The organism is Roseovarius sp. 217, assembly GCF_000152845.1.
Taxonomy (GTDB): Bacteria; Pseudomonadota; Alphaproteobacteria; order Rhodobacterales; family Rhodobacteraceae; genus Roseovarius.
This window is the reverse complement of record NZ_CH902584.1, coordinates 2,481,952-2,539,225: the sequence shown is the minus strand read 5'-3', so window position 1 is coordinate 2,539,225 and position 57,274 is coordinate 2,481,952. Positions and strand designations below refer to the sequence as shown.

Annotated in this window: 51 protein-coding genes and 1 pseudogene (2 of these 52 running past the window's edge); 31 read left to right on the top strand and 21 right to left on the bottom strand. The window is 61.9% G+C overall.

Annotation, left to right across the window (positions count from 1 at the left end):
- The 3 genes in view from ROS217_RS12075 to ROS217_RS12065 are tightly spaced (at most 3 nt apart) and all read right to left on the bottom strand, a layout consistent with a single transcriptional unit that may run on beyond the window.
- A protein-coding gene (locus tag ROS217_RS12075; RefSeq protein ID WP_009818036.1) for a DUF6525 family protein crosses the window boundary here: on the bottom strand, window positions 1-285 show its 5' portion. It extends 6 nt beyond the left edge of the window; only the first 285 of its 291 coding nucleotides appear in the window; it begins with the start codon at window positions 283-285; the stop codon falls past the left edge of the window.
- The gene (locus ROS217_RS12070; protein ID WP_009818035.1) at window positions 275-901 is read right to left on the bottom strand and encodes a DUF1826 domain-containing protein; all 627 of its coding nucleotides are present in this window, start codon (window positions 899-901) and stop codon (window positions 275-277) included. Before ROS217_RS12070 ends, ROS217_RS12075 begins: the two co-directional genes overlap by 11 nt.
- A gap of 3 nt (window positions 902-904) precedes the next feature.
- Complete coding sequence (locus ROS217_RS12065) at window positions 905-2,122, bottom strand: GTP-binding protein (protein ID WP_040651410.1); 1,218 nt, start codon at window positions 2,120-2,122, stop codon at window positions 905-907.
- Between the two features lie 125 nt (window positions 2,123-2,247).
- Here ROS217_RS12065 and uvrB point away from each other — a divergent pair, with 125 nt between their 5' ends.
- Window positions 2,248-4,446 carry an excinuclease ABC subunit UvrB gene (gene uvrB, locus ROS217_RS12060; protein ID WP_040651408.1) on the top strand — a complete coding sequence of 733 codons (2,199 nt, stop codon included), beginning with the start codon at window positions 2,248-2,250 and terminating at the stop codon, window positions 4,444-4,446.
- Between the two features lie 231 nt (window positions 4,447-4,677).
- Complete coding sequence (copM, locus tag ROS217_RS12055) at window positions 4,678-5,040, top strand: CopM family metallochaperone (RefSeq protein ID WP_009818032.1); 363 nt, start codon at window positions 4,678-4,680, stop codon at window positions 5,038-5,040.
- A gap of 97 nt (window positions 5,041-5,137) precedes the next feature.
- Here copM and ROS217_RS12050 read toward each other — a convergent pair whose 3' ends face one another.
- Entirely contained in the window at window positions 5,138-5,878 is a 741-nt protein-coding gene (locus ROS217_RS12050; protein WP_009818031.1) for a YebC/PmpR family DNA-binding transcriptional regulator, read from the bottom strand.
- A 153-nt stretch (window positions 5,879-6,031) separates the two neighbouring features.
- On the opposite strand from ROS217_RS12050, the gene bchE reads away from it, so the two are divergent.
- The 3 genes from bchE to ROS217_RS12035 all read left to right on the top strand — a co-directional run bounded on the left by bchE (window position 6,032) and on the right by ROS217_RS12035 (window position 8,564).
- Window positions 6,032-7,693 carry a magnesium-protoporphyrin IX monomethyl ester anaerobic oxidative cyclase gene (gene bchE, locus ROS217_RS12045; RefSeq protein ID WP_009818030.1) on the top strand — a complete coding sequence of 554 codons (1,662 nt, stop codon included), beginning with the start codon at window positions 6,032-6,034 and terminating at the stop codon, window positions 7,691-7,693.
- Window positions 7,686-8,279, top strand: coding sequence for a bacteriochlorophyll 4-vinyl reductase (bchJ, locus tag ROS217_RS12040; protein WP_009818029.1), 594 nt, complete (start codon window positions 7,686-7,688; stop codon window positions 8,277-8,279). The genes bchE and bchJ overlap by 8 nt, the downstream gene beginning before the upstream one ends.
- 87 nt (window positions 8,280-8,366) lie before the next feature.
- Window positions 8,367-8,564 (top strand): CsbD family protein, encoded by a 198-nt coding sequence (locus ROS217_RS12035; RefSeq protein ID WP_040651407.1) that lies wholly within the window; start codon window positions 8,367-8,369, stop codon window positions 8,562-8,564.
- A gap of 152 nt (window positions 8,565-8,716) precedes the next feature.
- Here ROS217_RS12035 and ROS217_RS12030 read toward each other — a convergent pair whose 3' ends face one another.
- On the bottom strand, window positions 8,717-9,601 hold the full coding sequence (locus ROS217_RS12030; RefSeq protein WP_009818027.1) for an HAD-IIA family hydrolase: 885 nt from the start codon (window positions 9,599-9,601) through the stop codon (window positions 8,717-8,719).
- A 299-nt stretch (window positions 9,602-9,900) separates the two neighbouring features.
- Between ROS217_RS12030 and ROS217_RS12025 the strand changes: the two genes are divergently transcribed.
- From ROS217_RS12025 to ROS217_RS12000, 6 genes are all read left to right on the top strand, one after another.
- On the top strand, window positions 9,901-10,677 hold the full coding sequence (locus ROS217_RS12025; RefSeq protein WP_040651406.1) for a DeoR/GlpR family DNA-binding transcription regulator: 777 nt from the start codon (window positions 9,901-9,903) through the stop codon (window positions 10,675-10,677).
- On the top strand, window positions 10,674-11,711 hold the full coding sequence (locus tag ROS217_RS12020) for an ABC transporter ATP-binding protein (protein ID WP_009818025.1): 1,038 nt from the start codon (window positions 10,674-10,676) through the stop codon (window positions 11,709-11,711). Before ROS217_RS12025 ends, ROS217_RS12020 begins: the two co-directional genes overlap by 4 nt.
- 42 nt (window positions 11,712-11,753) lie before the next feature.
- Window positions 11,754-13,010 carry an ABC transporter substrate-binding protein gene (locus ROS217_RS12015; RefSeq protein ID WP_009818024.1) on the top strand — a complete coding sequence of 419 codons (1,257 nt, stop codon included), beginning with the start codon at window positions 11,754-11,756 and terminating at the stop codon, window positions 13,008-13,010.
- A gap of 77 nt (window positions 13,011-13,087) precedes the next feature.
- Entirely contained in the window at window positions 13,088-13,981 is an 894-nt protein-coding gene (locus ROS217_RS12010; protein WP_009818023.1) for a carbohydrate ABC transporter permease, read from the top strand.
- Window positions 13,978-14,787, top strand: coding sequence for a carbohydrate ABC transporter permease (locus tag ROS217_RS12005; protein ID WP_009818022.1), 810 nt, complete (start codon window positions 13,978-13,980; stop codon window positions 14,785-14,787). Before ROS217_RS12010 ends, ROS217_RS12005 begins: the two co-directional genes overlap by 4 nt.
- A gap of 3 nt (window positions 14,788-14,790) precedes the next feature.
- Window positions 14,791-15,588, top strand: coding sequence for a phosphodiesterase (locus tag ROS217_RS12000; protein ID WP_009818021.1), 798 nt, complete (start codon window positions 14,791-14,793; stop codon window positions 15,586-15,588).
- Window positions 15,589-15,772: 184 nt separating this feature from the next.
- Here ROS217_RS12000 and ROS217_RS23200 read toward each other — a convergent pair whose 3' ends face one another.
- The 3 genes from ROS217_RS23200 to ROS217_RS11985 all read right to left on the bottom strand — a co-directional run bounded on the left by ROS217_RS23200 (window position 15,773) and on the right by ROS217_RS11985 (window position 23,969).
- Window positions 15,773-20,740, bottom strand: coding sequence for a beta strand repeat-containing protein (locus tag ROS217_RS23200; protein WP_009818020.1), 4,968 nt, complete (start codon window positions 20,738-20,740; stop codon window positions 15,773-15,775).
- A gap of 490 nt (window positions 20,741-21,230) precedes the next feature.
- Window positions 21,231-22,946, bottom strand: a complete 1,716-nt coding sequence (locus tag ROS217_RS11990) for an SLC13 family permease (protein ID WP_009818019.1) — start codon at window positions 22,944-22,946, stop codon at window positions 21,231-21,233.
- A gap of 210 nt (window positions 22,947-23,156) precedes the next feature.
- Complete coding sequence (locus ROS217_RS11985) at window positions 23,157-23,969, bottom strand: TIGR00282 family metallophosphoesterase (RefSeq protein WP_040650563.1); 813 nt, start codon at window positions 23,967-23,969, stop codon at window positions 23,157-23,159.
- Window positions 23,970-24,084: 115 nt separating this feature from the next.
- On the opposite strand from ROS217_RS11985, the pseudogene ROS217_RS24105 reads away from it, so the two are divergent.
- Window positions 24,085-24,249: pseudogene (locus ROS217_RS24105) on the top strand (ureidoglycolate lyase); the annotation flags it as partial.
- On the opposite strand, the gene ROS217_RS11980 reads toward ROS217_RS24105, so the two are convergent.
- From ROS217_RS11980 to ROS217_RS11965, 4 genes are all read right to left on the bottom strand, one after another.
- Window positions 24,250-25,284 carry a hypothetical protein gene (locus ROS217_RS11980; RefSeq protein WP_009818016.1) on the bottom strand — a complete coding sequence of 345 codons (1,035 nt, stop codon included), beginning with the start codon at window positions 25,282-25,284 and terminating at the stop codon, window positions 24,250-24,252.
- Between the two features lie 77 nt (window positions 25,285-25,361).
- Window positions 25,362-26,915, bottom strand: a complete 1,554-nt coding sequence (locus tag ROS217_RS11975) for a trimethylamine methyltransferase family protein (RefSeq protein WP_040651401.1) — start codon at window positions 26,913-26,915, stop codon at window positions 25,362-25,364.
- A gap of 91 nt (window positions 26,916-27,006) precedes the next feature.
- Complete coding sequence (locus ROS217_RS11970) at window positions 27,007-27,711, bottom strand: GntR family transcriptional regulator (protein ID WP_009818014.1); 705 nt, start codon at window positions 27,709-27,711, stop codon at window positions 27,007-27,009.
- Window positions 27,708-29,075, bottom strand: coding sequence for a formimidoylglutamate deiminase (locus ROS217_RS11965; protein ID WP_009818013.1), 1,368 nt, complete (start codon window positions 29,073-29,075; stop codon window positions 27,708-27,710). The genes ROS217_RS11970 and ROS217_RS11965 overlap by 4 nt, the downstream gene beginning before the upstream one ends.
- 76 nt (window positions 29,076-29,151) lie before the next feature.
- Here ROS217_RS11965 and hutG point away from each other — a divergent pair, with 76 nt between their 5' ends.
- From hutG to ROS217_RS11910, 11 genes are all read left to right on the top strand, one after another.
- Entirely contained in the window at window positions 29,152-29,985 is an 834-nt protein-coding gene (hutG, locus tag ROS217_RS11960) for an N-formylglutamate deformylase (RefSeq protein ID WP_009818012.1), read from the top strand.
- Window positions 29,986-30,004: 19 nt separating this feature from the next.
- The gene (locus ROS217_RS11955) at window positions 30,005-30,973 is read left to right on the top strand and encodes a TAXI family TRAP transporter solute-binding subunit (RefSeq protein WP_009818011.1); all 969 of its coding nucleotides are present in this window, start codon (window positions 30,005-30,007) and stop codon (window positions 30,971-30,973) included.
- Window positions 30,970-31,437 (top strand): DUF1850 domain-containing protein, encoded by a 468-nt coding sequence (locus ROS217_RS11950; protein WP_157046592.1) that lies wholly within the window; start codon window positions 30,970-30,972, stop codon window positions 31,435-31,437. The genes ROS217_RS11955 and ROS217_RS11950 overlap by 4 nt, the downstream gene beginning before the upstream one ends.
- 2 nt (window positions 31,438-31,439) lie before the next feature.
- Window positions 31,440-33,656 (top strand): TRAP transporter permease, encoded by a 2,217-nt coding sequence (locus ROS217_RS11945; protein WP_009818009.1) that lies wholly within the window; start codon window positions 31,440-31,442, stop codon window positions 33,654-33,656.
- A 143-nt stretch (window positions 33,657-33,799) separates the two neighbouring features.
- Window positions 33,800-34,813, top strand: a complete 1,014-nt coding sequence (locus ROS217_RS11940; protein WP_009818008.1) for a TAXI family TRAP transporter solute-binding subunit — start codon at window positions 33,800-33,802, stop codon at window positions 34,811-34,813.
- 79 nt (window positions 34,814-34,892) lie between these two features.
- A complete protein-coding gene (locus ROS217_RS11935) occupies window positions 34,893-36,926 on the top strand; it encodes a TRAP transporter permease (RefSeq protein ID WP_009818007.1) in 2,034 nt (677 codons plus the stop codon).
- A complete protein-coding gene (locus ROS217_RS11930; RefSeq protein ID WP_040651395.1) occupies window positions 36,923-37,594 on the top strand; it encodes a class I SAM-dependent methyltransferase in 672 nt (223 codons plus the stop codon). Before ROS217_RS11935 ends, ROS217_RS11930 begins: the two co-directional genes overlap by 4 nt.
- Before the next feature lie 76 nt (window positions 37,595-37,670).
- On the top strand, window positions 37,671-38,378 hold the full coding sequence (locus tag ROS217_RS11925) for a DUF484 family protein (RefSeq protein WP_009818005.1): 708 nt from the start codon (window positions 37,671-37,673) through the stop codon (window positions 38,376-38,378).
- On the top strand, window positions 38,375-39,295 hold the full coding sequence (locus tag ROS217_RS11920; protein WP_009818004.1) for a tyrosine recombinase XerC: 921 nt from the start codon (window positions 38,375-38,377) through the stop codon (window positions 39,293-39,295). Before ROS217_RS11925 ends, ROS217_RS11920 begins: the two co-directional genes overlap by 4 nt.
- Before the next feature lie 388 nt (window positions 39,296-39,683).
- Window positions 39,684-40,271, top strand: coding sequence for a cytochrome P460 family protein (locus ROS217_RS11915; RefSeq protein ID WP_009818003.1), 588 nt, complete (start codon window positions 39,684-39,686; stop codon window positions 40,269-40,271).
- 86 nt (window positions 40,272-40,357) lie between these two features.
- Entirely contained in the window at window positions 40,358-41,065 is a 708-nt protein-coding gene (locus ROS217_RS11910) for a CDP-alcohol phosphatidyltransferase family protein (RefSeq protein WP_040650562.1), read from the top strand.
- Window positions 41,066-41,346: 281 nt separating this feature from the next.
- On the opposite strand, the gene ROS217_RS11905 is transcribed toward ROS217_RS11910, so the two are convergent.
- The 4 genes from ROS217_RS11905 to ilvD all read right to left on the bottom strand — a co-directional run bounded on the left by ROS217_RS11905 (window position 41,347) and on the right by ilvD (window position 44,981).
- On the bottom strand, window positions 41,347-41,724 hold the full coding sequence (locus ROS217_RS11905; protein WP_009818001.1) for a hypothetical protein: 378 nt from the start codon (window positions 41,722-41,724) through the stop codon (window positions 41,347-41,349).
- 13 nt (window positions 41,725-41,737) lie between these two features.
- Window positions 41,738-42,496 (bottom strand): DUF6478 family protein, encoded by a 759-nt coding sequence (locus ROS217_RS11900; protein WP_009818000.1) that lies wholly within the window; start codon window positions 42,494-42,496, stop codon window positions 41,738-41,740.
- Between the two features lie 120 nt (window positions 42,497-42,616).
- Window positions 42,617-43,243: a hypothetical protein gene (locus ROS217_RS11895; RefSeq protein WP_009817999.1), complete on the bottom strand. Its 627-nt coding sequence runs from the start codon at window positions 43,241-43,243 to the stop codon at window positions 42,617-42,619.
- On the bottom strand, window positions 43,224-44,981 hold the full coding sequence (gene ilvD / locus ROS217_RS11890) for a dihydroxy-acid dehydratase (RefSeq protein ID WP_009817998.1): 1,758 nt from the start codon (window positions 44,979-44,981) through the stop codon (window positions 43,224-43,226). The genes ROS217_RS11895 and ilvD overlap by 20 nt, the downstream gene beginning before the upstream one ends.
- A 97-nt stretch (window positions 44,982-45,078) precedes the next feature.
- Here ilvD and ROS217_RS11885 point away from each other — a divergent pair, with 97 nt between their 5' ends.
- From ROS217_RS11885 to ROS217_RS11870, 4 genes are all read left to right on the top strand, one after another.
- Window positions 45,079-45,966 carry a CPBP family intramembrane glutamic endopeptidase gene (locus tag ROS217_RS11885; protein WP_009817997.1) on the top strand — a complete coding sequence of 296 codons (888 nt, stop codon included), beginning with the start codon at window positions 45,079-45,081 and terminating at the stop codon, window positions 45,964-45,966.
- A gap of 62 nt (window positions 45,967-46,028) precedes the next feature.
- Window positions 46,029-46,964: an acetyl-CoA carboxylase, carboxyltransferase subunit beta gene (gene accD, locus ROS217_RS11880; protein ID WP_009817996.1), complete on the top strand. Its 936-nt coding sequence runs from the start codon at window positions 46,029-46,031 to the stop codon at window positions 46,962-46,964.
- Window positions 46,961-48,235 carry a bifunctional folylpolyglutamate synthase/dihydrofolate synthase gene (locus ROS217_RS11875; RefSeq protein WP_009817995.1) on the top strand — a complete coding sequence of 425 codons (1,275 nt, stop codon included), beginning with the start codon at window positions 46,961-46,963 and terminating at the stop codon, window positions 48,233-48,235. Before accD ends, ROS217_RS11875 begins: the two co-directional genes overlap by 4 nt.
- Window positions 48,236-48,569: 334 nt before the next feature.
- Window positions 48,570-49,184 (top strand): LysM peptidoglycan-binding domain-containing protein, encoded by a 615-nt coding sequence (locus ROS217_RS11870; RefSeq protein WP_009817994.1) that lies wholly within the window; start codon window positions 48,570-48,572, stop codon window positions 49,182-49,184.
- 82 nt (window positions 49,185-49,266) lie between these two features.
- On the opposite strand, the gene ROS217_RS11865 is transcribed toward ROS217_RS11870, so the two are convergent.
- Window positions 49,267-49,710, bottom strand: coding sequence for an Lrp/AsnC family transcriptional regulator (locus ROS217_RS11865; protein WP_009817993.1), 444 nt, complete (start codon window positions 49,708-49,710; stop codon window positions 49,267-49,269).
- 81 nt (window positions 49,711-49,791) lie between these two features.
- Between ROS217_RS11865 and ROS217_RS11860 the strand changes: the two genes are divergently transcribed.
- The 3 genes from ROS217_RS11860 to ROS217_RS11850 are packed head-to-tail and all read left to right on the top strand — an operon-like array spanning window position 49,792 to window position 52,025.
- Window positions 49,792-50,388, top strand: coding sequence for a LysE family translocator (locus ROS217_RS11860; RefSeq protein ID WP_009817992.1), 597 nt, complete (start codon window positions 49,792-49,794; stop codon window positions 50,386-50,388).
- Window positions 50,376-51,002 carry a hypothetical protein gene (locus ROS217_RS11855; RefSeq protein WP_009817991.1) on the top strand — a complete coding sequence of 209 codons (627 nt, stop codon included), beginning with the start codon at window positions 50,376-50,378 and terminating at the stop codon, window positions 51,000-51,002. The genes ROS217_RS11860 and ROS217_RS11855 overlap by 13 nt, the downstream gene beginning before the upstream one ends.
- Before the next feature lie 60 nt (window positions 51,003-51,062).
- Window positions 51,063-52,025, top strand: a complete 963-nt coding sequence (locus ROS217_RS11850) for an acetyl-CoA carboxylase carboxyltransferase subunit alpha (protein ID WP_040650559.1) — start codon at window positions 51,063-51,065, stop codon at window positions 52,023-52,025.
- Between the two features lie 23 nt (window positions 52,026-52,048).
- Here the strand turns inward: ROS217_RS11850 and ROS217_RS11845 are convergent, their stop codons facing one another.
- Window positions 52,049-53,101 (bottom strand): ketopantoate reductase family protein, encoded by a 1,053-nt coding sequence (locus tag ROS217_RS11845; RefSeq protein WP_009817989.1) that lies wholly within the window; start codon window positions 53,099-53,101, stop codon window positions 52,049-52,051.
- A 141-nt stretch (window positions 53,102-53,242) separates the two neighbouring features.
- Between ROS217_RS11845 and ROS217_RS11840 the strand changes: the two genes are divergently transcribed.
- Window positions 53,243-54,649, top strand: a complete 1,407-nt coding sequence (locus tag ROS217_RS11840) for a helix-turn-helix domain-containing protein (protein ID WP_009817988.1) — start codon at window positions 53,243-53,245, stop codon at window positions 54,647-54,649.
- Window positions 54,650-54,694: 45 nt separating this feature from the next.
- Here ROS217_RS11840 and ROS217_RS11835 read toward each other — a convergent pair whose 3' ends face one another.
- The 3 genes in view from ROS217_RS11835 to ROS217_RS11825 are tightly spaced (at most 39 nt apart) and all read right to left on the bottom strand, a layout consistent with a single transcriptional unit that may run on beyond the window.
- The gene (locus ROS217_RS11835; RefSeq protein WP_040650558.1) at window positions 54,695-56,206 is read right to left on the bottom strand and encodes a tripartite tricarboxylate transporter permease; all 1,512 of its coding nucleotides are present in this window, start codon (window positions 56,204-56,206) and stop codon (window positions 54,695-54,697) included.
- Window positions 56,207-56,245: 39 nt separating this feature from the next.
- Complete coding sequence (locus ROS217_RS11830; RefSeq protein WP_009817986.1) at window positions 56,246-56,749, bottom strand: tripartite tricarboxylate transporter TctB family protein; 504 nt, start codon at window positions 56,747-56,749, stop codon at window positions 56,246-56,248.
- Between the two features lie 35 nt (window positions 56,750-56,784).
- A protein-coding gene (locus ROS217_RS11825; RefSeq protein WP_009817985.1) for a Bug family tripartite tricarboxylate transporter substrate binding protein crosses the window boundary here: on the bottom strand, window positions 56,785-57,274 show its 3' portion. Its footprint extends 467 nt past the window's final position; the window shows 490 of its 957 coding nt (coding positions 468-957); its start codon lies beyond the right edge, outside the window — the gene reads right to left on this strand; the stop codon is at window positions 56,785-56,787.

Sequence of the window (57,274 nt, the reverse complement as noted above, 5' to 3'; positions counted from 1 at the left end):
ATTCGCCCCGGTCTGCCCCGCGACGGGATAGCCGACCCCCCAGACCACCGGCGCCTCGCGCGCCAGCGCTCGCCCCTCGATCCGGTCCAGACGCGCCAGTGCCGCGGCCTCGCATCCCCCCGCCGCGCGCAACGCCCGTGACCAGACGACCCGCACCGACCGCGCCGACCATGGCAACGCCGCCTGCGCCAGCCAGCGCCGTGCCGGTCCCGGCAGATGATCATAGTCCGTCAGCCCTTCGGCGGGACGGCGGCGCGCGGCGGGGCTGCGCAGGTTACGCGCCACCCTGTCCCGCCTCCAGCACGTCGAGCACCAGCAAGAGCCGGGTCTCCCCCGGCCCGACAATCGGCGGCGAGCGGTGCACCAAAGCGCTCATCTCGTCACCGGGCCAGAGAGCGCCGCGAAAGATCCCCGCATCCCCGGTCGCCATGCGGCGTACCGACAGCGGATCACCCCGCCCACGCCCCAGCCCGTATTCGGTGCCACTCCCGCGATAGCTGCACAAAAGCCGCGCTGGCACATGATCCAGATGGAACTTGCGGCAGGCAGCGTCGCGCACGACATCCAGCCTCAGATGCAGCGCGCTGCGCCGCATGACCTGCGCAAAGAGGGCCGATAACGCGCCAATGTCACCACACAGCATATCCCTCTCCGGCCCCGCCGACAGGCCCGCCGCCGCGCAGGCCGCCTGCGCCATCTCGCGGGCGCGCGCGGCGGTGCAATAGCATCGGGTCTGCGGCAGGCTCTCCGGGGCCAGCCCGTCAATCCAGTCTGCAAATCCCGGATCACGCGGGCGCTGCCAGATCGCCGCCGCCTGTCCCGGCGCCGTCACATGATGCAGGATCGCAGGCCTGTCCCCCCGCGCCACTCCGCTGGCCAGCGTCATACCATGATCGCGCATCGCTCAGGCCGCCTCTGCCCGCCGCCACGCCGGAAAGGGATCGGGCAGATCGCGAAACGCCAGCGGATCGAATGCCGTCTCGCTCCCCACCAGCCCCGCATCGAGCGCCGCCGTGATCGCCGCCCGGTCCATGCCCGCGCCGATAAAAACCAGTTCCTGCCGCCGGTCGCCGAACGGCTCCGCCCAATGGCGTTTGACATAGTCGCGCGCCTGCGGATGACTGGGCCAGCGCGCCTCCGGCACCGAAGCCCACCATGTCCCCAGTGGCCCGACCTTGCTCAGCGCCCCCGCAAGGCTGAATTCCGCCACCCATTCGGGCCGCGTCGCCAGCCAGAAATGCCCCTTGGCCCGGATCACACCGGGCAGAGGCCCATTCAGCACCGCATGCACCTTGGCCGGATCAAACGGCCTGCGCGCGCGATAGACAAAGGAACTGACGCCGTATTCCTCGGTCTCCGGCACATGATCGGCAAACCCGTAGAGTTCCTTGGCCCAGAGCGGATGCTCATGCGCGGTCTCGAAATCAAACAGCCCGGTGTCAAAGATCCGCATCGGATCGACCTGCGCATAATCCGTCTCGATCACCTGCGCATCCGGGTTGAGCGCGGCAATCACGCTGCGCGCGGCGTCCCGCCGGGTCGGCCCGGCATCGCTCACCTTGTTGAGCACGATCACATCGGCAAACTCGATCTGATCGACCAGCAAATCCACCAGCGTCCGGTCATCGCCCTGCCCGGCAACCTCACCCCGGTCCGACAGGAAATCATGGCTCGCATAATTCTCCAGCAGGTTGACGGCATCCACCACCGTGACCATCGTATCCAGCCGCGCGACATCCGACAGACTCGCCCCGCCCTCGTCGCGAAACTCAAAGGTCGTCGCCACCGGCAAAGGCTCTGACACGCCAGTCGATTCGATCAACAGATAGTCAAACCGCCCCTCTCCGGCCAACCTGCGCACCTCCTGCAAGAGATCGTCGCGCAGGGTGCAGCAGATGCAGCCATTCGACATCTCGACCAGCGTCTCATCGGTGTGGCTCAGATCCGCGCCACCTTCGCGCACCAGATCGGCATCAATATTCACTTCGGACATATCATTGACGATGACCGCCACCCGGCGGCCCTCGCGGTTGTTCAGCACGGCATTCAACAGCGTGGTCTTGCCCGCGCCGAGAAAGCCCGAGAGCACGGTCACAGGCAGGCGGGTATCGGTGGGGTGCATTTTGGCCTCCATGGTTTAATATGTTATATCATTACATATACTGTTGACCCGCATGCAACCCGCTTTGGGGCTTGAACCCCGCGAAAAAGAGAACAAATGTGGACATCGAGCCAGAGGAACCGCCCATGCGCTATGCCCATTCCGACAAAACACCCTCGGTGCTGACCCATCCCGCGCCGGATGTGAAAAGCCGTGAGAAACTTGAAGGCGGCAGGCGGTTCACCCTCGCCACCACATTCGAGCCCGCAGGCGATCAGCCCACCGCCATTGCCGAACTGTCGCAAGGCATCACGGAAGGCGAGCGCAATCAGGTGCTCTTGGGTGCAACCGGCACCGGCAAGACCTTTACCATGGCCAAGATCATCGAGGCGACGCAGCGCCCCGCCATCATCCTTGCCCCCAATAAAACGCTGGCAGCGCAGCTTTACGGGGAATTCAAAGGATTTTTCCCCGAAAACGCGGTCGAATACTTCGTCAGCTACTATGACTACTATCAGCCCGAGGCCTATGTCGCCCGCTCCGACACCTATATCGAGAAGGAATCCCAGATCAACGAACAGATCGACCGGATGCGCCACTCGGCCACCCGCGCGCTTCTGGAACGGGACGACGTGATCATCGTGGCCTCTGTCTCGTGCATCTACGGGATCGGCTCGGTCGAGACCTATGGCGCGATGACCCAGGATCTCAAACTCGGCGAGAGCTATGACCAGCGCGCCATCATGGCCGATCTGGTGGCCCAGCAATACAAGCGCAACGATCACGCCTTCCAGAGGGGCAGCTTCCGGGTGCGCGGCGACAGCGTCGAAATCTTTCCCGCCCACCTCGAGGACCGCGCCTGGCGGCTGTCGTTCTTTGGCGAAGAGTTGGAGGCGATCACCGAATTCGACCCCCTCACCGGCGAGAAAACCGACACATTCGAGAAAATCCGCATCTACGCCAATTCGCATTACGTGACGCCAAAGCCCACGATGCAGCAGGCGATTATCGGCATCAAACGCGAATTGCGCCAACGGCTTGACCAGTTGGTGAACGACGGCAAGCTGCTGGAAGCGCAGCGGCTGGAACAACGGACCAACTTTGATCTCGAAATGCTCGAGGCCACCGGCGTCTGCAACGGCATCGAGAATTACTCCCGCTACCTCACCGGTCGCGCCCCCGGAGAGCCGCCCCCCACCCTCTTCGAATTCATCCCCGACCACGCCATCGTCTTTGCCGATGAATCCCACGTCTCGGTGCCCCAGATCGGCGGCATGTACAAAGGCGACTACCGGCGCAAGTTCACCCTCGCCGAACACGGCTTTCGCCTGCCCTCCTGCATGGACAACCGCCCTCTGAAGTTTGAGGAATGGGACGCCATGCGCCCGCAATCGGTCTTTGTCTCCGCCACTCCCGCCAAATGGGAGATCGAGCAGACCGGCGGCGTCTTTACCGAACAGGTGATCCGCCCCACCGGCCTCTTGGATCCGCAGGTCGAAATCCGACCCGTCGACATGCAGGTCGATGACCTGCTGGATGAGGTGCGCCGCGTTGCCGCCGATGGCTACCGCAGTCTCGTCACCACCCTGACCAAACGGATGGCCGAGGATCTGACCGAATACATGCACGAACAGGGCATCCGCGTGCGCTACATGCACAGCGACATCGACACGATCGAGCGCATCGAAATCCTGCGTGACCTGCGCCTTGGCGCCTTTGACGTGCTCATCGGCATCAACCTCTTGCGCGAGGGGTTGGACATTCCCGAATGTGGGCTGGTGGCCATTCTCGACGCCGACAAGGAAGGCTTCCTGCGCTCGGAAACCTCACTGATCCAGACCATCGGCCGCGCCGCCCGCAACGCCGAAGGCCGCGTGATCATGTATGCCGACCGCATCACCGGCTCGATGGAGCGGGCCTTGGGGGAAACCAACCGCCGCCGCGACAAGCAGATCGCCTATAATCAGGCACACGGCATCACCCCCGCGACGATCAAGAAGAATGTCGATGATATCCTGCAAGGGCTCTACAAGGGTGACGTCGACATGGCCCGCGTGACAGCCAAGGTGGACAAACCCCTCGCCGGGGCCAATCTCCAAGCGGTTCTGGACGGGTTGCGCCGCGACATGCGCAAGGCCGCCGAGAATCTGGAGTTCGAAGAGGCCGCCCGCTTGCGTGACGAAGTCAAACGGCTTGAGGCGGTTGACCTGCTCATCTCCGACGACCCCTTGGCGCGGCAATCCGCAGTCGAAGCCGCGAGCGCCGAGGCAGTCAAAGGGCGCGGGCGCTCGACGGCGGGCAGGCCGGGACAAAGAGGCGGGAATGTGAAGCGGAAGGGACGGTAGGGTGCGCATTCATAGCGCACCAACCGACCTCACCCCCCGCCAAATCGGTGCGCCATAAATGCGCACCCTACGCCCCTGAACCACCCGCTCTCACCACCGTAGGGTGCGCATTCATGGCGCACCACCCAACCTCGCCCCCAACAAACCGCTGATCTGCTCGCATCTGCTCTTGCCTTCCAGCAGGGGGATGCTCGTATCGCACCCTCAGACACAACAACCGAGGATACGCCCATGCGTCTTGCCGCCCTGACCGCCGCTCTTATGGCCCTTTCCCTCTCGCCCGCCCTCGCCGACAGCCACGAGCACAGCGGCCATACGATGCAGATGACCCACGACCTGCCCGCCTCGACGCAGGCCTATATGGAGGCGAACGCCGCCATGCATGGCGCGATGGATCTGGACTATACCGGCGACGCCGATGTCGATTTTCTGCGCGGCATGATCCCGCACCATGAGGGTGCCGTCGCCATGGCACGCATCGCCCTTGAACACGGCCAAGACCCAGAGGTCCGCAAACTGGCCGAAGCGGTGATTGCCGCGCAAGAGGCCGAAATCATCTGGATGCGCGAGCGCCTCGCCCGAATGGGATACTGATCCCAGCCTATGAGAAAGAGGGCCAACCGGCCCTCTTTCCCGTAACCACGCTCTTGTGTCCCGAAACCGGGTGCGGTTTGTACGCCCTGTACACAGCTCAGAGCTGCTCCATCACCGCGTCCGAGGCCTCGAAATTGGTGGTGACGCGCTGCACGTCGTCATCATCCTCAAGCGCCTCGATCAGCTTCATCAGCTTTTGCATGCTCTCAAGGTCCATTTCGGTCGTGGTGGTCGGTTTCCACACCAGCTTCGTCGAGTTGCTCTCGCCCAAGGCCTCCTCCAGCGCCGAGGCGGCCTCACTCAGATCCGTGTCAGCACACCAGATAGTGTGGCCATCCTCGCCCGACTCCACATCTTCTGCCCCTGCCTCAAGTGCGGCCATCATCACCGTATCCGCATCACCGACACTGGCGGGATAGGTAACCTCGCCCTTGCGCTCGAACATGAACGCAACGCTACCGGTCTCACCCAGATTGCCGCCGTTCTTGGTAAAGGTCGAGCGCACGTTGGACGCGGTGCGATTGCGGTTGTCGGTCATCGCCTCGACAATGATCGCCACCCCATTGGGGCCGTACCCTTCATAGCGGATTTCTTCATAATCCTCTGCATCGCCGCCCATCGCCTTTTTGATGGCGCGCTCGATATTGTCCTTGGGCATGGATTGCGCCTTGGCTTCCTTGATTGCCAGACGCAGACGCGGGTTCTTGTCCGGGTCCGGATCACCCATCTTGGCCGCGACCGTTATCTCTTTGGAAAACTTGGAAAATAGTTTCGCCCGCACGGCATCCTGCCGTCCCTTGCGGTGTTGAATATTCGCCCATTTGGAATGGCCGGCCATGATGCCTTCTCCTGCATATCCGGGAATTTGACGCCTTTTATACGCTTGGCGCGCACAGGGCAACGCCCTGCCCCATCTCATCGCAGTTTGATTTATGTCAAGTTAAGTTGACACTTAGAAGTGTACATTAATCATCAAACAGGGAGCCATATTATGCGCATCGTCTTGATCCACCCCAATTATCACTCTGGAGGGGCCGAGATTGCCGGAAGTTGGCCCCCCGCTTGGGTCGCCTACCTGGCGGGGCACCTGCGGAACGCGGGCTATACCGACGTCACCTTTATCGACGCCATGACCAACCATCTTGACGACGATAGCCTGCGCGACCGACTGCGCGACCTGAACCCCGATGTTGTGGGTGTCACCGCCATTACCCCCTCGATCTATGTTGCTGAAAACATTCTCAAACTTGCACAAGAGGTGGTGCCCGGCGCACTCCGGGTGCTGGGCGGCGTCCATGCCACCTTCATGTACAAACAAGTCCTCTCCGAGGCGCCTTGGGTGGATGTCATCGTGCGCGGCGAGGGCGAGGAGATTTTCCTCAATCTGATCCGGGCTGCGGACAGTGGGAAATGGCTTGAAACACGTAAATCTATCAAGGGCTTGGCCTATTTCGACGGCGATACCATTACCGCCACCCCCGCCGCGCCAACGGTCAAGGATCTCGATGCGATCGACCCCGACTGGTCGCTTCTGGAATGGGAAAAATACATCTACGTGCCGCTCGGCAAACGGGTCGCCATCCCCAACATGGCGCGCGGCTGCCCGTTTACCTGTTCCTTTTGCAGCCAATGGAAATTCTGGCGCGATTACCGCGTGCGTGATCCAAAAAAAGTGGTGGATGAGATCGAGAATCTCGTCAACAATCACGGCGTCGGATTCTTCATCCTCGCGGATGAGGAACCCACTATAAACAAAAAGAAATTCGTCCAGTTCTGCGAGGAACTGATCGCCCGCGACCTGCCGCGCCGGGTGCAATGGGGCATCAACACCCGCGTCACCGACATCTACCGCGACCGCGATCTGTTGAAATTCTACCGCAAGGCCGGCCTGGTGCATGTCTCCTTGGGCACCGAGGCGGCGGCGCAACTGAAACTCGACCAGTTCAACAAGGAAACCACCGTCGCCCAGAACAAGAAGGCGATTCAGCTTCTGCGCGAGGCGGATATCTTTACCGAGGCGCAGTTCATCGTCGGGCTCGACAACGAGACCCCGGAGACGCTTGAGGAAACCTTTCAGATGGCCTGGGACTGGCAACCAGATCTGGCCAATTGGGCGATGTATACGCCCTGGCCCTTTACGCCGCTCTTTCAGGAGCTCCGCGATCAGGTCGAAGTCTTTGATTTCTCAAAATATAACTTTGTCACGCCGATCATGAAACCCGCCGCCATGACGCGCGGCGAGCTGCTGGACGGGGTGATGAAGAACTACCGCCGCTTCTATATGCGCAAGGCGCTCTTTCACTATCCCTGGCGCGGCACCGGCTATCGGCGACGCTATCTCTTGGGCTGTCTCACGGCGTTTCTCAAGGCCGGCTTTGCCCGCACCTTCTACGATCTGGGCAAGGCCGGGTATTGGGGGCCACAGACCAAGAACAAGGTGCATTTCGACTTTGACGAAACCCGCACCATCGCCGAGGCACAGATGGAGGATTGGGAGGCCAGCGCCGACCGTGCCGCCCGCGCGGCAGAGCGCCGTGAAGCGGTACGCGCCCAGATGAAAGACCGCGCCATAGACCGCAACGAGGGCTTCAAGATGCCCAATGGCGCCGATGTCCGCGCCTGCGGCGGCAGCACGCAGCAGATGGATGCCTGACGGCAGTCATATGACCGCCCGCATTGGCCCCAATGCGGTGCTGCAACTGGCCCCCGCGATGGACCGTATCGCGGGTGAGGGCGCGCGCCGCGCGCTCTTTGCCCCCCTGGGATTTGACCCCCTGCCCGACCCGACGGCGATGATCGACGAGGCCCGCGTCGCGGCGCTGCACAGCGCGCTGCGACGGTATCACCCTGAAAACGCGCGCGAAATCGCCATTGCCGCAGGTCAGGGCACCGGAGATTATATCCTCGCCCACCGCATCCCGCACGCCGCGCAAACCCTGCTGCGTGCCCTGCCTGCGCGTGTCGCGGCGCCGATCCTGACCCGTGCCATTCTCGCCCATGGCTGGACCTTCTGCGGCACCGGCACACTGTCTGCAAGATCCGGCCCACCGGTGGTCTTTACCCTCGCCGACAACCCGATCATTCGCGGCGACCACGCCCCGGCCCCGCTCTGCGATTGGCACGCCGCCGTCTTCGAGTGGCTCTTTGCCGGGCTGGTTCATCCACGCGCCCATGCGATCGAATCCGCCTGCTGTGCCACCGGCGCGCCCGCCTGCCGTTTCGAGATCGACTGGCGCTGATGCACCGACGTTGATCTGGAGAGGAAGGGAACCATGCGCGCGGCGCTGCGTTATTCCATCATGCGTCAACCAAAGATGGAGAAACCGATGAACTGGGATATTATCAAAGGCAAATGGAAACAAGCCGCAGGTGCAGCCAAGTCCAAATGGGGCGAACTCACCGACGACGACCTGCAACAGATTGCCGGTGAGCGCGAGCAACTGGTCGGCAAGATTCAGGAAAAATACGGCATATCCAAGGACCAAGCCGAAAAAGAGGTGGATGACTGGTCGAGAAGCGTCTGACGCCTTCAGCATGTTACACTACCCAAAAGCGGTCGACATCGAGTCGGCCGCTTTTGTACTGTCTGGCGGACCGGAGCCTGCGTTCAAAGGAGTTGGTCGTCCTGCGCTCTCTGAGCAACTCACCGATTTACGGCAACGCGCCCCACGATGCGTCAGATGCGCGACAGTCTCCAGGTTGGAAAGAGCTTGGCTTGATTGAAATAGGCACAGGTGTCTTGACCGGAGAAAAGGCCGTCATGCTCTACAAGAACTGTCTGCCAGCCCCGCGCCGTTGCACCCAGAATATCCGTGTGAAGCGTATCTCCGCACATGACTATCCGACCCGGTGAAATACCGGGCAATGAGGCTTCGATCATCTCGTAGACTGCGGGAAATGGCTTGCCGACAAACCGGATGTCGGGGATGCCGCGATCTGCGAGCCGATGACCAAAATAACCGGGCTCGAGAGAGAACCCGTGTTCGCGGGGGGCAACAAGATCTGCATTGGCGATGATCAGGGGTCTTGGCCGCTTGAGCAGCGACGCCTCCAAAAGCGCCTGTCGTTCCAATGACCAGACCTCGGTCGATAGAAACAGAAACCCCTCGACCTGATCATAGCTCGCAGGATCATCGACAAGGCGACGTGTGGGGACCGCGATGTCTGACAGATTGTCCTGTGGTGCGGCGATACATCCCCAAACTCTGCTGTCCAGATGTGCCAGCGTCGCGTCGCGGCTGGTGATGATCTCGTGATCCCTGACCCCCATGCCGAGGGTCCGAAATTTGGACACGGCCCCTGCATGGGTGTAACTGGCCGCGTTCGAGAGAATGCGGATCTGACAGCCGATGTCGCGCAATTCTCTCAGCCGTTGCGCGGCACCGGGAATGGCGGACTCACCGATATTCAGCACTCCATAGGCGTCAAAGACAAAGGCATCGGCATATGCAGCAATGTCATGCAGTGAGCTGATTTTGGATGTTCCGTCTAGAGATGTGGCCAAAGGCAGGCGATGGCGCACAGCCTCGTAGCGGTCGAATATGGTCGCGACAGTATCCATCAGCGTGGCTGGTTCCCTGACTAGGTCGAACTGCGGGTGCCGCAGAACTGGAGATTACATCCAGCTTGGGGAAAACTTACAGTGCAGATAGAAAATTGAAAGTCCAAAACAACATAATGACATTTCATACAGCTGTCACAATCCTAGGATAACGCTTTTATAGCTTGAGCCTGGAGAAAAACGCCAGTTTTCAGAATTGAGCGGATCCCGCTACCGCAAAACTGTACGCAAACCGCGCAACTAAATGTTGCTTTGTTGCATTTCGTGACCAACAATCGGGCAAAACCATGGAAACTGATATGGCGTCCAAGAAAAGCAGGCGACACGATCTGATCCAGCAGGTCGTTCAGGAACAGGGAGGAGTGAGCGTAGGCGCGCTCGCCGAGATGTTCGGCGTGTCGATGCAGACGATTCGCCGCGACCTCGATATCCTGTGCGATGGCGACACGCTGCAACGCTCACATGGACGCATCGAACTGGCGGAAGAACGGCGTAACACGCCGTTTGACCAACGCGCCGGCACAAATCTTGTGGGCAAGCGCGCCATTGCCAATGCTGCGGCGGCGCTGATCCCGAACGGGGCCACTGTCTTTATCTCCATCGGGTCCACCGTGCTCAGCGTGGCGCGGGCGCTACATCGCAAGAAGGAACTGACCATCGTCACCAATAATCTCAGCGCGGCGATGGCGCTCAGCGAAGAGATTTCCAATCGCATCATCCTGCCGGGTGGGGAGCTTCGCCTGCCGGACCGCGATTTCGTAGGCGAGGAGGTGGTCGAGTTTTTTGACCGCTACCGCGCCGAATTCGCCCTCTTTGGAACGGCAGGGATCGGCGCGGAGGGCGAGTTGCTGGAATTCCATCAGGCCGAGGTGCGCGCAACTCATCGTATGTGGCATAACGCGCGGAAATCCATTCTGGTCATAGACCACAGCAAGTTCGGGCGTCTGGCCCCCGCCGTTGGCGGCAAGATCACCCAGATTGACCACATCATCTGCGACCGCCCGCCCGCAGCGCCCTTTGACCGACTGGTCGAGCAGCTTGGGGACCGGATTACCTTTGAAGAGGATGCCGAATGATGTCGGATACATTCGTCGAGGTTCAGAATGTCGCCAAGCGCTGGAATGGGCAGCTTGGGGTTGCGGACGTTTCCCTGTCGATCCCGCGCGGGTCCTTTGTGGCGCTGCTCGGCCCGTCCGGTTGCGGGAAATCGACCACGCTGCGGCTTCTCTCGGGATTGGAATTGCCAGATGAAGGGCGGATCATCATTGACGGCAAGGACGTGACCACGGCGGCACCCTCCGAGCGCAATCTGTCGATGGTGTTTCAGTCCTATGCGCTCTTTCCGCATCTCAGCGTGGCGGAAAATGTGGTGTTCGGCCTCAAGGTGCGTCGGGTGCCCGCCGCCGAGCGGCGCGAGAAGCTGGCGCGCGCGCTCGAAATCACCGGGCTCTTGGGCTATGAGGCGCGCAAGCCGGGCGCGTTGTCAGGGGGTCAACGGCAGCGCGTGGCCCTCGCCCGTGCCATCGTGGCAAATCAGCCGCTTTGCCTGATGGATGAGCCGCTGTCGAACCTTGATGCCAAGCTGCGCGCGTCTGTGCGCAAGGATATCAAGAAGCTGCAACTCGATCTCGGGATCACCGTCATCTACGTGACCCATGATCAAACCGAAGCCATGAGCATGGCCGATATCGTCGTGTTGATGAAGGACGGGCGCATCCAGCAGACCGGCGCGCCCGAGGATCTGTATTACCGCGCCGCCAATACCTTTGTCGCCGAATTCGTGGGCGCGCCGCCGATGGCGCTGATTGACGGCGCGGCGCTGCCCGGTTTCGAGCAGGCGACCAAGATCGGCCTGCGCGCCGAGAGCCTGCGTTTGGCTGCGCCGGGCAAGGGGCGTCTGACGTGCCGCGTTTCAGAATGTGAATTCCTGGGGTCCGAGACCTTCGTGGGGCTGACACATCCCGGTGCGAATGGGTTGGTGATCGCAATGCCGGGATTGCGGCACATTCCGACCGGAGACACGCTCGACATAGATTTCGCCGATGATGACCTGCATTTCTTTGACGTAGAGGGAAACAGGCTTCGGCATCCGAATGGCGTGACGGTGTGACGTCACGTTGGAAAGACCGTCTTTAATTCTTGGGAGAAAATCATGAATACTATAAGAAAGATCACTCTGGCAACCGCTTTGGCGACGCTGACCGCCGCGCCGGTGGCTGCGCAAACCGAATTGACGATGTATTACCCGATTGCGGTTGGCGGTGCGCTGACCGAGGTCGTTGATGGCATCGTCGCCAAATTCGAAGAGGCCAACCCAGACATCAAGGTCAATGCGATCTATTCGGGCAATTACGATGACACGCGCGTGCGCGCGCTTTCGGCCCTTGCCTCGGGAGAGCCTGCGCAATTGGCGGTGATGTTTTCCATCGACGCCTATGACCTGATCGAGCAGGAAAAGATTGTGGCCTTCGAGGATATCGAAGGCGTGGACCAAGGCTGGCTCGACAGCTTCTATCCCGCGCTGATGGCCAATGGCCGGATCGAGGGCAAGACATGGGGCATCCCGTTCCAGCGCTCGACGATCGTGGCCTATTACAACAAGGACATGTTCCGCGCCGCAGGCCTTGATCCCGAGGCCCCGCCGGCGAGTTGGGACGAGATGGTCAGCATGGGCAAAGCCCTGACCAAGGATGGCACCTACGGGCTGATGATCCCCTCGACCGGCTATCCCTATTGGATGTTTCAGGCGCTCGCCATCCAGAACGGCAAGGAGCTGATGTCCGGCGACGGGCTGGAAACCTATTTCGACGACCCGGCAGTCGTCGAGACAATGGAATTCTGGAAATCGCTCTCGACCGAGCATGGCATCATGCCCGAAGGCACGGTCGAGTGGGGCACGCTGCGTCAGGCCTTTCTCGAAGGGCAGACCGCGATGATGTGGCATTCCACCGGCAACCTGACGGCGGTCAAGAACGAAGCCAAATTTGATTTCGGGGTGTCGGTGCTTCCGGCGAATGAGCGGCCCGGCTCGCCCACCGGCGGCGGCAACTTCTATGTCTTCGAGGACACCACAGACGAAGAGCGCGCCGCAGCCCTCAAGCTGATCGAGTTCATGACAGCGCCCGAACAGGCCGCCGAATGGTCGATCGCGACCGGCTATATGGGCGTGTCGCCTGCGTCCTATGAAACGGACGCGCTCAAGGCCTATACCGCAGAGTTCCCGCCCGCACTGGTGGCGCGCAATCAGCTTGAGAACGCCGTTGCCGAATTCTCGACCTTCGAAACAGCGCGCGTGCGCGATGGGCTCAACAACGCCATTCAGGCGGCCTTGACGGGCAGCAAATCGCCCGCCGATGCACTGGCCGAGGCGCAGGACGCCGCCGAGCGGCTGTTAAAAGACTACCGCTGATCCGTCGACCGCTCCGGCGGTTCGCCGGCGTCGGGCATCCGCCCGGCGCCGGCATATGACAAGGTAAAAGGCCGAACATGGCAAGTCACGTGAACACCGAACGCCGCAGACAGGCGATATACGGATGGCTCATGCTGTCGCCTGCCGCGATCCTGCTCGCGACATTTGCCTTTTATCCGTCCTTGGCGACGCTCTGGACCAGCATTTTCAGCCGGGACACGCGGCGCAAGCCCAGTGAATTCGTGGGCACAGAGAATTACACGGACCTCTTCGCCGATCCAACCTTTTGGAAGGTGGTGACGAACAACCTGATCTATGCGGGTGCTACAATTCCCATTTCCATCGCGATTGCCCTTGGCATGGCGCTTTGGGCCAATTCCAAGATCCCGGCACGCGGCTTTGTGCGCACCGCCTATTTCACGCCCACCGTGCTGCCGATGATTGCCGCCGCAAATCTGTGGCTGTTCTTCTACACGCCGGGTCTGGGCGTTCTGGATCAGATCGGGGCGCTCTTTGGTCTGCCATCGGTCAATTGGCTGGGCCAGCCGGAAACCGCACTTTGGGCGGTGATCATCGTGACGATCTGGAAAGAGGCGGGGTTTTTCATGATATTCTATCTCGCCGCCCTCCAGACCATTCCCGAAGACCTCAAGGAAGCCGCCGATATCGAGGGGGCCAGTCGCTTTACCTACACGCGCCGGATCGTGCTGCCGCTCTTGATGCCGACCACGCTCTTCATCATGGTCAACGCCCTGATCAACTCGGTCAAGCTGATCGACCACCTCTTTATTCTGACCAAGGGCGGCCCGAACGACGCCTCGAAACTGATCCTCTATTACATCTGGGAAATGGCATTCGCCTTTTTCGATGCACCACAGGCGGCGGCGATGACGATCCTCGTGCTGTTGGTGCTTGGCCTCGTGGCGGGGATCAAGTTCACCATTCTCGACAAGCGGACCCATTACCAATGAGCGGCCTCTTCCGACATCTCGAGGCCTTCGGCGCGCTGCTTCTGGCCGTGATCTGGATCTCACCGCTGGTCTTCGCCTTCTGGGCGGCATTTCACACAACCTCGGACGCGGTGAATTTCAACGTCGCCGCCCCCTGGACGCTGGACAATTTCCGCACCGCTTGGGCCGGTGCGCCGTGGCTCAAGTATTTTCTCAACACGTTCCTTCTGGTGACGGTCATCCTGATTGGACAGTTCTTTGTCACGACGCTGGCTGGCTTTGCCTTTGCGCAGGTGCGGTTTCCGGGGCGCGATGTCGTGTTCATTCTGGTGTTGATGCAGCTTTTCATTCTGCCCGAAGTGCTGATCGTCGAGAATTATGTGATGATCTCGCGCCTTGGTCTCTTCGATACGATCCTCGGGGTGGGCATGCCCTATATGGCGTCTGCCTTTGGCATTTTCCTAATGCGTCAGGCCTTCAAGGGCGTGCCGATTGAATTGCACGATGCGGCCCGTGTCGAGGGCTGCGGCTGGTTCGGCATCCTTTGGCGGGTCTATGTGCCGCTCGCGCGGCCCACCTATCTCGCCTATGCGCTGGTGTCGGTCTCGACCCATTGGAACAACTTTCTCTGGCCGCTCATTGTCACCAACTCACCCGACACAAGGCCCCTGACCGTGGGGCTGTCGATCTTTGGTGCGCCCGAGAATGGCGTGAACATCAGCGTGATCTCGGCGGCAACACTCATGTCCGTGGCCCCCTTGTTGGTCGCCTTCCTCGTCTTTCAACGACAGTTCGTGCAGGCCTTTCTGCGCACTGGGATCAAATAGAGCATGGCGCGTTTTCTCCACCTGTCGGATCTTCATGTTGTCCCCGAGGGTCAGTTGGTCTCCGGTCAGCTCGACACAGCCCGCCTGTTGCGCCTGGCCATAGACACGCTCACCACACGGCTTGATGCGATTGGGCCAGTTGATGCGGTTCTTGTGACCGGGGATATCAGCGATGATGGCAGCACCGAGAGCTACGAGATTGCGCGCCGGGACTTAATGCGACTGGGACACAGGCTGCTTGTGGTGCCGGGCAATCACGATGGTCGAGAGACATTCAGAGCCGCGTTTTCCGACCTCCCCGAGATGCGGCCCACCGGCCTGATCGACTGGATCGCCGATATCGGGGACACGCGCGTCATCGGCCTTGATACGCTGATCGAAGGCAAGGGCGGCGGCGTTTTGCGCGACGAAAGCCTCGCGCTCTTGTCCGAGGCTCTGTCCACGGCAGGAGGCAGACAGACACTGGTTGCGCTGCATCATCCACCGCTGCGGACCGGACTCCGGTTCATGGATGCTATCGGTCTTGAAAATCCCAACGCTCTAAGGATTGTTCTGGATCAGCATGATGCGCCGGTCCGGGTGCTCGCGGGGCATGTGCACGGCGTCTATCATGGCCTTCTGGGACGACATCCGGTTGTGACGGCCCCCTCCTGCTGTAGTGCATTCGCTCTGGACCTGCGCGAGGATGCGCCGGTTGGGTTCATGACAGGTCCGACGGGATGCGCACTGATCGACACGGGCGCCGGTGGGGTCTGGACCGAATTGCCGTTGCGCCATGGCGAGGGCCCGTTTCGGTTCTGAGATGGCGCGGTGGCAGACCGGCATCGGCGCTATCGATGCAGCCGACACCTCAAGCGAGTGTGCAACGTCCCCTCAACGAAGACGTGGCAAGTGAGATTTCTGGACGGCGCGCTCAAATCAAAGGATCAGAGCTTTCCGGTCGTTCAACGAAAAACCGGAAAGCTCAAAGAGGGTCGCCGAACAGTCAGAACAAGAAATCTGCAGCGTCGATTTGGTCCGCATCAAGGCCTGCAAGCAGGATGCTGCCCCCGGTGCCAGTGATCACAGCCCCCTCGCCGGTGTCCGTAATTGTGAGATCCGAGAAACCCAGCCCCCCCTCGAAGACCAGCAGATCAACCCCGTCCTGAAAGTCGCTCACTGTATCGGCACCATCAGAACTGGCAAAGACAAACACATCCGCGCCAAATCCTCCGGTCAGCACATCGTTGCCCTCACCGCCGCGCAACGTGTCCGCTCCGGCTCCACCGTCCAGGGTATCGTTGGCCCCGCCCCCAAACAGGAGGTCATCACCAAGACCGCCCTGAAGCAGGTCAGTACCCAGTCCTCCGTCAATACTGTCGTCGCCTGCCCCACCGTCGATGTTATCCCGGCCTGCGCCACCGTTGAGTGCGTCTTGTCCATCTCCACCCAGAATCGTGTCATGGCCGATGCCGCCGTTGACGCTATCGTCACCACCGCCAGCGGCAATCACATCGTCCCCAGAGCCGGCATGTATCGAATCCACTCCAACTCCGCCGCCAATCGTGTCGTTACCGCTGGCACCAAAGATTGTATCGGCCCCGGCGCCGCCTGCGATCCAATCGTCGCCCGCCCCGCCCTTCAAAAGATCGTCGCCTTGTCCGCCAGCCACGCCGTCATTGCCGTCACCGCCGTAGAGACTGTCGTTGCCCGAGCCTCCCCGGAGAACATCGTCCCCCTCACCGCCACCGATCACATCGTTCCCGGTGTCCGCCGATAGGACATCGTCACCGCTGCCCCCGGCAAGGAAATCATCATCCAGTCCGCCACCAAGCGTATCGTTCCCGGACCCGCCATTGAGCGTGTCCGATCCAGACCCACCACCGAGACTGTCATTCCCGTCCTCGCCCAGCACCATATCATTGCCTGAGCCGCCGCCCAGCGTGTCATCCCCGTTGCCACCGAGCATGGTATCGTCACCGGCAAGACCGTTGAAAATATCTGCTTCAGCACCCCCGACGATCGAGTCAGGGCCCGGTGTAGCGATGGGTTGCGAGGTGTCGTTCTCCTCGACATCGGTGATGGTCAACAACAGCCCCACCGTATCTTCTACACCTGTTCCGAGTGTGGGGTCGTTCACGGTAACACTGACCTGCAACTCTGCATCACTCTCGAAATCCAGCGCTGCGCCAGCCGCCAGAAAGAGCTCGGCACCGTCGATTTCAAACAGCGCCGCATCTGCGCCCAAGAGGCCCAAAACCGCCTCGCCAAGGCTATCATCGGTCACGATGATATCGGCCACCTTGATCCGATTGGATGTGTCAACATCTTCCGGCAGGCTCATCACCACGTTGTCGAGCGCAACTGTCGGCGCATCGTTGACCGCCGTCACCGTCAGGCTGGCCGTGACCGCCTCGGTGGTCGCGGTGCCGTCGGTCACCGTGTAGGTGAACTCCGCCGCGCCGTTGAAATCCGCATCGGGCGTGAAGGTGACCGTGCCGTCGCCGTTGAGCACAGCCGTGCCGCCGGTGCCCGAGGTCACGCTGGCGATGCTCAGGGTGTCGCCCTCAACATCGCTGTCATTGCCAAGCAGATCCGCCGCCGCATAGGTGATCGCAGTATCTTCGTTGGTGGCGGCCAGCGTCTCGCCGGTTGCCACCGGCGCATCATTGACCGCCGTCACCGTCAGGCTGGCCGTGACCGCCTCGGTGGTCGCGGTGCCGTCGGTCACTGTGTAGGTAAACTCCGCCGCGCCGTTGAAATCCGCATCGGGCGTGAAGGTGACCGTGCCGTCGCCGTTCAGCACAGCCGTGCCGCCGGTGCCCGAGGTCACGCTGGCGATGCTCAGGGTGTCGCCCTCAACATCGCTGTCATTGCCCGTCAGATCCGCCGCCGCATAGGTGATCGCAGTATCTTCGTTGGTGGCGGCCAGCGTCTCGCCGGTTGCCACCGGCGCATCGTTGACCGCCGTCACTGTCAGGCTGGCCGTGACCGCCTCGGTGGTCGCGGTGCCGTCGGTCACCGTGTAGGTGAATTCCGCCGCGCCGTTGAAATCCGCATCGGGCGTGAAGGTGACCGTGCCGTCGCCGTTCAGCACTGCCGTGCCGCCGGTGCCCGAGGTCACGCTGGCGATGCTCAGGGTGTCGCCGTCAACATCGCTGTCATTGCCAAGCAGGTCCGCCGCCGCATAGGTGATCGCAGTATCCTCTGCCGTTGCGGTCAGCACTTCGCCTGCCACCACCGGCGCATCATTGACCGCCGTCACCGTCAGGCTGGCCGTGACCGCCTCGGTGGTCGCGGTGCCGTCAGTCACCGTGTAGGTGAACTCCGCCGCGCCGTTGAAATCCGCGTCAGGCGTGAAGGTGACCGTGCCGTCGCCGTTGAGCACAGCCGTGCCGCCGGTGCCCGAACTCACGCTGGCGATGCTCAGGGTGTCGCCGTCAACATCGCTGTCATTGCCAAGCAGGTCCGCCGCCGCATAGGTGATCGCGGTATCTTCGTTGGTGGCGGTCAGCGTCTCGCCGGTTGCCACCGGCGCGTCGTTGAGGCCGTTGAGTGTGATGGTGACAGTGGCGGTGTCGGTGCCGTTGAGCGTATAGGTAAAGCTGTCCGTGCCCTGCGGAGTGGCACCGCCAGCCCCGCTCAAGGCTTCGAATGCACCGTTCGGATCATAAGAGAACGTGCCGTCGTCATTGACAAGCAAAAGAGCACCAGACGCGAGGGTCACCTGCGTTCCGACATCCGCAGCCTCTCCGTTGACCGCGGTGATTGTAAGATTGCCGTCCACACTACTATCAGCCGTCGTGCCGTTCGCATCGAAAAGGTTGAGACCCACGCCAATTGCCGTTGCCTCGTCGGTCGAGAACGCGTCGTCAATGGCATCGGGCAGTGTGAATTCAACAGCACCGGCCTCTAGCCCGCTACCGAGCAGGCGCACACCGCCATCAGCAGCAATCGAAAGGGTCTCGGCTCGATCCCCGTCGCCATCGGCATCCGCCGTATCAAGCGGCAGATAGGTGACATCGCCAGCATTGATCAGCACCGAGCCAATCTGCGGCGCAAGGGTTTGGACCGGACCGCCATTGTCGGCCAGCGCCCCAAGACCGAGATCGGCAACATTCGTCAGGTTGCCCGCTCCATTGGTAATACTCGGAGCGTCCTTGAATACGTTGTTATAGGCAGAGGCCAGAGAGCCGCCAACAATCCCATCAACCGCCGAATTGTAGATATTGACTGTACCGGCGGCGAACACCGCCGTATCACCCTGCAGGGTGCTGTTCGTGATCGTCAACTGACCGGCGATGGCCCCGACACCGTTCAAGCCAATTCCGCCAGTGTCGGTGTTCCCGGTCACCGTGACATTGACCAGGGTTCCGATACCATCGGCACCCGAAACTTCAAGGGCAGTGACGTATTGCGACGCGTTGCCAGTGAAGGTCGAATTGACGACGTTGGCAGTGCCGTAAATTGTCATGCCACCCGCGGCAAGGAATGATGCCGAGTCGCGGACCGTGGAATTCACCAAGGTCATGTTTGTGTCCGCGCCCGAAAATATGGCACCGCCACGATCTTCAGCCGTAAAGCCGTTGGTGATGTCGAGGCTTCGCAATTCCGCGCTGTTGCCCGCCCCGGAGATCATAAAGACCCGGCTGGCATCGTTGCCGCTGATCGTAATGTCGGCGGCCAGATCCCCGTCAATATCCCCATTGATTATGACACCATCGGCGTCGGTCAACTCGAGGACGCCTTGCGTCAAGACAAGCGTGCCCCCAGCCAGCGACGCGTCGAATGTGACGGTGTTTTCTCCCGCCAGACTGTCGGCAAAGGCGATGGCTTCGCGCAGCGAGATCACGCCGTCGAACTCGTCAACGACATCGTCGAGCGTGGTGACAACCAACTTGGACAGATCCGGTGTAAGTTCAAACGCGCCAAGATCGCGCGCGCTGCCGTTGGTGTTCACAAAATTCGAATCGTCAAAGGCTTCAATGCCGCGTGCGTCCGTTGTCGGCGCACCTGCAGTCGCTTGGTCAATTGCGGGGTTGGTCGGATCATCGAGAAGAGCGACCGTTTCAAGACCGCCGCCATTGTCCGCGAGCAGACCGCCGCCCGTGACAGGGTCAACGGCAGCAAAGATCTCCGCAGATGAAAAGCCGCTGACGATAGAGTTGACGGTGTTGGTGGTTGCTCCGGCCTCGGTGACAATGTCACCGCCGGTGTTGCCGATCACGATCGAATCCGTGATCGTGAGAGTCCCGTCATAATTTTGGATCCCGCCTCCGGTCGTGGCCGAGTTTCCAGTAATCGTGACATTCGTCAGCGTTGAGGGGCCATAGCTGTACATCCCACCGCCGCCAGCATTGCTGGTATTGCCACTGATCGTGACATTGGTAAGCGTTGCCTCGCCGATGCTCGTCAATCCACCTGCGGAAAATCTGGTGCTGTTGGAAACGTTATTGGAAATTGTGGCATTCGAGAGAATGACGGTCCCAAAGCTGAAAATACCGCCGCCATATTCCGCAAAATTGTCACTGATCGTCCCGTTCCGAAAGTCGAACGTGCCGCTCGACACATAAACAGCGCCCCCGGCGTTGTCTGGACCACTGGTGCCCGGCGGGTTCCCGTTCACCAGGTTAACGCCGTTGATGATGGCCGTGCTGTCATCCTGCCAGAAAATGCGGCTCTGGTTGTTCCCATCGAGCGTCACATCCGCTGTGCCATCCCCATCAACGTCCCCGTCGATTGTCACATCTGATGTCAGAACCAGATGCGTTCCAGCGAGCGTGATCGTTCCGCCGGTCTCAAACGCGTCCCCCGTTTCGGATGCGAAAACAATGGTATCTGCGCCGGGATTTGCCCCTTCGTCATTGGCAAGAGCCAAAGCTTCGCGCAGGGATAGCCCGGTGCCACCAGGTGTACCAACGCTCGCACCGACGTCATTTTCGTCCTCAAGAGTCGTGACTGTAAAGGTGGCCATGGGTAATTCTCTTTCTCAATTTTAGGCAACGCGCGCGCGAGCGCGTGTCGGGTATTGCGATTGGGATGTGATGCACAAAAAAGCAGAACTCGAGAGACTGTCACTAAAATAAAGAGACAAAGTCTCTACTCAATCTGATGTCAGAAAGCTGCGGCGCGGTTGCGCCGTCACCTTTGCAGGACCGGTATGAAGCGTGGCAAAGCCGAGTGCAATAGGATATCCATATCTCGATCCAAACCAAAATCTCGCTAAACCTACATCATTAAAATGGATGCGCAATACTATCTAAAGTGAGTATCCTGAGCATTCGTATTGGATATAAACCGATCAGAAACTGAGGCGCGCATAGCCCAATGCTTGCGCTTTTCCGAACGGGATGTGGCGGGTAAACCTTACTGTCTTAATCTTCCGCGACGGAGTTTTGCGACGTGACCGCAGACCGCGTGCCGCGCCTATCGTGACGCCTGCCAGACCGCGTGCCGCTCCGCCCTCAGAGTGGCCAGAGGAGCGGGATCAAGGCGCTCGCTAAAAGCCCGACACTCAGGTTGAGCGGAATGCCCACCCGCAGGAAATCCGTGAATTTATAGCCGCCGGGGCCGTACACAAGCGTATTGGTCTGATAGCCGATCGGCGTGGCAAAACTGGCGCTCGCCGCCACCATCACCGCCACCACGAGGGGGCGCGCATCGACCCCCATGGCATCCGCCAGCCCGATGGCAATCGGCGTGACCACCACCGCCACGGCATTGTTGCTGATGAGTTCCGTCAGAAACGAGGTCATGAGATACATCGCCCAGACCACAAAGAACCCCGGCAGCACCGACAACGTGGGCGCAATCCCCCCAACCAGCAATTCCACCGCACCCGAGGCTTGCAAGGCTGCGCCAATCGCCAGCATGGCAAAGATCAGCGCCAATAATTGACCGTCGATAAAGGAAAACGCCTCGTCGGCATCAATGCAGCGCGCCAAGAGCACGAGCGCCACCGCGATCACCGCAAGCGCCAGAATGGGCGCGACGCCCAGCGCAGCCAGCACCACGATTCCCCCCAGCGCCAGCACTGCCAGCGGCGCGTGACCACGCCGGAACGCCCGCGCCGACGGGTGCGAGACATCGACCATCTCCATCTCGCGCGAGAGGCGCTGAATATCCTCAGGCGCGCCCTCCAGCAGCAGCGTATCGCCCACCCGCACCACCAGTTCATCCAGTTGCCGCCCGATGTTCTGATTGCGGCGATGCACCGCCAGCGGATAGACACCAAAGCGTCGCCGTAACCGCAACGCGCCCAAGGACCGCCCGACCATCTTGCAGCCCGGCGTGATCAGCACCTCGACCGTCGTCGTTTCGACCGCCGAGACCTGATCGACCCGCTTCAGGCTCTTGTTGCGTTGCAGGCTCAAAAGCTCGGTCATCTGCGTGCGCAGCACCACCCGGTCGCCCACCTGCAAAGTCACCCCCACCAGATTGCGACGCAGCGATTGATCGCCCCGAATCACGTCAATGAGCCGCACACCATCGCGCTTAAAGAGCTGCACCCCGGTGACTTCACGGCCAATCAGATTGCTTTCGGGCGGGATCACCGCTTCGGTAAAAAATTTCATCTTGGAGCGGTCCGACAAGAGATCGGCCATGCTGTCACGCGCAGGCAAGAGAAACGGACCGAAAAAGCGCAGATAGATCGCCCCCCAGAGCACCAGCACGATACCGAGCGGCGTCACCTCAAAGATCGTGAAGGGGGCCATGCCCGCCGCACGGGCCACACCATCGACCAAGAGGTTGGTCGATGTGCCGATCAGCGTCGTGGTGCCCCCAAGGATCGCGGCATAGCTCAGCGGAATCAGCAACTTGGAAGCAGGCATCTTGAGACTACGCGCCAATTGGACAAAGACCGGGATCATCACCACAACTACCGGCGTGTTGTTCATAAAGGCCGAGCCGACGACAACCGCCAGCAAAAGCATCCCGATGGCCAGACGAGGGCTATCCTTGGCCTGCCGTTCTGCCAGCGACGTAAAGGCATCCAGCGCGCCAGTGCGCACCAACGCCCCCATGACGATGAACATCGCTGCAATCGTCCAGGGCGCAGGGTTTGAGAAGACATCAAGCGCCGTGCCATAGGGCAGGACACCCAGCGCCAAAAGCACCGCCACCCCAGCGATGGCCACAACTTCGGTTGGATAGACCTCGCGGACAAAGAGCACGAACATCGCCAGTACGACGACCAGCGTCAAAACCGCCTGTCCGGTCTGGGAGACGCCTAAAATCTCAATCACTTACTATGCCCTCTTCTGGTCCCGCACCAGTTTCCACGATCCCGAATGACGCGGCAAGCGTGATCTGTCAGGCACGCGCAAGAGAGGAACAACAGGATCGGTCGCTGTGGTCGTTTGCCTGCATTTGTTGCGCATGCCGCCCGATCAGGGGCCCGCCTGTTCCAACCGCCCGCCTTGGCGCACCATTTCGATCCGCGTGGCATGCCCAGTGGCATCATCGGTTTCGATATAGACGCCCGACACCGTCACGGCCCCCAATGCGGGGGTAAAGCGCTCTTTGGTCATGCCGGTGACAAAGCGGCGCATCGGTTCGGCCTTGTCCATGCCGATCACGCTCAGGTAATCGCCGCACATACCCGCATCACCCTGAAACGCGGTGCCGCCGGGCAGGATCTGCGCATCCGCCGTGGGAATATGGGTGTGGGTGCCCACCACAAGGCTCGCGCGCCCATCGCAGAAATGGCCCATCGCCATTTTCTCGGATGTCGCCTCGCAATGCATGTCGACAATCGCGGCCTGCACGGCACCGCCCAAAGGGTGCATGCGCAGGATCGGATCAATCGCCGAAAACGGATCGTCATAGGCCCGACGCATAAAGACATTCCCCAACACCTGCGCCACCAGCACCTTGCGCCCGCGCCCGTCGGTGAAAACGCGGTGTCCCCGCCCCGGTGCCGCTTTGGCATAGTTGAGCGGGCGGATGATCCCGCCTTCACGCTCTGCCGCCTGCATCATGTCCTTTTGGTCAAACGCATGATCGCCCAGCGTCACGCAATCCGCGCCCGCCGCGAAAATATCCTTGGCATGCGCCGCCGTCAGCCCCATGCCGCCCGAGGCATTCTCACCATTGACGACCACGAAATCGAGTTTCCACGCTGCGCGCAGCTTGGGCAGTCGATCCGCCACCGCTGCACGCCCCGCGCGCCCCATTACATCACCGAGAAACAGTATTTTCATGGAAATCGGTGTTAGGCCGCTGCCACGCCAAGGGCAAGAGCCAATGCGCGGCCTCACCTGCCGCGATAGGTCGCACAGCCAAACGGCGAGAGCAACAGCGGCACATGGTAATGCGACGCCTCGGTCACCCGGACAGGCGATCACCCTGCATCGCGGCACTTGGCACGGAGTGCTGACGCCGCTCTCTGACCCCGGTCTCTTTGCCGTTCTGGATCGGATCGGACCGGGCGCCAATCTCGAAGAATACTGGTTCGACGCGCCCTATACCGTGACCGCGTGATCAGCCGCCGCATATCTCCTGCAGGCGCAACCAATCGGCATCGCTGAGCAGAGGCGGCGGTGGCGCGGTGCCGGCATAGGGGTCCGCCTCGATCAATTCGACTGTGGACTCCCCTGTGATATCAACCGCATAGGCATAGGGCCGTGCGCGCACTTGCCAGTGGGCGAACCCCGCCAGCATCGCCTCTGCGGCGACCGGCTCGGGCGGTTCGGTCATCAACCGCTCGGCATGCGCGCGCAACAGATCATCGGGCAACACGCCCGTCGCCAAGAGCCGCAGCGACGCCGACAGTCCGCCCTCCTCAAGGATCTTTGCCAGTGGATCATGCGCCTCGGCGCGCAGATGGGCGGCGATGATATGGCCCGCGACCACATCCGGCTCAGTATGGTCCTCAACCAGATTGGCATTGATCAGGACCACACCCCCCGGCACCCGCAACGCCCCCTCGATGCCGCCGCGCACCATCAAGAACCGCGCCTCACCGCGTCGGGGCGGCAACCGCCGCGCCAGTTGCGCCAAGGCGGCCTCCCCACCCGGACCATCGCAGACCGGGCCCGTCACCCGTTGCAGATGCCCCAGCAGCGCCTGACCGATTTCAACCCGCTTGACCATCGGCACCACGCCCAACGCATGGTCCCGCGCCGCACCGGGCAACCAAAACAGCACGAGCGCCGCCACCGCCGCAAGGCTCGTCAGCACGCCGACAAACCGCAACCGTCCCGGCCGTGGCCGCTGACGCTCCACGACGCCGCGCAGCTTTTCGATGGCCGCGATCATCTCGTCTTCATTCTCGGCCAGTTCCAGTGTCTCACCGGGGTCGCCATCGGGATGATAAATCGCGGGCCGATGCCCCGGATTGGCGCGCGCAACCGCCGCAATCGACCAATGTGCCTGCACCCGGTCGCGCATATCGGTGATGGTCAGCGTCGCCTCGCCGACTGACACGACCACATCGACCCGCTGCGCTGTCGGCTCTGCCCGCCAAAGGCCCGCCGCCTCAAGCCGCTGATATTTGGTCAGTGCCGTCTTTTTCATGGTCCGGGGGCTGCCTGCCTCTATTTTCGGCACGCTAGCACGTCGGGGCCAAGGCGGGCAATCGCAAGAGTGCGGCGTCAATACTCCTGATTGAGCGCGTCAGCAGCGGGAATTTCCCGTTCCCTCCGGGCGATATACTCCAACAGCGCCTCATTCACACCGGGATCAAGCCGCGGCTCCACATAGCCCTCCAACATCCGCCGCGCATGGATCAGCGCCCGCTCTGTCGTGTCCTTGGACCCATCCGCCACCCATTGCTCGATCGAGTTGTTGTCAAAGAGGTCCGGCATGAAAAACGCCGTCTGGAAATTCTCTTGCGTGTGCGGATGTCCCAGATAATGCCCCCCTGGCCCGACATCGGGGATTGCCGCCAGCGCCTCGTCGAAATCGGCCCATTGCGGCCCCTCGGCCATGCGATACGCCATGGCGCATTGTTCGGCATCGACCACGAATTTCGCCACCGAACAATGCATCCCCGCCTCATTCCAGCCCGCCGAATGCCAGATGTAATTCGCCCCGGCATGGATCACCGCCGAAAGCGTGGTGGCCGATTCATAACCTGCCTGCGCGTCCAGCGTTTTGGCCCCGCCCAACGTGTTCGACGTGCGCCACGGCACGCCGTAGAACCGCGCCATCTGACCGATCATGAAATTCATCAGACTGATCTCTGGCGTCCCCGCCATCGGCGCGCCGGATTTCATCGACACCGTGGACAGGTAATGCCCATAGATCGCGGGACAGCCCCGGCGGATGATCTGCGTATAGGCCAAGGCGCTCAGCGCCTCGGCATTGAGCTGCGCGACGGTAGCCGGCACGCTCGCGGGCGTATTCGCCCCGCCAAGGACAAAGGGCGAGCAGAGCACCGGCTGGTTGCGGCGGCAAAAAGCCCGCATCGCCCCCAACATGGTTTCGTCCCACACCAGCGGCGAATTGCCGTTGCAATTGCCCGTCGTCACCGGGTTCTGTTCCATGAACTCCGCCCCAAACAGGATGGCGCACATCTCCATCACATCTTCGGCGTTCTTGGGGCTGGTGGTCATGCCCATAAAGGTCTTGTCCGAGTATTTCATCGACGAATAGGTGATGCGCAAATGCCGCTGGCTGATCGGGTGATCATAGGGCTCCACGATATGATGCGCGCTCGAATGCAGCGCGGGCATCATATGGCTCAGCTTGTGAAACATCGCCAGATCCGCCAGCATCGGGTTGCGGCGCACATCGTCAAGATCACGCAAGTAGGGCGCCCCCGTCATCGGCACAAAGATCGAATGCGGCCCCCCAAGGCGCACGTTCTTGCCCGGATCCCGCGCATGATAGGTGAAATCCGACGGGATCGTGGCAATCAGGTCGCGGATCAGGCCGCGGTCGGGATAGACCATCTCGCCCACCACCTTGGCCCCAACCCTGCGCCAATCCTCCAGCGCGATGGGATCGCGGAACTGCACCCCGACGTTCTCGAGAATATCCATCGAAGCGGCGTCGATCCGTTCAACCTGCGATCCGTCCATCACCTCACAGACGGGGATAGTCCGGGTCAGGCCGGGCAGCATCTCGACCTTGGGGGCGCTGCGAATGGCGCGCCGGGCACTGCGTCCACCGATGCGCATACGGGGGGCTGTTTCTAGGGTCATCTGCGATCTCCTTTGAGAGAGATCGTCGGTCATCCACAGCCGCGCGGCCTGCAGTTTTGCGAAACCCTTTTGCAGAAAGCGACATCCGCCGTCAGATTGCCGTGCAGAGCTTGACCCCCGGCGCATGATAGAGTTGCAGCAATCCGATGACTTGCGCCTGCCTCCAACTTTGGCGCGTGACCAAAAGTGCCGCCCCTCCCACCGGCATCTGCAACGCATCGGCGACCGCCTTTGGGGCATCTATCGCCTCAATCTCGATCGTGGCCCGCGTCAAAGGGGCATTATGCAATAGCCATTCATCGACCGGGGTCCGTTCCAAGACCTCCGCCTCCAGCCCCGGCATCGCCGCTGGCACAAGCCAGCGATGCTCCAACTGGTGCGGCACGCCATCGGCAAGATAGAGCGCCGCGACGAACATAACCGCACCCGCTGGGCCCAATCCCAAACGCGCACTTACCACGCTCGGCGGCATCCCGATGTGACACGTCAACAACCGGTAGCTTGCGACTTTACCACTCTTGCGGATCGCATCGGCGATGATCGGCACCTCCAACGGGGCCTTGCGCACCGGATTGGCGGAAACGGTCGTTCCCCCCTTGCGTCGCCGCTCCAGAAATCCCGCCGTCGCCAGATCGCGCAGCGCCCGCCCCACAGTGGAACGGGTGCAACCATACTGCGCCGCCAGTTCCACCTCGCGCGGGATGCTGTCGCCGGGCTTCCAGACGCCCGTCTGAATCCGCGCCAAAAGATCGCGGCGAATATCCGTCCATTCCAGCCGGGAACCAGGTCCGCTCACATCAGCGCCTGCAATTGCTGCTGGACAGCGCGGAACCGTGCAACAATCGCGTCGCGGTTGACATGCGCCCCCTCTCGGACAACATGCCGTCCCGCCGCCCAGACCTCGCGGATGGCGCGGTGATCGCCGGCAAAAATCAGCGTATCAAGCGTCATATCGCCCACGCGCCCCGCCAGATCGGGCTGCTGCCCATCCAGCGCCACCAAATCCGCCCAAAGCCCCGGCGCAATCGCACCGCTTGCGCGCCCGGCCGCCTGCGCGCCCCCGGTCGCGGCCCCCTCCCACAGCACACGACCCGTCGACTGTGCCTGTGTGGCCAGAACCGCGCGCCCACGGTCGCGCAGACGCTGCGAATACTCAAACCCCCGCAATTCCTCGACCAGCGAAATGCGGATATTGGAATCGCTTCCCACACCGAATCCTCCGCCCTGCGCCAGATACCGCGCCCCGTCGAAAATCCCATCGCCCAGACTGGCCTCGGTGATCGGGCAGAGACCCGCCACAGCCCCGGTCTGCGCTAATCCCGTCGTTTCCTCCGGGGTCATCTGCGTGCAATGGATCAGACACCACCGCTCGGACACCGGCGCGTTTTCCAAAAGCCACGTCACCGGGCGTGCGCCCAGCGCCGCCTCAACCTCGACCACCTCTTCGTCCTGCTCGGCCAGATGCATATGGATCACCCGGTCGCCCGCCAATTCTGCGCAAAACGCCAGATCCTCGGGCTGCACCGCGCGCAGGGAATGGGGCGCAACGCCAATACCGCTATCGGCGCTGAGGCCCGCCACCGCCTTGGCCGAGGCGTCAAAGAGCGCGGCGAATCGGTCCGGATCATTGCCGAACCGCCGCTGTCCCGGCGCCAGCGCGCGCCGGTCAAGCCCGCCATAGCGATAGAGCACCGGCAACAGCGTGAGACCGATGCCGGTCTCTTCCGCCGCCGCACAATGCCCCTGCGCCATTTCCGCCAGATCGTCATAGGGCGTGCCATCCGGCTGATGGTGCAGGTAATGAAACTCTGCAATGGCGGCATATCCCGCCTCGAGCATTTCCATCTGCACCATCGCGGCAATCGCGCGCGCATGCTCGGGTGTCAGGTGCTCCAGAAACCGGAACATCAACCGCCGCCACGTCCAGAACGTGTCGCGCGGATCAGGCCCGCGCGCCTCTGTCATCCCCGCCATGGCGCGTTGAAACGCATGCGAATGCAGATTGACCGGTGCAGGCAAGAGCGTATCCACCCGCTGCCCCTGCGGCGCGGCATCGGGTGTGACAGAGGCGATCCGCCCCTCCGCATCCAGCCTGAGACATACGTTCTTCGCCCATCCGTCGGGCAAGAGCGCCTGCCGCGCCCAAATGATCCGCTCCATCGCTATCTTCGCCTTGACTCTGTTAATATGCTTAATCATATTTTTGGCACGGGTCGCTCAAAAAGGAAAGAACCAAGTGCAGGACAGCGTCACAAGCACAGCAGAGACCAGCGTTGTCTCGGTCCGTTCGGGCGACAGCCCGCTCGTGCTGGCGATTCCGCATGCGGGCACCGACCTGCCCCCAGAAATTTCGGCGCAGCTCAACGAGACCGGGCGCGGCCTCAGCGATACGGATTGGCATATCGACCGGCTCTACGCCGACCTCGTGCCGGGGGCGAGCGTGGTCTCGGCCCGCTTTCATCGCTATGTGATCGACGCCAACCGCGACCCCTCGGGTGCCAGCCTCTATCCCGGTCAGAACACCACAACGCTGGTGCCGCTCACGGATTTCGACGGCACGCCCCTCTGGACCACGCCCCCGACCGAGGCCGACACCGCCCAGCGCCTCGCGCAGTTTCACGCGCCCTATCACGCCGCCCTCAGCGCCGAGATTGCGCGTATCCATGCGCTATATGGATTTGTCTTTATCTATGATTGCCACTCGATAAGATCGGAAATTCCCTTTCTTTTCGACGGACGCTTGCCGGATTTCAACATCGGCACCAATAACGGGACAACCTGCGCACCGGCCCTCGCCGCTCTGGCAGAGCGCCACTGCACCGCCGCCTCCGGCTACACGACCATCACCAACGGACGATTCCGCGGCGGCTGGACCACGCGGCATTATGGCCGCCCCGAGGCTGGATTTCACGCCATCCAGATGGAACTGGCGCAAGCCACCTACATGCACGAAGCGCCCCCTTGGGACTATGTCCCGGACCGCGCCGCGCGGCTGCGCGCCGTGCTGGGACCGATGCTGCGCGATATCGCAGCGCTCGATCTCACCGATACGACCCTCACGACCGATTAACCAACAAGGAGCGATCCGAATGAAACTCACCAAATCCCTCTGCGCCCTCGCGCTGTCGGCTGTGGCCCTCGCAGGCCCCACCACGGCACAGGACCGCGTCTTTGTCGGCATCGCCACAGGCGGCACCGGCGGCACCTATTATCCGCTGGGCGGCATGCTGGCACAGCTGATCTCGAACACCGCCGAACTCGAAGGCCGCCGCATCTCGGCCACCGCCGAAACCGGCAATGCCTCGGTCGCCAACGCGGGTCTCTTGGCCAAATCCGAGATCGAGACCGCCTTTGTCGCCGCCGACATCCTCGACGCCGCCTACAAGGGCACCAACCAGTTCGAAGGCAATGGCGCCGACAATCTGCGCGCCCTCGGCTCGCTCTATCCCGAAACCGTGCAGCTTGTGGCTCGCAAAGAGGCCAATATCGCCAGCTTTGCCGATCTGGCGGGCAAATCCGTGTCCTCCGGCTCACCCGGCTCTGGCCAGTGGCAGCTCTTGGGCGATCTGCTCGCCGCGCATGACATGACGCGCGAGTCGGTGTCCGAGGATTTCTCGTCCTTTGCCCAGTCGGCGGACAAGATCAAGGACGGTAATCTCGACGCCTCGCTGATCACCGCAGGCACGCCCACCTCGTCGATCACCGAACTGGCCAACGGCCATGACATCACCGTCGTGCCGCTGACCGGCCCGTCGATTGCCAAACTGCAAGAGGTGCAACCCTATTACGCCAGCGCGATCCTGCCCGCGGGCTCGTATCGCGGCATTGACGCGGATGTCGAAACCCTCGCCGTGCGCGCGATCTGGGCCACACATGCCGATCTCGACGAGGATATCGCCTATGCGATGGTCAAGGCGCTCTATGAGAACACCGAGACACTGGCGCAGGTGCATGTGATGGGCGGGCAAATCTCGCTGGAGACGGCACTGGAATCGATCTCGATCCCGCTGCATCCGGGTGCAGAGCGTTACTACCGCGAACAAGGCCTGATCAAGTGACACGGACCGGCTGGCGCGGACTGACCGCGCTGGCAGCGGTCATATTATGTGCGGGGGGCTCGCAAGCCCCCCGCGCCTGTTCCAACGGAATGCTCGCGGTGGTCGGGGTGCGCGATGGCCAAACCCGGATCGACCTGCCCGCGCAGGCCTTTACCCTGAAATGGCGGCATTCCGTCAGCCTGACCCCGGTCGAGGCGGATTATATCATAACTCCGGATGGCGGGATCGTGCAGACCGAGGAACGCTTTATCGCGCATGGCCCCGGCATGGCCTATGACGGCAAAGGCTGGGTTCAGCGGGACGGGGCCATGGTCCTGCCGCTGGACCGCCCGGTGCCCCGGCTGATCCTGCGCTCCGCGCCCGAACACGAAAACCGCCTGATTGTGGGCGACCAAATGATTGACCTGACCCGGTGGCCCGCCACCCCGCTCGAAATCCTGTCGCCCGACTGCAAGGAAGACTGACCATGACACACCCCGCACCCGACACCGGCCTCTCCAAAGCAGAGATGGAGGCGCTGGTTCGCAAATATGACAACGAGACCAATTTTCGCAATCTCGGCGGGATCACCGGACAGGTGGTGGCGCTCGCCTGCATCGTGCTCAGCCTGTTCCATATCTACACCTCGGGCTTTGGCCTTCTGAACGAGGTGATGCACCGCTCGGTGCACATGAGCTTTATCATGCCCCTGGTGTTCCTGCTCTTCCCGCGCATGCGCCCCGAGCGGCCGCTGCGCGCCTGGGGCTTTGGGCTGGCCTTTGCGGCGTTCTACGTCTTTCTCGGACTGCAACTCGCCAATGCGCTGTCAGACCAGATTCCGGGTGCCGCCCGCTGGGGTCTGATCGGTCTCAGCCTCTTGCTTGGCCTCACAGCCCTGCCCATCGACGGGCTGGGCGGACATGGCGACCGGCCTTCCATCGTGGACTGGCCGCTCGCCATCATCGGCTGCGCCTCCTCGCTCTATCTGATCGTCTTTTTCGACACGATCTTCATTCAGAATGTCGGCTTTCCACAGCCGCTCGATTACATCCTCGGGTTGTTCGCCATCATCATCGTGCTCGAGGCCGCGCGCCGCACCATGGGCGAAGTGCTGCCCGTGATCGGCACGCTGGCGCTGCTCTATGCGGTATTTGGCCCCTACCTGCCGGGGGATCTGGCGCATCGCGGCTACAACATCATCCGTCTGGTCAACCACCTCTATCTCGGCACCGAAGGCATCTACGGCATCGCCATCGGCGTGGTTGCGACCTTTGTCTTTCACTTCGTGCTCTTCGGCGTTCTGGCGCAGAAATCGGGGCTGGGGCAGCTTTTCATCGACCTCGCTTCGATCGTCGCCGGGCGCTATTCCGGCGGGCCAGCCAAGGTGGCGGTGGTGTCCTCGGGCTTTTTCGGCATGATCTCCGGCTCGCCCATCGCCAATACCGTGACCACCGGGGCCTTCACTATCCCGATGATGAAATCCAAGGGTTTCTCGGCCCAGTTCGCCGCCGCAACAGAGGCCTCGGCCAGTTGCGGCGGACAGGTGACGCCGCCGATCATGGGGGCTGCGGCTTTCGTGATGACGGAAATGCTGGGCGTGCCCTATAACGAACTGATCTTGATTGCCATAATCCCGGCCTGTTTCCACTACCTCTCGACCCTCTTCATGGTGCATCTCGAGGCCAAGCGCCTCAATCTCGAAGGGATTGAGCCGGACAAACTGCCGCAATTTCTCGATGTGCTGGTGCGATCCTGGCACCTTTTCATCCCGCTGGTGACGATGGTCACGCTCCTGTTGATGAAATTCACCCCCTTCCTCGCGGCCTTCTGGGGCATCATCCTGACCATCGGCTGCTCCTTCATCCCACTGATCCTGCAAACCGTGGGCTTGGGGAAACGCATGGATGCCAGCAGCGCGCTTACCCCGCGCAAGCTCAAGGACTCGCTCGAAAGCGGGGCCCAGCAGTCCATCGCCATCACAGCGGCCTGCGCCTGCGTCGGCTTCATTCTCGGCGTGACGACCCTCACCGGCATGGGATTCAAATTCTCGGGCGCTGTGCTTGATGCGGCGGCATGGATGGGCACGGCCGTGGCGCTGCTCGATCCGTTGGGTTTCATGTCCGAGAGCGGCACAACCCTGTTTTTCGCCCTGATCTTTGTGGCGATTGCCTGTATCATCATGGGCGCGGGGATCCCCACCACACCCACCTATATCATCCTCGCGGCGATCGCAGCGCCAGCACTTCAGGAATTGGGCGTTCCGCTTCTGGCCACGCATTTCTTTGTCTTCTACTACGGCGTTCTGGCCGACATCACGCCACCTGTGGCATTGGCGGCCTATGCGGGGGCGGGCATCGCCGGGTCGGACCCGATGCGAACAGGCATGACCGCGTTCCGCCTCTCTATGGGCAAGGCGCTGGTGCCAATGATGTTCATCTATGCGCCCTCGCTGCTCTTCATCGACTTCACATGGTGGGATTTCTCCCTCGCGCTGTCTTCTGGCGTGCTCTCGATCATCGCACTCTCCGTAGCCTATATCGGGTTCTTCAAAACCAGCATCGCCCGCTGGCAGAAATGGGTGCTGAGCATTGCCGGGCTGATGCTGGTGGCGCATGACGTGACCGTGATCGCCATTGGCTCGACGATCGTTCTGGGCATCCTCTGGAGCAACGCACAAAAGGCACGACATCTGGCCACCGCCTGACGCGCGCCCCTGAAACCGATCCGCAGCACGGTCTTGCCTTGGCGGATCGGTTTGCATAGCCTCATCGCAGGCATCCCACGCGAATGCCGGATCAAAAGCGGGGCACTCGCAGAATTGCGCCCTGCCAACACAGGGAGATAGTCATGCAACACCTTGCCAGAGGGGCGCGCAGCCTCTTCGTCGGGGCTGCTCTCGTGGTCGGATTGGCCACGGGCAGCGTCGCGCAGGATCTCAAGTTCTTTACCATCGGCACCGGCGGCACCGCCTATACCTATTACCCGGTGGGCGGTGTCATCGCCAATGCCATCTCCAAACCCCCCGGATCGCGCCCCTGCGAAGAGGGCGGAAGCTGCGGCGTCGAGGGCCTGATCGCCTCTGCCGTGTCGTCGCGTGGATCGGTGGACAACGTCAACGCAATCATGTCTGGCCTGCGCAACTCCGGCTTTGCCCAGTCGGACGTGGCCTATTGGGCCTATACCGGCACCGGCACGATGGAGAGCCAGCCCCCCGCCGAGAAACTGCGCACCATCGCGGCGCTCTTTGACGAGCATATCCACCTTGTCGCCCTCGCCGACAGCGGCATCGAAAGCGTCAAGGATCTGGCGGGCAAGCGCGTCTCGCTCGACGAACCGGGCTCTGGCACCTATGTCGATGCCGGTCTCATCCTCGAGGCCAATGGCCTCTCGGTCGATGACGTGACCGCCGAGGCGCTCAAGGGCGATGCCGCCTCCGAGGCCCTGCGCAACGGCAAGATCGACGCCTTCTTTGTCGTCGCAGGCTATCCGGCAGGCTCCCTTGTGGAACTGGCCTCTGCGGCTGACATCAAGCTCGTGCCCATCGCAGGCGACGGCGCGGCGGAACTGACCGGCAAATACAACTTCTTCTCGCAAAGCGCGATCCCCGAAGGTGTCTACGAAGGGATCGGGGCCACCGACACCGTCTCGGTCGGCGCCCAGTGGTTCACCTCTGCCGATGAAGACCCGGATCTGATCTATGAAATCACCAAGGCGCTCTGGAATGAAAACTCGCGCATCCTGCTCGACGTCGGCCATGCCAAGGGCACGACGATCACCCTCGACTCCGCAATCAGCGGCGTGGGCGTGCCGTTGCACGACGGGGCCGAACGCTTTTACAAAGAGGCCGGACTGATCAAGTGACCCGTCCCGCCTGACATACAATCCCGGTCGCCGCATCTCGGTGGCCGGGCTTTTTGCTTTCCAGAGCAGGACAGACCCCATGGCCGATCCCGAACTCACCGCCGAAGAGCTGCACGAGATCGAACGCAAATACGATCCCGAACTGGCGTTTCGCCCCACCGGACGTAGCATCGCCATTCTGGTCTCGATCTGCCTTGTGGCGATGTCGGCCTATCATTTCTACGCCTCCGGCTTTGGCCTTGTGCGCGAATTGCTGCACCGGGGGATTCACCTCTCCTTCGTGCTGGGCCTCGTGTTTCTGCTCTTTTCGTGGCGGCGTAGCACCAGCACCAACCTGCCCCCGGCCACCTGGTATCGGCTGTCGGGCGTGCCGATCCTCGATCTGGTCTTTGCCAGTCTCGCGGTGGCTGCGGCGATGTATCTGCCACTGCTGCCGCCCGCAGCGGTCTCGGTCCGGGTTGGCAACCCCTCCGACCTCGACGTGCTGATGGGCTCAGCGCTCTTTCTGCTGACGCTCGAGGCCACACGCCGCTCGGTCGGGCCGACCCTGCCGATCATCGCGCTCATCTTCGTGGCCTTCGCCATTTTCGGCCCCTACGCCCCCGGCGCGCTCAAACATGGCGGGGCCAGTTGGGAAGGGTTGATCAATCACCTCTACATGACCAACCAAGGTATCTACGGCATCGCCATCGGCGTCATGGCGCAATATGTGTTCCTCTTCATCCTCTTTGGCGTGCTGGCCACGCGCATCGGCCTTGGCCAGCTTTTCATCGACCTCGCCATGGTCATCGCAGGGCGCTACGCGGGCGGCCCGGCCAAGGTGGCGATCTTTTCCTCGGCCTTCATGGGGACCATCTCGGGCTCCTCCATCGCCAACACCGTGACCACCGGCGCACTCACCATCCCGGCGATGAAGCGCGTGGGCTATCCAGCCCATTTTGCAGGCGCAGTCGAGGCGACCGCGTCAACGGGCGGCCAGATCACCCCACCGATCCTCGGGGCTGCGGCCTTTATCATGGTGGAGTATCTGGAAATCCCGTTGCGCGACATTCTCGCGGCGGCGCTTTTCCCGGCCCTGCTGCATTATTTCGGCATCTTCATCATGGTGCATCTTGAGGCGCGCAAGCTGGGCCTGCGCGGGCTGCGCGCCGATGAACTGCCCAAGGCCGGGCTGGTGCTGCGCCAGCACTGGCTGTCGATCATCCCGCTTGGCATCCTTGTCTATCTCATCCTCAGCGGCAAGACGCCCGATTTCGCCGCGGTCTATGGCATCATCGCCTGCGTCGTGGTGGGCTTTCTCAACCCGGTCAATCGGCTGACGCTGCGCGATCTGTGGCAGGCACTGGCAGATGGCGCGCGCAACACGCTGGCAGTGGGGGCCGCCGCCGCCACGGTGGGCGTTGTCGTAGGCGTTGTCACCCTGACCGGCGTCGGCTTTCGTCTGGGCTATGTGGTCGTGCAGACCGCGACCGACATGGGCGCGATGCTCAGCGAAATCTGGCTCTTGAGTTACTTCACCCTGCAACAATGGGCGCTTTTCGTCTCGCTGATCCTGATCGCCGTCTCCTGTATCATCATGGGCGCGGGCATCCCCACGACCGCGACCTATATCATCCTCGTCGCCGTCGCAGCGCCCGCCTTGGCCCAATTGCAGGTCGAACCGATCGTCGCGCATTTCTTTGTCTTCTACTACGGCGTTCTGGCCGACATCACCCCACCTGTGGCGCTTGCGGCCTACGCGGCGGCGGGCATCGCCGGGGCCAACCCGTTCCGCACCGGCAACACCGCCTTTCGCCTCGGCATCGCCAAGGCGCTGGTGCCCTTCGTCTTTGTCTATTCCCCGGCTCTCCTGTTGGTGACAGACGGATTCACATGGTCCGCCTTTAGCATCACCCTTGCGGGCGCGATGCTGGGGATTGGCGGGCTGGGGGCGGCCTTTTCCGGCTATCTGCTCGCCCCGATGCGCGGATGGGAGCGGTGGGCGGTGGGGCTGACCTCGCTCCTCTTCATCGCGCCCGGGCTGATCACCATGGCGATCGGCCTCTTGCTCTGGTCACCCATCCTCTTCTTGCAATGGCGCAAGGCGCGCCTTGGCGGGGCCCTGCCTCGATGAAGACCCCGCAGAACCCCTATGATGTCGCCGGCTTTCACGCCGAGGCGATAGCCGCCGGGCGGCACCGCGACGTGGTGGGCGGTCGGTGGGACGAAACCGGGCGGGTCCAGATGACCCTGCTGCGCGATGCGGGCCTCTTGCCGCACCATCACTTGCTGGACATCGGCGCGGGATCATTGCGCCTTGGATGCAAGGCCGTGCCCTATCTCGATCCGGGGCATTACTGGGCCACCGATGCGTCGCGCGCGCTCTTGCTCGCGGGCCATGCCGCAGAACTGACCGACCCCGCGCGCCTCAGCCCCGATCACCTGATCGAGGACGCCCGCTTTGACTATCCCGGCGTGCCGGGGTGCATCACCCACGCCATCGCCTTCGCAGTCTTTCCGCATCTGCCCATGGCGCATCTGCGCCGCGCCCTCACCAACCTGCGCCGTTTTGACCGGCTCGAGGGGTTGTTCTTCACCGTCTTCCTCGCCCCCGACGCCGCACAGGCCGCCACCGCCTATCGCCAGCCCGACGGGGTCGTCACCCACGACATCCGCCCGCCCTATCATCTCTTGCCCGAGGATGTGGACCATATGGCCCATATGACTGGCTGGCGCGCGACACGCAGCCCCCTGCGCCTGCCGCGCGGTCAGGTGCTCTACACCGCCCAGCCGATCCGCTGACCCGCCACCCGCGCATTTTCTTGCGGCATAATAATTCTGCATCTGCTAAGGTGCCACAAACCCGTAAGAGGCAAGAATGAGTAGCAAGCCCGAGATGAACGACACGCTGCGCGAACATATCATCGCGCAACCCGATCTTATCCTTGAGGATCAGGATCTTATGCGCGCCTTGATCGCCGCCAACGAGCGGGCGATGGGCGGCAATATCGTCGACCTGCGCGGCATCGCGATGGACCGTCTTGAGGCGCGTCTGGACCGGCTCGAGGACACGCATCGCTCGGTGATCGCCGCCGCCTATGAGAACCTCGCCGGCACCAATCAGGTCCACCGCGCCATCCTGCGGATGCTCGATCCCATCGAGTTTGAAACCTTCCTGCGGGATCTCGGCGGCGAAGTGGCGCATATCCTGCGCGTTGACGCGGTGCGCCTTGTGCTCGAATCGGTGCAAAACGACAATGACCCTGCGGTCCGCCGCTTGGGCGATGTGCTCTCGGTCGCGGAATCCGGGTTCATCAAAACCTACCTCACCGGCAGCCGCAACGTGCCCACCCGCCAAGTCACCCTGCGCCAGATCGACGAGGGCGACATGCGCGTCTATGGCCGCGAGGCGCCCTATCTGCGCTCCGAGGCCTGCCTCCTGCTCGATTTCGGCGCAGACCGCCTGCCCGGCATGCTCGCCATGGGGGCCGAAGACCCACATCAGTTCAGCCCGCAACAGGGCACTGATCTCTTGGCCTTTTTCGCAGGAGTTTTCGAGCGCACCATGCGCCGCTGGCTGTCATGATCTCGCCCGCCGCCCGCGACGCCCTCTCGGCGTGGCTGGCCGCGCAAAAGGCGCTCAAGGGGGCCGCCGCCAATACGATTGACGCCTACGCCCGCGATGTCGGCGACTTCCTGCGTTTCATGACGCAGCATCACGGCGAAACCCAAGGCTTGGGCGCTCTGTCTCGCATCACCACCTCCGACATGCGCGCATGGATGGCCCATACCCGTGGCGGCGATGTCGGCCCCCGCTCGCTCGCGCGCAAACTCTCTGCGGTCAAGAGCTTCTACCGCTGGCTGTCCGAGCGCGAGGGGTTTGAACCCACCGCCGTCCTCTCGACCCGCTCGCCGAAGTTTCAGCGCAAACTGCCCCGCCCCCTCTCGCCCGAGGCCGCCTCCGAGATGATCGACACGCTGGAGGTGCAAAGCCTCACACCATGGATCGCCGCTCGGGATCAGGCGGTCGTGACCCTCCTCTATGGCTGCGGTCTGCGCATCTCCGAAGCGCTCGGCCTCACCGGGGCCGACCTGCCCATCGGCACCGTGCTGCGCATCCTCGGCAAAGGCGGCAAGGAACGGCTGGTGCCGGTGATCGAGCCTGCCCGCGCGGCGGTGACACAATATGCCCGCCTCTGCCCCTATGACATCCCGCGCAATGGCCCGCTTTTCCTAGGCGCGCGCGGCGGCGCACTCAGTCCGCGCCTGATCCAGAAGGTGATGGAACAGACCCGAGCCCAGCTTGGCTTGCCCGCCACCGCCACCCCCCATGCCATGCGCCACAGCTTTGCCACGCATCTGCTGAATGCCGGGGGCGATCTGCGCGCGATACAGGAACTTCTGGGCCATGCCTCGCTCTCGACCACCCAGGCCTACACGGGCGTCGACACCGCCCGCCTGATGGAGGTCTACGCCCGCACCCATCCACAGGGACGCGGCTAGGGTGAGGCGATGATGGCTGGCGGGGTTTGGCCTGTTGCTGTCGTTAGCCTCATTCTCCAATGCGCGGAATCAAGGCGCGGAGCGCCGCCGCGCAGCGCCCGTCTGCCGGGCGGGCGCTTTTGCAACGTCGTAATCCCTTGATAACGCCAAAGTATTGGGCAGGCATATAAGTGCCAGCCGGTGCCGTTACAGCGCCCACCCGGCAGACGGGCGCCGCGCGGCTCCTCACTTGGGGCCAAGGTCCGCAACCAGCCCCAAACCCGCCACGACAACTCAACTCCAACCCCGTCCCGCCTCACGCAATAGTTAAGTTCAATTACAGCGGAATCATGCGAGGCTCCGCGCGGATAACCCGCGTGTCTCGTGAATGAAATGGAGAATTTTAACTATGAAACGCCAGCTTTTCGCCGCAGCGACCCTTATGGCCAGCCTGACACTTGGTCAAACCGCCCATGCCGCCGACTGCCCGGTCGATGTCGAGGATCCTTTTGCCCTCGAGGCCGCCGCCATCGAAGAGATTTACGCCTGCATCAAGGATGACTTGGCCGCAGGCTATGCCAAAGAAGGCAACGCGGTGGCGGCTGCCTATCGCGGTTGGACCGTATCCTCGACCCGTCCCGCCGTTGCGGGGGCTCATGGCAACCGCCTGCTCTATACCTTCGCCAATGACATCGCGGCCGAGCAATATCTGAAATACGCAGACGAGGGCGTCACCATGCCCGTAGGCTCCGTGCTGGCCAAGGAAAGCATCACCATCAGCGCCAAGAAAAAGGCCGCCGTTCCCGGCCCGCTCTTCATCATGACCAAGGGCGAGGCCGGCAGCGTGCCCGAGACCAATGATTGGGTTTATGGCGGCCTTCAGCCGGACGGCAAGCCGATGAAATTCAAGCAGAGCTTCTGCCACGATTGCCACGTCGCATGGGAGGCGCAGGACATGTTGGCCTATCCGCTCGAAGAGGTACGGCTCGCAAACTGAGCAAGGCCTGGAAAAATGCGCCCGGTCCCCGCGTGGGGCCGGGCTTTTTCTTTGCAAATCCGCAATCTCTGCGTCATTAGAACCGCATGACACCTCAGATGCGCGCCCTTCTTGTTCACCTTTTCACAGCCACCGGCGCGGTGTTCGCGATGCTCGCTATGTTGGCGGCCATCGACCTGAAATGGGAACTGATGTTCCTCTGGTTGGTGGTAGCCTTTGCGGTGGACGGCATCGACGGTCCACTGGCGCGCAAATATGACGTTCAGCAAAATGCACCAGAGTTTGACGGTGTCTTGCTTGACCTCATCATCGACTATCTGACCTATGTCTTCATCCCAGCCTTCGCGCTTTTCAAATCGGGTCTCCTTCCAGGGTGGACCGGCTGGGTGGCGATCATCGTGATCACCTTTGCCAGTGCGATGTATTTCGCGGACACACGGATGAAGACCAAGGACAATTCCTTTTCCGGCTTCCCCGGTTGCTGGAACATGCTCGTGCTGGTGCTCTTCGCGCTGGAGCCGAATTTCTGGGTCATTCTGGCCCTCGTCGTGGTGCTGGCGGTGGCAATGTTCCTGCCGCTCAAATTCGTACATCCGGTGCGCACCGAACGCTGGCGCTGGCTGACCCTGCCGATGGCGCTGGCCTGGACGTTCTTCGCGGGCTGGGCGGCATGGGTGCATTTCGATCCGCAAAGCTGGGCGCATTGGGGACTTGTCGTCACCAGCGTCTACCTGCTCTTTGCCGGCATCGCGCAGCAAGTCTTTCCACGCAAAGGCGACCTTGACCGGGTTTGAGCGGTTGATGTTGGGCCTATTACTGAAATTGGCCCCACCTAGTGAGACGCGCGGTGCCCGTCCGCCGGGTGGGCGCTGCACGGCAGTCGGCTGTCACTTTATCTCGGCCAAACACTCCCGCGATTTCAAGAGACTGCACCGTTGCAAAAGCGCCCGCCCGAGGGGGCGGACCATGCCAGAGGCATGCCTTCAGCATGACCGCTGCGCGGCGGCGCGTGCCGCGCCTTGAATCCGCGCTTTGGGCATTGGGGCGGATGTCCCCGTCAGCCCAAAACCGCCCCCTACATCGTATCCAGACAATGCCGCCGAAACGCCCGCTTGAGCAGATCCAACTCCTCACGCAACAGCGCCATTTCGGCGCGGATGTCATAGCTCAGCACATCCCCCGCTAGGAGCGCAAAACTTTCGAGGACTTCACCGCTCTTCCGGTCGCGGATCACGAATGTCTGAACCCCGTCAGCAATCTTCTCAAGCGGAACCGGCACCCGCACCACCCAGAGCTGCTCGTCCGGCTTGGACGTCACCTCGACGCCCGCCACCGGCTCTTGCTGATGCGTGACCTCGATGTCAGGCGTGAACTCACCCTCGCCCGCCCGCGTCAGCACCCCTTCCCAGACCCCTTCAAAGAGCCGCGTCTTGGTCAGTGTCACCTCGTTCATCGCTGCTTCCCTGTTACAGATCCGCGCGCGGGCGGCGGCTGAAAGTGACATCGCGCAGCACAAGCTGGCTCATCTGCGGATTCTCGAAAATAAGGTCGACCCAGGCCCGCTCCACCCGCTTTTCATTGAGATTGGAATAGGCCAGATCGAACTCGACCATGATTTCCTCGGCATTCAGCGGCAGTTCCCGCACGATCTGTTCGGTATTCGGCCCGTGTTTGATATTCAACCGGGCAAAGATCTCCAGCGGCTTTTCCAGCTCCACAATCGTATCCATCCGCAACAGATGTCGCTTGGTCAGCCCGTTCACCGCCTGCTGCGGGAAATCCAGCACCACCGACAGAAACGATCCGTCAAAGGCAAACACATCCATCCGCAACCCATACGGTGCCAGATCCGCCTCACGGCTGTTGCGCAACTGCCGCAGACACAGCTCCGACCGCGCGCAATCGTGAAACAACGTCACCTCGCGCCCCAGCATCGACTTGGACCGAACCGAGGCCATGCCCGGCACCGGCAATGGTTCGCGCCACAACTCGGGTCGCCACGCCCAATCCGTGCCATGCGGGCGGGAAAAGGAATTCGAGCCGATCATCGGCAGCGCCAGCCGGTTGTCGGCAATCGAAATCACCTCATTGAGCGAGTAAATCAGTTTGCGCGCACGGGCCCGGGCCCGTCGCAATTCGGCCACCCCCATCATCGGGGCATTGCGCGCCGCCTGCCGCCATTTGCGCAGGCTGTGCCGATGTGTCAACACATCCAGTAATTTCATGCAGAGCGCACCCTTGCCAAACTTCGCACGCGAAACAGTGCCGAATTCTATGTCCCGGATCTTTGCATAGCATTAATTCAAAAGAGGAAACAATCCACTCAAAAGGTGAGGGTACTCAGGTCAGGACGCCGCCTTGGGCGCGCTCGCCTGCTCCGGGCTTGCCCCGCGCAGCGCCTCTCCGAGATCGCGCAGCATCTCGCGTCCCGCCGGCCCCGTCACGACACTTCCCGCAGGGCCATAGATCGCGAGCCCCACGAGATGCCCGTTGATCACCATACCAGCCCGCCAATGCACCGGGTCGCCCCCCGGCAGGACCTCTTGGCCACCCTGCATCACCTGCACCAGAGAGATCCCGTCGCGATCCTCGGCACGCCGAACCTCAGCCGGGGCCAAGGCCCGCGCCATTGTCTGCGCGTCCGGCTGCTGCACCGGGCCCGTGCGCGGCAAGACAGAGACCGTCAGTATCGCAGGTTCGACATAGACGCCCGCCGTTCCGGTCAGGCTCTCGCAACTGGCAATCAAGGCAAAACTACCCGATGCGCCACGTCGCAGGCTGGCCCCGTCCACGCAATAGCCGCGCGGCCCCGTCACCACCACCTCAGCGTCGTAGAACGCCACCTTGCTCAACGCTTGGGATTTACCCGCAGGCACGGCGAGACAGCCCGCAAGGGCCATCATCCCCAGCCCGAGCAAGGTCCGGACGGCCAGCGCCCGGACCCGGCCCTGCTCAGAGGTCCATATAGACATGCCGCTCGAACGCCGCACCGGGATGGGTCACAGCGCCCTTGTAGGTCTCGCCCACCAATTGCGCATATTTCCACAACGCCCCGCTGGCATAGATCGTCTCGCGCGGACCGGCCCACGCGGCCTTGCGCGCGGCCAGATCCTCGTCACTCAGATCCACCGACAACTCACCCTTGATCGCGTCAATCGTGATCATGTCACCGGTGGCAATCAGGGCAATCGGCCCACCATGCGCCGCCTCGGGGCCGACATGGCCCACGCAGAAGCCACGCGTCGCGCCCGAGAACCGGCCATCGGTAATCAGCGCCACCTTCTTGCCCATGCCCTGACCGCTGAGCGCCGCCGTGGTCGACAGCATTTCACGCATGCCGGGGCCGCCCGCCGGGCCCTCGTTGCGGATGACGATCACCTCGCCCTCCTTGTAATTGCGCGCCTTGACCGCCTCGAACGCATCCTCTTCGCACTCAAACACCCGCGCCGGGCCGGTAAAGACCTGATGCTCAGGGGCAATCCCCGCGACCTTCACAATCGCACCCGTCGGGGCCAGATTGCCCTTGAGGCCGACAACGCCGCCGGTCTTGGTGATCGGCGTTTCAATCGGATAGATCACCTTGCCATCGGCCACACGCTCGATCAGGTCCAGCTCTTCGCCGATGCTGCGCCCGCTCGCGGTCATGCAATCCTCATGGATCAGCCCCGCCTTGCGCAGTTCCTTCATCACCACCGGGATGCCGCCCGCGTCATAAAGGTCTTTGGCCACATAGGCCCCGCCCGGCTTCAGATCGACGAAATAGGGCGTGTCGCGGAAGATGTCGCAGACATCCTCAAGAAAGAAATCAATCCCCGCCTCATGCGCAATCGCAGGCAGGTGCAGACCAGCATTGGTGCTGCCGCCGGTGCAGGCCACGACCCGCGCCGCATTCTGCAAACTCTTGAGCGTCACCACATCGCGCGCCCGGATGTTCTTTTCCAGGAGCTGCATCACCGCCCGGCCAGAGGCCTCGGCATATTGATCACGGCTCTCATAGGGCGCGGGCATGCCCGAGGAATTCATCAGCGCCAGACCGATCGCCTCAGACACACAGGCCATGGTATTGGCAGTAAATTGCCCACCACAGGCTCCCGCCGACGGGCAGGCCACCCGCTCCAGCATATCGAGCGCCTTGTCGGACATCTCGGCGTTCTGATGCCGCCCCACGGCCTCGAACATATCCTGCACGGTCAGATCGCGACTGCGGAAATCCGCCGGGATTTCCTCGACCTGCGGCGCCTTGCCCGGAAGGATCGACCCGCCATAGATGAACACCGACGGCACATTCAACCGCACCATCGCCATCATCATCCCCGGCAAGCTCTTGTCACAGCCCGCCAGCCCCACCAGCGCGTCATAGCAATGGCCGCGCATCGTCAATTCCACCGTATCGGCAATCGCCTCGCGGCTCGCCAGAGAACTGCGCATGCCCTCATGCCCCATCGCAATGCCGTCCGTCACCGTGATTGTGGTGAACTCGCGCGGGCTGCCATGCGCCTCTTTCACGCCGCCCTTGACGGCCTGCGCCTGACGGTTGAGCGAGATATTGCAGGGGGCCGCCTCGTTCCAGCAGGTCGCCACACCGACCAAGGGCTGATGGATCTCCGCCTCGGTCATGCCCATGGCATAGTAATAGGACCGATGCGGCGCGCGCTCCGGTCCTTCGGTCACATGGCGGCTGGGCAGTTTGGCTTTGTCGAACTTGGTCATGAGGGGCCTCCCGAAATTTGCTGAAATCGGTCTAGGCCAGCGGCGCGGCGGGGGCAAGCCGATTGCAACGCCTGAGCCCTGCCTATAGCTTGCGCGCATGAGATATGACGCCCATGAACTCCTCGTTGGTCCCGCCCGCGCGACGTCCCATCCCGCCCGCCTTCTGGCGGGCATCGCCCTCGGCGTGCCGGTGTTTGTGGCGCTCAGCTTTGGCTATGCGTCGCTGCTGCCCCTGCTCTTTGGCCCCGAAGCATGGGCCCAAATCGCACCGGGCATCGAGGCCGCGAGTAATCCCCAAGGCGTGCTGATCAACCTCTTTGTCTTTGGCCTCCTGATCGTGGCGCTTGGCCTTACCCTGCGCCTCGTCCACCGGCGCGGCATCTGGAGCATCATCGGCCCCCGCACCCTCGCGCTGCATCAATTCAGCCGCGCCATGGGTGTCATGCTGCTCCTCTACGGCGCGCTGCTCTTTTTGCCCATGCCCGAGGGGATGGACCCGGTTGCCAACCTCGCGCCCGGTCATTGGCTGATGCTCTTGCCGCTCGCGCTCTTGGGCCTCTTCATTCAGGTCTTTGCCGAGGAACTGGTGTTTCGCGGCTATCTCCAGACCCAGCTTGCCGCACGCTTCTCCTCGCCCCGGATCTGGATGGTGCTGCCCTCGCTCTGCTTCGCCATGCTGCATTTCGATCCCGTCAGCTTTGGCCCGAATGCCTGGATCGTGGTGGCCTGGGCGGCGGCTTTCGGTCTCGCCGCCGCTGATCTCACGGCCCGCTCAGGTACACTCGGCCCCGCCACAGCCCTGCATTTCATCAATAATTTCAGCGCCATCATGATCGCCGCCCCGCGCGGCCAATTCGACGGTCTGGCGCTCTATGCCTATCCCTTTGGGGTGGACAATATCGACGCCCTCTGGGCGATGATGCCGCTCGATCTCTTGATCCTCGTCTGCGGCTGGCTCGCCATCCGCGTCACCCTGCGCCGCTGATTGCATTTCACCCGCGCCCCGCTTATGTCAGGGCGCAACCGCCACCAGAGGGACCGGACCGAATGAACTGGATCACAAACTACGTGCGCCCCCGGATCAACTCGATCTTCTCGCGCCGCGAAATCCCCGAGAACCTCTGGACCAAATGCGACGAGTGCGGCACCATGCTGTTTCACCGCGAACTCTCGGACAATCTCAACGTCTGCACCAATTGCAGCCACCACATGGGCATCACCCCGCGCGCCCGCTTTGCCGCGCTCTTTGACGGCGGCATCTTCTCCGAGGTGGACGTCCCCGTCCCCACCCCCGACCCTTTGCATTTCCGCGACCAAAAGAAATACCCCGACCGCCTGCGCGCCGCCCAGAAACTGACCGGCGAGAAAGAGGCGATGCTGGTCGCCACCGGCGAAATGGGCCGCACGCCCGTCGTGGCCGCAGCACAGGATTTCAGCTTCATGGCCGGGTCCATGGGCATGTATGTCGGCAATGCCATCATCGCCGCCGCCGAAACAGCCGTGAAGCTCAAGCGCCCCCTCATCCTCTTCTCCGCAGCCGGTGGCGCACGCATGCAGGAGGGTATCCTGAGCCTGATGCAAATGCCCCGCACCACCGTCGCTGTACAGATGCTGAAAGAGGCAGGGCTGCCCTATATCGTCGTGCTCACCCATCCCACCACCGGCGGCGTCACCGCCTCCTATGCGATGCTGGGCGATGTCCAGATTGCCGAACCGGGCGCGCTCATCTGCTTTGCCGGTCCGCGTGTCATCGAACAGACCATCCGCGAAAAACTGCCCGAAGGCTTCCAGCGCGCCGAATACCTGCTCGACCACGGCATGCTCGACCGCGTGACGCCCCGCACCCAGATGCGCGACGAGTTGATCACCATCACCCGCATGCTGATGGGCCTGCCCCCCGCGATCAAGGGCGACCTGCCCGCCCCCGCTGCGGCAGAGCCGGTCAAGGCCGAGGCAAAGCCCAAGGACGCCCCCAAGAAATGACCGCCCCCACATCCGACGCCATCCTTGCCCGGATGATGGCGCTACACCCCAAGATCATCGACCTCACGCTCGATCGCGTCTGGCGTTTGCTGGACGCTTTGGGCAATCCCCAGAACGACTTGCCCCCCGTGATCCATATCGCGGGCACCAATGGCAAAGGCAGCACACAGGCGATGATCCGCGCCGGGCTCGAGGCGGCGGGCAAGACCGTGCACGCCTATACCTCGCCCCACCTTGCACGGTTTCACGAACGCATCCGTCTGGCGGGAAATCTGATTTCAGAGGACCACCTGACCGCCGTCTTGGATGAATGTTACGCCGCCAATGGCAGCGATGCGATCACCTATTTCGAGATCACCACCTGCGCCGCCCTCCTTGCCATGGCCCGCACCCCGGCGGATTACACCTTGCTTGAGGTCGGTCTTGGCGGGCGGCTCGATGCCACCAATGTGGTCGACCAACCGGCGCTCACCATCATCACCCCCATTTCCATCGACCACGAACAATATCTCGGCGACACGCTGGCCAAGATCGCAGGCGAAAAGGCCGGGATCATCAAGCGCCGGGTGCCCTGCGTCGTCGGCCCGCAACCGGACGAGGCTCTGGAGGTGATCGAGGCCATCGCCGCCCGCCACGGCGCGCCGCTCTTGGCGCAGGGTCAACACTGGCACGCCTATTCAGAACGTGGTCGCCTGATCTTTCAGGACGAAACCGGCCTCTTGGACCTCCCCCTGCCCAACCTGCCGGGCGCACATCAGATCGAGAACGCAGGCGCGGCCCTCGCCGCCCTGCGCCACCTGCACATGGGCGATGCCGCCTATGAGGCCGCCGTCACCCACGCCTTCTGGCCCGCGCGCATGCAACGCCTGCACACCGGCCCGCTGATCGAGGCCGCCCCTCATGCCGAGCTTTGGCTCGACGGCGGTCACAACCCCGCCGCGGGTCAAGCGCTCGCGCGGCATCTGGCCACCCTGCCCGCGCGTCCCACGCATCTGATCTGCGGCATGCTGAATACCAAGGACATCGCAGGCTATCTCATGCCCCTCGCCGCCCATGCCGCGTCGCTCACCGCCCTCTCGATCCCCGGCGAGGCCAACACCCTGCCCGCCGAGGTCACAGCCGAGGCTGCCCGCGCGGCAGGCCTGCCCGCACGAACCGCCGAGACTGCGCTCGATGCCGTCACCGCCATCGCCGCCCATAGCCCCGAGGCGCGGATTTTGATCTGCGGTTCGCTCTATCTCGCGGGCGGCATTCTGCGCGAAAACGGCTGAGCCGCCCAAAGCGCAGGACCACACGATCTTTGCGTACAAAACCCGCGTACAACGCGTACAGGGTGTACGCTGTCGCCCTCATGGTCGAATCCCACGAAAAATCTGCGGTTTTAAAGACTTTTCAAGGTTTTTGCGAATCACCCCATATTGACGGAATTGCGATAATCAGACTATATATTGATCCATAAACTCCGGCACCCGTGCCCGCCGGACCTAAAAATTCAAAGGGGAAGCGCCGTGTTCAACCACGTCACAGGCCATCAATCGGCCGAATTTTCCCCGATCACCCTTTCAAACTTCACGACTATATCATTGATTTATTTGGGGTATTAGAATGTTGCGTGCCACCCTGATCGCGGCAGGATTTTTTGCCATCACCCTTGCGCTGATCCTTGTTCAACCCGGCAAACCACGCCCATCGGTGGACGCCCTTCCGCTGACCGATACCTATGTCACCCGCGCCGCACCGGACCTCTCAACAGTAAACGCCCCGGCCCGTCAGCCAGAGCCAGAGGTTACCAGCGCGCCCCTTGCCGAGCAGCCAGTCCAACCCACCAAATGGGCACCGGCTGTCGTCGCCTCCGCACCGGCCGTGACAACACTTGACTCGATGGTGCTTGGCGCGCTGCAACAGAGCCAATCCGAGACCTATATCGACGCCCTCGTGAATGACGCCGCCCAAAAGGGCCGGGTCGAGGTGCCACAAGGGCTTGTCACAGCCGAAGGGCGCGTCGATACAGCACTTCTTCTCAGCGCCCTGTCCCAACCGGCCCGCCCCCGCGTGCCCAGCACCTATACCGTCGCCACCGGCGACAGCCTTGCCTCGATCGCCTATCGCTTTTACGGCGACCTCGCGAAACAATCCGATATTTTCGCCGCCAATAGCGACAGCATGCAGCCCTCCGAGCGGCTGCGCGTCGGTCAGGTGCTTAACCTTCCAACGCCCTGATTTTTCAGGGCAAACCCGTTACGATGGCAGGAGTGATTGAGGGGCCGAACCAGCGGCCCCCTTTCATTTTCAATGGCACAAATTATCCACGCCCATCCTTGGGCGAGCCCATCACCACATAGGATGTGATCGCATTGACCTGCGGCAGCGTGCCGAGAACATCAGTGTGAAACCGCTTGTAGGCCACCAGATCAGGCACTTCGACCCGCAAGAGATACTCCACCGCGCCGGTGATATTATGGCATTCCACCACCTCCGGCGCGCGGCTCATCGCCTGCTCAAAGGCCACCCGACTGGCCTTGGTGTGGCTGTTCAGCCCGACCGTGATATAGGCCAGAAACCCAATGCCAAGCGCGCCACGATTCAGCACCGCGCGATAGCCTGCGATCACGCCCCGCCGCTCCAGATCCTGCACCCGTCGCAGGCACGCGGACGGTGACAGTCCCACCCGTTCGGCCAACTCCAGATTGCTGATCCGCCCATCGCGGCTTAACTCTTGCAATATACGTTCACTGATCTTGTCCATGAGCGAATTATATTGCAGAGAATGTGCACAATCACAACAAAACACAATTCCACACCACGAAAAATCGCATAGAATTGTGCCATGACACTCGAATTGCTCACCGCCCTCGCCACGTTTTGCTTTGTCACGGTCATGACTCCGGGACCGAACAACCTCATGCTCATGGCCTCGGGGACGAACTTCGGTTTTGCCCGCTCCATCCCCCATATGCTGGGGATCGGCCTTGGGTTTCCCCTAATGGTAGCATGTGTGGGCCTCGGCGTGATGCAGGTCTTCGACCTATGGCCGCTCAGCTACACCCTGCTCAAGATCGGCTCCGTCACCTATCTCCTCTATCTCGCGTGGAAAATCGCCCACGCCGCCCCACCCCGCGACGCCGAAACCTCCGGTAAGCCATTGACTTTCCTACAGTCTGCGGCATTCCAATGGGTCAATCCAAAGGCATGGAGCATGGCGCTCTCTGCCATCACCCTCTATGCCACCGGGCGCGATCTGGCCTCGGTTCTCTGGGTCTCTGGCGTATATGTTGTGGTCTCATCCGTCAGCACCACAAGCTGGACCCTGCTCGGCCAACAACTCCGCCGCCTGCTCAAGAACCAAACCCGCCTGCGTGTCTTCAACTGGCTCATGGCTGCCCTCTTGGTCGCGACACTGATCCCTGTGCTATGGCCCGCATGACGCTGACCTTGCTGCATACCGCAGAGGCCCACCGCGCCACTTTTGACGCGCTGCGCGATGGCATCGCACCGGATGTGACGCTTCATCATATCCTGCGCCCGGATTTCCTGAGCCGTGCCCAAGAGGCCATGACAGAGGATTTGATCTCTGAAATCAAAAAAGAAATTCATAAACACCCCACCCCTGTTCTTTGCACCTGCACCACGATCGGTCCCATAGCCGAGTCCGCAGGCGCGCTGCGGATCGACGCACCAATGATGCAGGTGGCGGCGGACTCCGGTGGCCCGGTGCTCATGGTCTATTGCCTCGACAGCACCCGAGCGCCCAGCCTCGCCCTCCTCACCCGCGCCCTGCACTGCACCGCCAATCCGCACCCCATACACGCCCTCCCTCTCTTGTCTCTCTGGCCGCTTTTCGCCGCAGACAACCACGATGATTTCGCCCGCGCCATCGCCAGAGAAACCCGGATCTATATCGCGCAACATCCTGATATCACAGCAATCGTTCTGGCTCAGGTTTCGATGGCTGGGGCGGCCCGGTATCTCACCGACCTCGCACAGCCAGTGCTGACCTCACCAGAGCCGGCCCTACGCGCCGCCCTCGCCCGGTTGTGATTGCAAATCACCCCTCTTCCAGCCATATAACCCCACGGCAACCGTGGAGACATGACAGCAATGACCAACTACCTCGACTTTGAAAAGCCGCTGGCCGAGATTGAAGGCAAGGCCGAGGAACTGCGCGCACTTGCCCGCGGCAATGCCGAAATGAACGTCGATGCCGAGGCTGCAGCTCTTGATGCCAAGGCCGCCGAGATGCTGCATGACCTCTATAGAACGCTGACCCCGTGGCGGAAATGTCAGGTGGCGCGTCACCCCGACCGCCCGCATTGCCGCGACTATATCGAGGCGTTGTTTTCCGATTATACCCCGCTCGCCGGGGACCGCGTCTTTGGCGAAGATCATGCCGTCATGGGCGGGCTTGCGCGGCTGAAGGACCGCCCCGTGATGGTCATAGGCCATGAAAAAGGCAACGATACCAAGAGCCGGATCGCCCGCAACTTTGGCATGGCCCGCCCCGAGGGCTATCGCAAGGCCGTGCGCCTCATGCAGATGGCCGACCGTTTCGGCCTGCCGGTGATCACGCTGGTGGACACGCCCGGTGCCTATCCCGGCAAGGGCGCCGAAGAGCGGGGGCAAAGCGAGGCGATTGCCCGCTCCACCGAGACCTGTCTTGCCATCGGCGTGCCGCTGGTGTCGGTCATCATCGGCGAAGGTGGATCAGGCGGGGCTGTGGCCTTTGCCTCGGCCAACCGCGTGGCCATGCTGGAGCATTCGGTGTATTCCGTGATCTCACCCGAAGGCTGCGCCTCGATCCTGTGGAAGGATGCCGAAAAGATGCGCGAAGCCGCCGAAGCGCTGCGCCTCACGGCACAGGATCTGACCCGGCTTGGCGTCGCGGACCGCGTCATTGACGAACCCTTGGGAGGGGCGCACCGCGATTCCGCCCGCACCATCGCTGCCGTGGGTAAGACGATTGAGGCAATGCTGTCAGAACTTGCGAAAAAAGATCGCGCCGCCCTTATCAAGGATCGGCGCGAGAAATTTCTGCGGATGGGAACCAAGGGGCTCGCGGCCTGAGCCGCGAGCGCTGATACTTCGCCTCAGGCCGCGTCGCGCCGGTTCGCCTTGAGCCGCGCGTTCACTGTCTCGACGATTCCCGAGAACTCAGCCGACTCGATGCCTTGCTGCTCGGCGATGAGTTTCACCAGCATATCGACCCGCTCGATCCGATCCGCCCCGCCTTCAATCGCGCGTGCAGCCGAGGACGGTTTGAGCAAGCCATTGGCCGCGTTTGCATATTTGGCAAAAGGCACGGCGTCGTCCGCATCCGCCCCAAGACGGCGCACCACATCATCGACGGTGCTGTAGATCTTCTCGGACAAGGCCACATCGCCATGCACCGCCTCTTTGATCGGGCGCGCACCTTCCGGCAGAACACAGCGGTAATTGCCCGTGAGCAGCATGCTCCACTTGGCAAAGGGCACATAGATCGAGTCGAAGACCCGCAGTTTGACCGGCACGTCCTTGCCATCGACCGTCACCGCGTCAATCGCGGCCTCAAGGTCACGCAGAATGCGATTATGAGCCTCATCCTCGAAAATCGCGGCCTTGAAATTGGTCGGCAGCCCGACATGCAGCGTATTCGCGCCATCCTCGGCCACGCGGTAGGCCTGCGGATCGGGGCTGCACAGGGTCACGGTGCCGGGCTTGAACGCCGCCCAGGCCCGCGGACAGGTATAGGCCGCCTCAAGTTTCGAGGTATCCAGTCCCGGAACCCGGCGCAAATAGGGCAGCGGCGGCATGTTCATAATCGACAGGCACGGCGTGCCCGCCGCCGCGATCCGACCCAAGAGGTCGACGATATTGTCGGCGCAGTATTGCGGCTCTGACATGGCAAGCGCCACCATGTCATACTCGGCGGGGTTCACATCCTCGGGTGTCAGCGCGTTGAGCGTGCCGGGCAGGTCATGCGACCGGAACGAGCGATGCTCTGCTTCGTCACGCAGCTTGATGCGCACGTCGGTGCCCTCGGCATTGATCAGATCGGCGGTGGACTGACGGCAGACCAACGTCACATCCTGCCCGGCCATCAGCAACTTGGTGCCAAGCAGAGAGCCATAAGAGGCCCCGAGGATTACGATACGATAAGCCATGTCCGTCCTTTCGATAGAATCTTGCTACTGTGATTGATCCCTCGACTATATAGAACCCCGCCGATTTCACTACGAAATTAATGTCAATGTGTGTATGGTAAACATTACAAATCTAATTTCTGTAATGTTGTAAGGATTCCCATGGCAAAGACGCTCATTGGCCCCCGGCTCCGTCAGTTGAGACGCGACCGGGGCCAGACTCAGGCCGATATGGCCCGGATGCTGAATGTCAGCCCCTCCTACATCAACCTGCTCGAAAACAATCAGCGCAGCTTGTCGGTGCAGATGCTGATGTCACTGGCGGATGCCTATGCCGTCGATTGGCGCGACCTGACCCGCGACGAGACCGCGCGCCGGGTGGCGGATCTGCGCCTTGCGGTGCGCGACCCGGTCTTTGCCTCAGACCGCCCCGATCTTCAGGAATTGCGCGGCGCGGTGGATCACGCGCCACGCGTCGTCGATCTCTTTCTCGAATTGCACGGCGCATATCGCACTGCACTGGAAAAGATCCTGAGCCTTGCCGGCGACAACGCCGCCGATGAATTGCTGCGCAGCTCGCCCGAGACCGTCATCCACAATTTCTTTCGCGACCACGGCAACCATTTCCCAGAGCTCGAGCACGCCTCAGAAAGCGCACGCGAGGGAGAGTTCACCTCGCCCGAAGACCGCTATTTCGATCTGCGCGAGCGGCTTCGGACGCGGCATGGCATCACCGTGCGAGTCCGGCGGATCGGGGATCTGGGCGATGCGCTGCGGTATTATGACGAGGCCACCGGGGTGGTGCATCTGTCTCAGGCGCTCGACACCTCCAACCGCGCCTTTCAACTCGCCCATGTTCTCTGCCTCGTTGCCTATCCTGACGTGCTGTCGGGGATCGTCAACCGCAGCGGGCTCGATTCACAACACGCTCTGGCCCGGCTGCGGGTGGAACTTGCCAATTACTTCGCCGCCGCCTTTCTCATGCCCTATGACGCCTTCCTGCGCGAAGCAGAGGCGGCCGCCTATGACATCGACCGGATCGCTGCGGTGTTCAGCACCTCGTTCGAACAGGTCTGCCAGCGCCTGACCACCTTGCAGCGCGAGGGCGCGCGCGGCGTGCCGTTCTTCTTTCTGCGCATCGACAAGGCCGGGAATGTCACCAAACGTTTCAATTCCACCTCATTTCACCTTGCGGAATATGGCGGCTCCTGTCCGGTCTGGAACATTCACACGGCTTTTTACCAACCCGGCGTGATGATGCCGCAATTTGTCGAAATGCCCGATGGCGCGCGCTATTTCACCGTCAGCCGCACGGTGCATCGCCCGGTGTTCAGTGAGGAAACGCAGGACCGCCGCCTGACTCTTGCCCTTGGGTGCGAGGCGAAATACGCGCAGCGCCTGCGCTATGCCTCGAGCTACAATTTCGACGATCCCAAACTTTATGCACCCATCGGCCTCAACTGCAACCTCTGCCCGCGCCAGGCCTGTTCGCAGCGCGCGCATCAGCCCTTGTTGATGGAACTGCCGATTGACGAGAACCGGCGCGGCAGCACCCGCTATGAAAGCTGAAAGGGGGGCCGATTGGCCCCCCTTCCCATTTTACTCGACAGTTTCTTATTCCGCCGGCTTGGCCCGCCGCGGACGCAGATACTTGAACGCGGGCATCAGGATCAGGATGATCGCCACGATCATGATCGGCGCCGAAATCGGCCGGTTAAAGAAGATCGCCGGATCACCCGAGGACAGAAGCAACGATTGGCGCAGCGTCGGCTCGGCAATCGGACCCAGCACGATGGCCAGAACCGCAGGCGCCACCGGATAGTCGAACTTGCGCAGGAAGAACGCGCCAAAGCCAAAGATCAGCAGCAGCCAGATGTCGAACATATCCTGCATCGCCGCATAGCCACCGACAACCGAGAGCACAAAGATCAGCGGTGCCAGCACGGTAAAGGGCATGCGCAGCATCCAGATAAACAGCGGGATGAAGGCAAGGTTCACGATCACGGCAAAGAAGTTGGAGACATAGAACGATCCAATCAGACCCCAGACGAAATCCGACTGTTCCACAAAGAGGCGCGGACCGGGCGTCAGACCCCAGATCACCATACCACCTAGCAGAATGGCGGTGGTGGGAGAGCCGGGAATGCCCAAGGTCAGCATCGGCAGCATGGACCCGGTGGAAGCAGAGTTGTTCGCCGCTTCCGGGGCCGCCACGCCTCCGACATGTCCCTTGCCGAAATCATCTGGACGCTTCGAGATCATCTTGGTCACGCCATAGGACATGAGCGAGGCCGGTGTCGCCCCCGCCGCCGGAAGCACGCCAACGAAGAAGCCAAGGAAGGAGCCGATGGACATGCCCTTCCAACCCTTTTTGAACGTCGTGCCGGTGTCCTCAAAGATGCCCTTTACCGAAATCTTTGCCTCGGTATTGGTCACTTCGCCCCGTGTCGATTCAATCGTCCAGATCATCTCGCCGATGCCATAGACACCGATGGCGAGAACAAGAAAGCTGATGCCCCCAAGAAATCCGTTCATTTCGAACAGAACCAGTCGCGGTGCGCCGGAAATCTGGTCAAACCCGACCGTGGCCAGAACGAGACCAAAACAGATGGAGAACACCGTCTTGGCGATATCGTCACCGCCAAGGCCCACAAAGGTTGCAAAGGCCAGAAGCATCAGCGCAAAGATTTCAGGCGGACCAAAGCTGAGGGCCACCGTCGCCAAAAGCGGAGCAAAGCCGGTGAAGAGCACGACCGACACCGTTCCCCCGACGAACGAGGCAATCGCTGCCGCCACCAGGGCAAGTCGCGCCTTGCCCTGCAGCGCCAGTGGTCGCCCGTCAAAGGTGGTGGCGACCGCCGTCGATGCCCCGGGAATACCCAAGGTGATCGACGAAATAGCCCCCCCATACATGGCACCATAGTAGATGGCGGCCAAAAAGATGATCGCTGATCCCGGCGGGACAAGGAAGGTGATCGGCAAGAGGATTGCCACACCGTTCACCGATCCCAGACCCGGCATTGCGCCGATAAAGAGCCCGAGAGTCACGCCGACAAAGATGAGCAATAGGTTAAGAGGTTGCACTGCGACAAGTATGCCGTCGCCAAGTAGAGATAGAATTTCCATTTGTTGGGTCGCCCTTTTGTCAGCTAGGCCGTGACCGGCTCAGTAGATGATTTCGTAGAGGACATTGAACACCGGCTCGGTGAATCCCATGCCGGTCGGCATCGAGATTTGCATCAGCCCTTCAAAGAAGAAGAACAGCCCAAGCGGGAACAGCAGCACCATCATACTGGTCAGAAACCAGCCGTGGCGTCCGAGAACCTTGAGATAGTACAGCATGAAGATGGCCACCGCGCCATACATCGACACGATGTCGATCAGCGCCACAAAGCCAATGATACCACCCCCTACGAGCAACAGCGTCTTGAGCCCATAAGAGTCGAGCACCGGTTCATCCGACTGGGACTGCGGAGACGTGCCCCGCACCCAGTTCAGGGCGATAAAGCCGGTTGAGATCAGCATGCCCAGCGATAGCCAGAATGGCCAGAAGCCGCCCTGTGGTCCGGTCTTGGCAACAAAGCCAATCCCGTTCGCCGATGCCTTGTACATCAGGTAGATGGATAGGAGGGCCAGCACGCCCGCCGTCACTATTTCGCCAACCCGCATGGCTAGCCCTCCTTGTTGTGAGTTAAGTTTTCAGATCACTTCATGCCAGCAAGAAGCTTGGTGTGGTTCTCGACCTGCAACTGCCAGTAGGCGCGCTGCTCTTCCGGGTTCATCCACAGCGGAGACAGAGACTCTGCCTCCAGATAGCCCTGCCATTCTTCAGAGTTGAAGATGTCCTCAAAGAGCTTCTGGTAATAGGCTGCTGCCTCATCCGACATGCCCGGCGCACCAACAACGGCCCGCTGATTGTAATAGCTGAAATCGTGGCCCTTTTCCTTGAGCGTCGGAATGTCCGGATAGGCACTCATCTGCTCGTCAGAGAAGACCAGAAGCGGCCGCACGTCGCCCGACTGGAAGAAGCCACGTGCTTCTGCCGGGTTGTTCACTGTCGCCATGATCTGCTTGCCGGCCAGAGCCGCCGCAACCGCGCCGCCGCCGTCAAATGGGATGTATTTCGACTTCAGGTCGAAGGCGTTGTTCAGGTAGGCAAACACGATGCTGTCTTCCTGACCGGTGCCGGTGCCG

Excerpts from the sequence above, each read along its gene's own strand:
- ROS217_RS12070 (WP_009818035.1), bottom strand. The coding sequence starts at position 901 with ATGCGCGATCATGGTATGACGCTGGCCAGCGGAGTGGCGCGGGGGGAC.
- ROS217_RS12065 (WP_040651410.1), bottom strand. The coding sequence starts at position 2,122 with ATGCACCCCACCGATACCCGCCTGCCTGTGACCGTGCTCTCGGGCTTT.
- uvrB (WP_040651408.1), top strand. The coding sequence starts at position 2,248 with ATGCGCTATGCCCATTCCGACAAAACACCCTCGGTGCTGACCCATCCC.
- copM (WP_009818032.1), top strand. The coding sequence starts at position 4,678 with ATGCGTCTTGCCGCCCTGACCGCCGCTCTTATGGCCCTTTCCCTCTCG.
- ROS217_RS12050 (WP_009818031.1), bottom strand. The coding sequence starts at position 5,878 with ATGGCCGGCCATTCCAAATGGGCGAATATTCAACACCGCAAGGGACGG.
- bchE (WP_009818030.1), top strand. The coding sequence starts at position 6,032 with ATGCGCATCGTCTTGATCCACCCCAATTATCACTCTGGAGGGGCCGAG.
- bchJ (WP_009818029.1), top strand. The coding sequence starts at position 7,686 with ATGCCTGACGGCAGTCATATGACCGCCCGCATTGGCCCCAATGCGGTG.
- ROS217_RS12035 (WP_040651407.1), top strand. The coding sequence starts at position 8,367 with ATGAACTGGGATATTATCAAAGGCAAATGGAAACAAGCCGCAGGTGCA.
- ROS217_RS12030 (WP_009818027.1), bottom strand. The coding sequence starts at position 9,601 with ATGGATACTGTCGCGACCATATTCGACCGCTACGAGGCTGTGCGCCAT.
- ROS217_RS12025 (WP_040651406.1), top strand. The coding sequence starts at position 9,901 with ATGGCGTCCAAGAAAAGCAGGCGACACGATCTGATCCAGCAGGTCGTT.
- ROS217_RS12020 (WP_009818025.1), top strand. The coding sequence starts at position 10,674 with ATGATGTCGGATACATTCGTCGAGGTTCAGAATGTCGCCAAGCGCTGG.
- ROS217_RS12015 (WP_009818024.1), top strand. The coding sequence starts at position 11,754 with ATGAATACTATAAGAAAGATCACTCTGGCAACCGCTTTGGCGACGCTG.
- ROS217_RS12010 (WP_009818023.1), top strand. The coding sequence starts at position 13,088 with ATGGCAAGTCACGTGAACACCGAACGCCGCAGACAGGCGATATACGGA.
- ROS217_RS12005 (WP_009818022.1), top strand. The coding sequence starts at position 13,978 with ATGAGCGGCCTCTTCCGACATCTCGAGGCCTTCGGCGCGCTGCTTCTG.
- ROS217_RS12000 (WP_009818021.1), top strand. The coding sequence starts at position 14,791 with ATGGCGCGTTTTCTCCACCTGTCGGATCTTCATGTTGTCCCCGAGGGT.
- ROS217_RS23200 (WP_009818020.1), bottom strand. The coding sequence starts at position 20,740 with ATGGCCACCTTTACAGTCACGACTCTTGAGGACGAAAATGACGTCGGT.
- ROS217_RS11990 (WP_009818019.1), bottom strand. The coding sequence starts at position 22,946 with ATGTTCGTGCTCTTTGTCCGCGAGGTCTATCCAACCGAAGTTGTGGCC.
- ROS217_RS11985 (WP_040650563.1), bottom strand. The coding sequence starts at position 23,969 with ATGAAAATACTGTTTCTCGGTGATGTAATGGGGCGCGCGGGGCGTGCA.
- ROS217_RS11980 (WP_009818016.1), bottom strand. The coding sequence starts at position 25,284 with ATGAAAAAGACGGCACTGACCAAATATCAGCGGCTTGAGGCGGCGGGC.
- ROS217_RS11975 (WP_040651401.1), bottom strand. The coding sequence starts at position 26,915 with ATGACCCTAGAAACAGCCCCCCGTATGCGCATCGGTGGACGCAGTGCC.
- ROS217_RS11965 (WP_009818013.1), bottom strand. The coding sequence starts at position 29,075 with ATGGAGCGGATCATTTGGGCGCGGCAGGCGCTCTTGCCCGACGGATGG.
- ROS217_RS11955 (WP_009818011.1), top strand. The coding sequence starts at position 30,005 with ATGAAACTCACCAAATCCCTCTGCGCCCTCGCGCTGTCGGCTGTGGCC.
- ROS217_RS11945 (WP_009818009.1), top strand. The coding sequence starts at position 31,440 with ATGACACACCCCGCACCCGACACCGGCCTCTCCAAAGCAGAGATGGAG.
- ROS217_RS11940 (WP_009818008.1), top strand. The coding sequence starts at position 33,800 with ATGCAACACCTTGCCAGAGGGGCGCGCAGCCTCTTCGTCGGGGCTGCT.
- ROS217_RS11935 (WP_009818007.1), top strand. The coding sequence starts at position 34,893 with ATGGCCGATCCCGAACTCACCGCCGAAGAGCTGCACGAGATCGAACGC.
- ROS217_RS11930 (WP_040651395.1), top strand. The coding sequence starts at position 36,923 with ATGAAGACCCCGCAGAACCCCTATGATGTCGCCGGCTTTCACGCCGAG.
- ROS217_RS11925 (WP_009818005.1), top strand. The coding sequence starts at position 37,671 with ATGAGTAGCAAGCCCGAGATGAACGACACGCTGCGCGAACATATCATC.
- ROS217_RS11920 (WP_009818004.1), top strand. The coding sequence starts at position 38,375 with ATGATCTCGCCCGCCGCCCGCGACGCCCTCTCGGCGTGGCTGGCCGCG.
- ROS217_RS11915 (WP_009818003.1), top strand. The coding sequence starts at position 39,684 with ATGAAACGCCAGCTTTTCGCCGCAGCGACCCTTATGGCCAGCCTGACA.
- ROS217_RS11910 (WP_040650562.1), top strand. The coding sequence starts at position 40,358 with ATGACACCTCAGATGCGCGCCCTTCTTGTTCACCTTTTCACAGCCACC.
- ROS217_RS11905 (WP_009818001.1), bottom strand. The coding sequence starts at position 41,724 with ATGAACGAGGTGACACTGACCAAGACGCGGCTCTTTGAAGGGGTCTGG.
- ROS217_RS11900 (WP_009818000.1), bottom strand. The coding sequence starts at position 42,496 with ATGAAATTACTGGATGTGTTGACACATCGGCACAGCCTGCGCAAATGG.
- ROS217_RS11895 (WP_009817999.1), bottom strand. The coding sequence starts at position 43,243 with ATGTCTATATGGACCTCTGAGCAGGGCCGGGTCCGGGCGCTGGCCGTC.
- ilvD (WP_009817998.1), bottom strand. The coding sequence starts at position 44,981 with ATGACCAAGTTCGACAAAGCCAAACTGCCCAGCCGCCATGTGACCGAA.
- ROS217_RS11885 (WP_009817997.1), top strand. The coding sequence starts at position 45,079 with ATGAGATATGACGCCCATGAACTCCTCGTTGGTCCCGCCCGCGCGACG.
- accD (WP_009817996.1), top strand. The coding sequence starts at position 46,029 with ATGAACTGGATCACAAACTACGTGCGCCCCCGGATCAACTCGATCTTC.
- ROS217_RS11875 (WP_009817995.1), top strand. The coding sequence starts at position 46,961 with ATGACCGCCCCCACATCCGACGCCATCCTTGCCCGGATGATGGCGCTA.
- ROS217_RS11870 (WP_009817994.1), top strand. The coding sequence starts at position 48,570 with ATGTTGCGTGCCACCCTGATCGCGGCAGGATTTTTTGCCATCACCCTT.
- ROS217_RS11865 (WP_009817993.1), bottom strand. The coding sequence starts at position 49,710 with ATGGACAAGATCAGTGAACGTATATTGCAAGAGTTAAGCCGCGATGGG.
- ROS217_RS11860 (WP_009817992.1), top strand. The coding sequence starts at position 49,792 with ATGACACTCGAATTGCTCACCGCCCTCGCCACGTTTTGCTTTGTCACG.
- ROS217_RS11855 (WP_009817991.1), top strand. The coding sequence starts at position 50,376 with ATGGCCCGCATGACGCTGACCTTGCTGCATACCGCAGAGGCCCACCGC.
- ROS217_RS11850 (WP_040650559.1), top strand. The coding sequence starts at position 51,063 with ATGACCAACTACCTCGACTTTGAAAAGCCGCTGGCCGAGATTGAAGGC.
- ROS217_RS11845 (WP_009817989.1), bottom strand. The coding sequence starts at position 53,101 with ATGGCTTATCGTATCGTAATCCTCGGGGCCTCTTATGGCTCTCTGCTT.
- ROS217_RS11840 (WP_009817988.1), top strand. The coding sequence starts at position 53,243 with ATGGCAAAGACGCTCATTGGCCCCCGGCTCCGTCAGTTGAGACGCGAC.
- ROS217_RS11835 (WP_040650558.1), bottom strand. The coding sequence starts at position 56,206 with ATGGAAATTCTATCTCTACTTGGCGACGGCATACTTGTCGCAGTGCAA.
- ROS217_RS11830 (WP_009817986.1), bottom strand. The coding sequence starts at position 56,749 with ATGCGGGTTGGCGAAATAGTGACGGCGGGCGTGCTGGCCCTCCTATCC.